This is a genomic window from Synechococcus sp. Tobar12-5m-g, assembly GCF_024345415.1.
Lineage (GTDB): Bacteria > Cyanobacteriota > Cyanobacteriia > PCC-6307 > Cyanobiaceae > Regnicoccus.
On record NZ_JAGQBB010000012.1, the window covers coordinates 53,817 to 94,911 of the forward strand.

The window sequence follows — 41,095 nt, forward strand, 5'->3', positions numbered from 1 at the left end:
TGTCTTCTGGAGCGGGTGGCTTCACCTTGGTGGCCACAGGCTTGGCTTTGGCCTCCGCAGGTTGGGCTGCGTCCGTTGGCGTGGGCTTGGGGGCGGGGCTGGCGGAATCGCTCACGGACAGGGCCTCAACATGGAACCGTTGGCAAACTTTAGGGTTGTCCTACCAGTCGTCGGTCAGCGGATCCTCCCAGCCCTCTGCCGCGGTGGCGACCGGCCCAGCAGCGGCCGGCTGGTTCGGCTCCATGCCCCATCCATGGCTGCCAGGCGGAGGTGGCGGCGTCGGGCCCGGGCCGGAGCCAGCCGCGCTTCCCCGGCGGATGACGCGGAAGGGAACAGAGATGGTCGGCAGGGGATCCTGGGGAGCGCGCTCCGGGCCTGAGAACCCCGCCGGTGGCGAGAACGGCACCTCGCCGCGGCTTGGCGCCGCTGCTCTCTCCTGGCGGCGGGCCTGCGGAGCCTGCGCAGGAGGCGTGCGGGGGCTGGCCCGCTGCCGAAGGGCCAGGGCCGTGAAACCGGCGCTGAGGGCGGCACCTCCTCCACCGGCCAGGGCAATCCAAGCCCCCAGTGGCAGGGACGGCAGGCGCCAGATCAGCACCCGCATGGCCACGCTCGGCCTGGGATTGAGGGCCGCGAGCAGCAGCAGCAGCAGCAGCGGGGCCAGCAGCGGCAGAAGCAGGAGGCGTTGCAGCACGGCTCGGAAGGAAGGAAGCGGAGCGGTGGAACCGCCGCCTCAGGGGGCGGCGGGGAGGCTGATCGGCCCCTGCCAGCGCCGCAGGGCGCCGAGGTCGTAACCCAGACAGTCGAACACCCGGATCACCAGGAAATCCACCATCTCCTCCAGGCTGGTCGGTCGGTGGTACCAGGCGGGAATCGGCGGGGCGATCCGGGCCCCGGCTTCGGCCAGGGCCGTGAGGTTGCGCAGATGCACCAGGTTCCAGGGCATTTCCCGCGGGGCGATCACCAAAGGCCGGCCTTCCTTCAGGTGCACATCCGCCACCCGCTCGACCAGATCGAGGGCGACGCCGCTGGCGATTCGGCCGACGGTGCCCATGCTGGCCGGCAGGATCACCATGCCCCGGGTGGGGAAGCTGCCGCTGGCGATGGCGGCCGCCTGATCATTCCAGCGGTGGCAATGCAAGCTGCCGCCGCCCACGCCAGTTCGTTCCCGCCAGAACGCCGCCTGGCTCTCCGGTTCGGCCGGAATCCGCACCCCTTGCTCCGCCAGCCAGACCGCAATGGCGCCGCGGCTGGCGATCAGCTCCACGGACTCGCCCGCCTCCAGAAGCAACTGCAGGGCCCGCTCCGCAAGGGGCATGGCCGAGGCGCCCGAGACGGCCAGGACCACCGGTGGCATGGCTCAGCTCTCCCTTTCGCCGGGGTCGCCCTCATCGGCCAGGGTCTCGGCATCGACCACGCGTTCACCGGGGTCGCCGTCATTGGCGGGAAGCAGGATGGCGAGATCAATCTGGTGGCGCAGCACATCCACCTTCAGGATTTCCACGTCCACCCGATCGCCCAACAGGTAGGTGCGGCGGTTCTTGCGACCGACGAGGCGGTTCTGCCGGGAGCGGTATTCGTACCAGTCGTCCTTGAGGGAGCTGACGTGCACCAGTCCTTCCACCCGTGACGGGGGGATCTCGACGAAGAAGCCGTAGCTCTGCACGCCGCTGATCACGCCGCTGAGGGTTTGGCCCACCAGCGGCTCGGCGGCGCGGGCCTGGGCCATCGCCAACAGGTCGGACTGAAGCTCCAGCACGAACCGGGAGCGGTTGTTGAGGCGCTGGATCAGGCCAGAGCTGCGGGAAGCCTCGAGGTCGGTGAGCTGGCTCGGGGGGAGCAGGGGCCAATCGATCGTGCCGTGGCAGAGGTCAGCGGCCAGATCCACCCGGACCTTGTGACGCACGCTGGGTCGATCCTTGCCCTCCGTCAGCAGCAGCACCAGCAGCTGTTGGTTCCAGACATCGGCGTAGTGCAGGGAGGGGAGGCACCAGGGGGCAAAGCCCTCCTCGGCCGCCGCCAGACTGTGGAGGCCGGGCTCGCCGCTGAGTTGCACCAGCGGCAGCACGTCGCTGAGTTGCCGCTGCAGCACCCGGCTGCGATCGGTGGCGGCGAAGGCCTCCGCCAGCTCGGCAGCGGCGGGGGCATTGCCGTCATCGGCGAGCTCGAGGGGAATCTCAAGGGCAAGGGCGGCTTTGGCCACTTCATTGATCTCCGCTGGATCGGCAGCGGGATTGACGGCGAACAGCCCGGGCAACTGCAGGGCCGCCAGATGCTCCCCCAGGGCGCGGCCGGCCGGGAGCACCAGCTCCCGCAGCAGGGCAATCGGATGGTGAGGCGGCAACTGCACCAGCCAGCCCCGTCGGCTCTCGTCCGGCTCCGGCGTGGTCAGGTCGGCCAGGGATTCGAGCGCTGGCAGGGGCAGATCCAGATCAATCGAGCCCCTGCCCAGGCGCTGGCCCCGCAGCTGGCCGGCCAGCTCCAGCAGTTGCTCCAGCAGCGGCAGCTGATCCTTGATCGGTTTGAGGGCAGACGCCAGGGTGCGGGCCTTCGGCTTGCGCTCGGCCAGGGCCTGAAGAGCTGCCGCATCGATGGTGGCATCGGCTTGGATCGTGGTCAGGGCGAAGCGGTAGTGCGCCACCTGGCCGTCGGCGCCGAAGTCGAGGCCAACGGAAACCGCTGCTGCCGCCTGCCCCGGTTCGAAGCCGGCGGCCTTGCTCAGGGGTGCAGGCAGCAGCGGGAGCCAGCGACGCCCCAGGCAGAGGGCTTCCGCTTGCTCCCGCAGCCAGTGATCCAGGCTTCCGCCCGGGCTCAACCGCTCCGCCACAGCCGGGGCGTGCACCCAGAGCCTGGGGCCCGCTTCACCCTCCTCCAGGGACACCGCCGGAAGGATCGGTGCCTCGGAGCCACTCCAGCCGCCCAGCAACAGGGTGGGGAGGGCGGTGAGATCGGTACGTCCCTTGGCGAGGGGGCTGCGCAGGGTGGTGCGGGGCGCTGGGGTGGGGTTGCGCAGGCCGTGCTTGGTGAGCAGAAGGTCCAGATCGGCCTCTTCACCGCCGTTGATCGGCAGGCGCCGGGCCACGTGGCCGCAGGCGGGATACTGGGCCAGGGGATAGCGGTCCACCCGCACCTCCACGACCGATTCCCGGGCTGGATCGAGAAAGGAGCCATCTTCGGCAGGCAGTTCCAGCGTGGTCAGCAGCCGGTCGTCGAGGGGAACGGCAACAAGGCGATCGTCCTGCTGCTCCACCTGGGCCAGCAGATGCTGGGTGGCCCGCTCGAGGATGCACTGCACGCCACCTTCGGGGGAACGCCGCCGACCTCCCTCCCGGGTGATTCGCACCAGCACCCGATCGCCGTTCCAGGCGTGGTTGAGCTGGTGATCGCGGATATAGATGTCTTCACCGCCATCAACCCGAAGGGCGAAGCAGAAGCCCTTGCTGGAACAGCGCAGGCGCGCCTCGATCAGGCTGTCGTCGTGGCGGCGTTGAACCCCCGCCTCCCCTTGCTCGAGCAAGCCGACGCGGCTGAGGCCATCGAGGGCGATGTGCAGCAGCTGCTTGTCCGGTTTCAGGCTCAGGCCGAGGGCCTTTTCCAGCTTGGCCAGTGGCAGCGCCTCCTCGGCTGGGAGCTGGTCGAGCAGGTCGGCGACCGTGAACTTCATCGGAACGGGGTTCAAGGGGGAGACGGGGGGTGCGGGCGACTGCGGCAGGGGCTCGGATCAGCGGAGGGCCGATCCGCGAAAGGGTTCACGGAACGGGACCCGGGCGTTGGGCTCCGGCGCCCAGCGAAGCCCAACGCCCTCGGCGCCATCCAACCACTCTACGAATCCTCCCTTCCAGCCCGCACGAGCAGCCGGATGCCAATCAGCAGGAAGCCGGCGGAGGCGGCGAGTTGCAGGGCGTCGGCGGGGATCAGGCTGGAGAGGGAGCCACCAGCGAACGCCCCCAGCAGGCTGGCCAGAACCAGGGCTGCCGAGCTGCCTAGGAACACGGCCGCCGGTTTCGTGGTGGTGCCGCTGATCGTCACGATCGTGAGCTGGGTCTTGTCGCCAAGTTCGGCGAGGAAGACGGTGACAAAGGTGGAGGCCAGGAGGGGCAGTTGCATGGGGTTAGGGGTTGATCAGGCCGATGCCGGCTTGTGCGCCGAGCCAGAGGCCCAGGGACACCATCAACGCTCCGGAGATGCGCTCCAGCCGCTGGGGAGGCAGCACCGTTGCCAGCCAGCGTCCCAGCAGCACCCCCGCCAGGCTCGAGCAGATCAGGGCGAGGGCCGCCCCGGTGAACACCAGCAGGGGGCGCCCCGATTCAGCGGCCAGCAGCAGGGCGGCGAGCTGGGTCTTGTCCCCCAACTCGGCCAGGAACACCGTGGTGAAGGTGGTCAGGATGATCGCCAACAGCGTGGGATCAGCCGGTCCTGCGGCCGGAGCAACCGTTTTGGTCGCCTCCATGGGCTCCTTCCCGTCAGCTCGTTCTCCCGATTCGGAAGCGGTGTCCAGCGCTGTGCTGTCGTCGGTCATGGCTCTCGGGTGGCCTGCTCGAACCGTCTCAACACGGTGCTGCGTCCCCCATACTCTTGGCGGATCTGCTGGCGGCAGCAGGCGATCGCGAAGCCTTCTTCCTCCTTGATCGGCACGTTGAACAGGGCTGCCAGGCTGTTCACCCGGCAGAAATCTGGCCGCTCCCCATAGATCCGGCAGCGGCGCCCGCCGGTGTCGAAGTGGATGCACCAGCCATCGCTGCCCACCATCGCCAGGTACTGGCTGCGTTGGTCGGCGCTGAGGGCGTCCAGGGCCTCGCCACGTCGCTCCGGATCCAGCCGGCAGCAGGCTCCACAGCCGCCGATGCAGCTCCAGTGGCTTCCGCAGCCCATCAACGCCCCCCTGGATGCTGTGACAAGCGGTCACAGTGGCACGGTCCGTGCTCGTGAGGGAGGCGGTGGCTCCCGTAACCTTGCAGCGAGATCGTTCTATTCGCGAGCCTGTCGTCCATGGGTATCGACATCCATCTGATTGCCAACTTCATGGCCCTGGCGTTGATCACCCTGGCAGGCCCTGCGGTGATCTTCATCCTCTTCTATCGGCGCGGAGCCCTCTGAACCTCAGGCTGCCAGTCCCAGGGCCAGGGCGGCCTCCGCGAACAACCCCTTCAGGTAGGGATGCTGTTCTGCCTGATCGTCGTTTCCGGGGTCCGTTGAGCTGAGCTCATCGCCCGCTTCGTTGCGGATCCGAACGGACTCTCCGACCCGTCGGCACCAGTAGGTGCGCTGCCGGCGCCGCAGCACCACCTCCCCACCGCCGCTGGGGCGCAGACCCACCAGCTCGAGCTGGAGCCGCTCCTCCCCCTGCCAGCGGTTGCTACGCAGGCGAAAGGCAACATCCACCAGCTCGGGCACCGCCCCTTCCCCCTGCCAGCGCCAGGCGATGGCCCGGTGGCTGCTGGCGTTCTGCTGCAAGGTGAGTTGCAGGTGGCCGCCGCGCAAGGGCCGCTGCTCCAGCACCTGGCACCGGGCACTCCAGAACAACGGTGCGGCGAATCCAGCTCCCAGCGGTTCGAGCCGTTGCAGATCCCTCCAGAACGCCCGATCGATCCGATCGAGGCTGAGCAGGGCCTCCGGCTCCACCGGGACGCCGCCAGCCTGGCCGGCCAGCCAGTCTGTAGCCAGGGCATTGAGGGCCCCGTGCAGGGCCGCCACGTTCTCAGCCCGCACCGTGAAGCCACCGGCGGCGGGATGGCCGCCATGGCGCTCCAGCAGCGCCTCGCAGTGGCGCAGGGCCTGGTCCACGGCGAAACCACGGGGGGCCCGCACCGACGACCGCAGGCGCCCGTTGCCTTCGCTGGCCAGCAGGGCCACCGGCAGACCGAAGCGTTCGACCAACCGGGCGGCCACCACACCGATCACCCCATGGTGCCAGTGCCCCTGGGCCAGCAGAAGGAAGGGTGAACGCTCCGGCCCATCCGCCTCCACCAGGGCGACCGCTTCGGCTTCGATCGCGTCGCAGAGTTCGCGGCGTTGCCGGTTGAGCGCTTCGCAGTCCTGGGCCAGCTCCATGGCCCGCTCCCTGTCTTCGGTGGTGAGCAGCTCCACCACCAGCTGGGGATCCCCCAGGCGGCCCACCGCGTTGATGCGGGGTGCCAGTTGAAAGGCCACGGCCGTGGCATCCAGGGGGGTTTCGCCCACGCCGGCCAGGCGTTGCAGGGCCTGCAGCCCCGGCAGGGTTGAGGCATGCAGCCGGGGCAACCCCTCCTGCAGCCAACGCCGGTTCACCCCAAGCAGCGGAGCCATGTCGGCGATGGTGCCGATGCAGAACAGGTCGAGCGCCATCGCCGTGGCGTCGTCACGACCCAGGCTGCCCGCCAGGGCAACCGCCAGCACATAGGCGAGTCCGACCCCGGCGAGTCCCCGGTAGGGGGAATCGGCCGGGGTGCAGGCCGGATGAAGCAAGGCCAGGCAGGGAGGCGGTTCCGGGGGCAGGGTGTGATGGTCGGTGAGGATCACCTCCACTTGAAGGTCCTTGGCGCGCTCTAGGGCTTCCTTGGCCGCGATGCCGTTGTCGACGGTGACCAGCAGGCCGACCCCCTCGCCGGCCAGGCGCTCCACCATGGCGGCATTCAGGCCATAGCCGTCCTCCTGACGGCTGGGGATCGCCGCGAGCGGCCTGGCCCCCAGCCGCTGCAGCACGCCCACCAGCAGGGCGGTGCTGGTCATGCCATCGGCGTCGTAATCACCGCAGATCGCCACCGCTTCGGCCGCACCGCAGGCCCGCCGCAGCCGCGCCACGGCCTTGTTGAGATCGTTGAAATGGGCCTGGGGGTCCGGGGCTGGGGCGGGCTTCAGCAGAGCGGTGATCGCCTCAGCACTGAGGAAGCCACGCCGTTGCAGCACCGCCAGCAATTCCGGCGGCAGGCCGAGGCCTTCGAGGGCCCCTGCTTCGATGCCCTCCTCGGCGGCAGGGAGCGCAGCGGGCAGTTGCCAGCGCTGCTGGGGCAGGCGGGAATGCAACAGGTGCGTGCGGGGATCGGCGCAGTCTGGGCGGTTCTGCTCCATCGGGACCTTTAACGTGCGGGCAGACAAGATCGACCATTTCAGTCTTCCCATCGTCACCCCCACGCTGCCCGTCGATGAGCCGCCAGCCCTTCCAGGCAACCCGCTTCCAGTCGTTGCTGGAGCGTCTCAACGGCTTGGGGCTCGATTGGTTGCGCGGCAGCTGGCGGGATCGCAGCCTGGCACTGCTGGCACTGCTGCTCGGGCTCTATGCAGGCAACAACCTCACCACCTACGTTCTGTTCCGGTTTGGGATGCGCCCCCTGGTGGTGCTGGGGATGGTGGTGCTTGTCGAGCTGCTGATCCGGCTGCGCAGCCACGTGGTCCAGAAAGATCGATCCCTCGCCTGGGTGCTCTGCGACAACGTCCGCATCGGTGTGGTCTATGCGGTGGTGCTGGAGGGTTTCAAGCTTGGCTCCTGAGCAAAGGGAAAGCTCAGCTGGCCTCGTCTTCGGAGGCGTCATCGATCGGATAGACGAAGCCCTGGGCGCGGCCGCTCAGCACGGCCTTCCCCAGCGAGAGCGCTTTTCTGGCCGCGACGGTGGCCTGGGCCTTCCAGTGGGCATGGCGTTGGTTGCGCTTGCCTTTCGATGTTTTCTTCTTTGGAGCAGCCATTCCCTTCCTTCAGCCAAACAACGATCATCTGCTTTTCTGGGGCCTTTCGTCAAATCGTTAAACTGCCTGGAAAGACCAGCCCTGTGAGCCGCACACCTCCCGTGTTTCCGCTCTGGCCCACCGGCCATGGCCACGTTCTGGCGACTACCACAGGCCCATCCAGGGCATCGGCTCCGGCTGAAGCAGCCCCCACAGCTCCCGGGAAGATTCCGATCGCAGATCCTGCTCCTCCCCCCCCCGAAAGCCCCCGTCCCAGCCTCTTCGGGGGCCTTGGCCAAAGAACGTCCCAGCCGCCCTCCTACAGCGAGCTTCTGCAGCTGATCCGCACCGGCAAGGTCAAGGAGCTCGACCTCTCGCCGCGCCAGCGGGAGGTTTCGGTGGCCTTCACAGATGGAACCCGGGCGGATGTGGCCGTCTTTGCCAACGATTCGCTCCTGCTGAGCACGGCACAGCAAGCCAATGTGCCGCTGAGCGTGCGGGATGAGCGCGCCCAGGACGCCTCCGCCGGCCTGGTGGTCAACGTTCTGCTGGTGGTCCTGCTGGTCGGCGGTCTCACCCTGCTGATCAAGCGCTCCTCCCAGGTGGCGAACAAGGCCCTCGGCTTCGGCCGCAGCCAACCCCGGCTTCAAGCCGAGGGCACGGTGACCGTGCGCTTCGAGGATGTGGCCGGCATCAATGAGGCCAAGGAGGAGCTGCAGGAGGTGGTGACCTTCCTGAAGCAGCCCGAACGGTTCACCTCGATCGGAGCCAAGATTCCAAAGGGGGTGCTGCTGGTGGGTCCGCCCGGCACCGGCAAAACCCTTCTGGCCAAGGCGATCGCCGGCGAGGCCGGCGTGCCGTTCTTCTCGATGGCCGCCTCGGAATTCGTGGAGATGTTCGTCGGTGTGGGGGCGAGCCGGGTCCGCGACCTGTTCAAACGCGCCAAGGAGAAAGCGCCCTGCATCATCTTCATCGATGAGGTCGACGCGGTCGGCCGCCAGCGCGGGGCCGGCATCGGCGGCGGCAACGACGAGCGGGAGCAGACCCTCAACCAGTTGCTCACGGAGATGGATGGGTTCGAGGAGAACTCCGGCGTGATCCTGCTGGCCGCCACCAACCGCTCCGATGTGCTGGATGTCGCCCTGACCCGGCCGGGTCGCTTCGATCGTCAGATCACCGTGGATCTTCCTGACCGCCGCGGACGCGAGGCGATCCTGGCCGTCCATGCCCGCAGCCGTCCCCTCTCCCCGGAGGTTTCCCTGGCGGCCTGGGCCGCGCGCACCCCTGGGTTTTCCGGGGCAGACCTGGCAAACCTGCTCAACGAGGGCGCCATCCTCACCGCCCGGCGGCAGATGAGCAGCATCGATGATCTTGCCCTCAGCGACGCCCTGGAGCGCATCACCATGGGTCTGGCCGTCGCACCGCTCCAGGACAGCGCCAAGAAGCGGTTGATCGGTTACCACGAAGTGGGCCATGCCCTGCTGACCACCTTGCTCCCCCATGGCGACCGGCTCGACAAGGTCACCCTTTTGCCCCGCTCCGGCGGGGTCGGTGGTTTCGCCCGGACCACCCCTGATGAGGACATCCTTGATTCCGGGCTGATCAGCCGGTCCTATCTGCGCACCCGGCTGGTGGTGGTGATGGGGGGAAGGGCGGCAGAACTGGTGGTGTTCGGTCCCAGCGAGATCACCCAGGGTGCCTCGGGCGACCTGCAGATGGCCACGCAGATCTGCCGCGAGATGGTCACCCGCTACGGCTTCTCCGGGCTCGGTCCGGTGGCCCTCGAGGGGGACGCCACCGAGGTGTTCCTTGGCCGGGATCTGATTCACACCCGCCCCAGCTACGCCGAAACCACCGGCCGGCGCATCGATTCCCAGGTTCATGATCTAGCCCAGGAGGCCCTGGATCAGGCCCTCGCCCTGCTGGGGCCCCGCCGCGAACTGCTCGATCTGCTGGTTGAGCAGCTGATCGAGCAGGAAACCCTTGGAGGGGATGCCTTCCGTAGCCTCGTCGAGGACTACGAAGCCGCCCACCCCGTCGGCCTGGCTGAGCCGGCTACGGCCCAGGGGTCAGTCCCCTTGAAGGCCGCTGCTGAAGCGGATGTCCAGGCTGCGCAGGTAGGTGTGTAGGCCGGCATCCTGAATCGGCAGCAGCAGGGCTGGATGGCCGCTGTCGTTGACGTGGGAGTGCCAATGGCCCGGGGGCGTCACGAAGGCGGCGCCGGGTTCCCAGGCCATGCTCAGGGGATTGCGGATGGTGCCATCAGCATTGAGCTCAGGCCCCGAGAGGGTGACGCAACCCGGCTGGCAGTCGATCACCAGGTCGAGGGCCACGGACTGGTGGCGGTGGGGTGGCTGGATCGCGCCGGCAGGCACCAGCCCGTACATCGCCCATAGGGTGTGGGTCACGGTCCGGCTGGCGGGCAGATCCTTGTTGGCCAGGAGAAGGCTGAGCCGGTTGCTGCGGGCGCTGCTGGGGTCGGCCGCCAGGGCCGCCAGCTCCTGGCGCAGCCAGGCCCCCGGGTAGTGGGTGGCCTCGAAGCGGGGGGTGTCGGCCGTCACCCCCAGGAAGCTGAGCAGGGGGCCGTCATGGACCCAGTAGAGAACGCTTTCAGCGGAGGCTTCCAGCCTGGGGGCGGCTCCCGCCGGCAGCACGAACAGATCGCCTGTGCTCCAGGACTGGATCAGCTCCGCTCCATGGAGGCTGGCCGGCCTGAGGCAGCGCCCCTCACCCCGCAGCACGAAGAACAGGGAACTGGTGGCGTTGGCGCCCACCTCAAGGGCTTCCCCCCGGAGGATCCGCACGAAGTTGGCCGAAAGGGCTGGGCTGGTGGCCGGCCCCTGGCAACCGAGACCGGCGCTGAGATCCAGGGGGAGGATGGCGCTTGGGCCACTGGAATGGAGGTCGGGTCCCCAGCGACCCTCCGGGATCGGCTCGGTGAGTCCCGGGCGGATCGGGTTGGCGGCCTGGCGGTAATCGAACAGCTCAGCCTTGCCCAGGGGCGCTGGGCTTGTGGTTGGGGCGGTTCGGGTGGGACGGGTTGCCTGGGTCATGGGTCCAGCCACGTAGGAAAGAAAGCCTATGGACCCCGGAGGGGAGATTGGCTGGCTGGTTCTGTTTCAACCGCACAGTGCCGGGTTTGGTTCAGCCGCCGGCCACGGCCGGCACGATGCTGACCTCGTCGCCGTCGCTGAGGGCGGTGGCCTGGTGATCGAGAAAACGGATGTCCTCGCTATTGACGTAGACGTTCAGGAAGCGGCGCAGCTTGCCGTTCTCATCGGTGAGGCGGGCCAGGATGCCAGGGAAGTGGCCTTCGAGGGCCTTGAGCAGCTCGTCGACCGTGGCGGCGTTGACCTCCACGCTGGCTTGCTCCGCGGTGAACTTCTGGAGCGGGGTGGGGATCAGAACCAGAATCGACATGGGCTGGGGGGTGAAAGGCAGCCGCCCGATTGAGCGGCAAGGACAGGACGGCAAGAACGGGGTGAGCCGAGCAGTGGAGGTCAGACCCCCATCGGTTCCCAGCTGGCCCGTTGCAGGGACTGGGCCCGCTCCCAGGCCGCGTTGAAGCTGGCCAGCTGGGGTTCGATGGTGTGGGGTTCACCCACCACCCCGCTGATCGCCTCGAGGGTTTTGAGACCGTTGCCGGTGATGTAGGCCACGGTGGTTTCCTCGGGATCGATCGTGCCCGCCTCCGCCAGTTTCTTGAGCACGGCGATCGTGGTGCCCCCCGCCGTTTCGGTGAACACCCCCTCGGTTTCGGCGAGAAGCTGGATGCCCGCCACGATTTCAGCGTCATTCACCGAGGCGATCGTGCCGCCGCTGCGCCGGGCGAGGTCGAGAGCGTAGGGGCCATCGGCCGGGTTGCCGATCGCGATCGATTTGGCGATGGTGTGGGGCTTGACGGGGGTGATGAAGTCCCGGCCAGCAGCGAAGGCCTGGGCGATCGGCGAGCAGCCTTCCGCCTGGGCGCCACTGAAGCGTACGGGCTTCTCGTCCACCAGCCCCACCTTGACGAAGTCATCGAAACCCTTGCGGATCTTGGTGAACAGGGAGCCGGAGGCCAGCGGCGCCACGATGTGATCCGGCAGCCGCCAGCCGAGTTGCTCGATCACCTCGTAGCCGAGGGTTTTCGAGCCTTCCGAGTAGTAAGGGCGCAGGTTGATGTTCACGAACCCCCAGCCGTAGGTGTTGGCCACTTCCGAGCAGAGCCGGTTCACCTGGTCGTAGTTGCCCTTCACCGCCATCAGGGTGGGGTTGTAGATCAGGGTGCCGAGCACCTTGCCGAGCTCCAGATCGCTGGGGATGAACACGCAGCACTCGAGGCCTGCGTGGGCGGCGATGGCGGCGGTGGAGTTGGCCAGATTGCCGGTGGAAGCGCAGCTGACCGTGGTGAAGCCGAGCTCCCGCGCCCGGGTCAGGGCCACCGACACCACCCGGTCCTTAAAGGAGAGGGTGGGCATGTTGACGCCGTCGTTCTTGATGTACAGGTGCTTGAGGCCGAGGCGGCGGGCCAGGCGGTTGGCGCGCACCAGGGGCGTGAAGCCGGTTCCCACGTCGATCGGATCGCCCTCGATCGGCAGGAACTCGCGGTAGCGCCAGATCGAACTGGGGCCGGCCTCGATCGAGGCCCGGCTCACCCGGGAACGGATTGCGTCGTAGTCGTAGACGACCTCCAGCGGGCCGAAACAGACGTCTTCACAGACGTGGCGGGCCGTGGCCGCGTAGGGGTGGCCGCACTCCTTGCAGCGAAGGCCCGTGAACGTGGCGCGGGAAAGGGTGGCCGTCACGGTCCCACAGCAGCGGAACAGAAAGCTAGCAGTGCTGCCTGGTAGCTCTGTTGAAACCCGACCTGGCAAGTCGGAATAAAGGCCAAGCCTTGGTTGCGGCTGATTTCATGGCTCAATCGACAGTCCACTCTCTAGCCTCAGCCCGTGGCATTGCGTTCTCCGCCTCCGCCGCTGTTGGTCAAGGCCGCGGCTCTCCTCTCCCTTGCGGCCATCCTGCTGGGGGTGGTTGTTCCACGTCTGGGGGTCGAGTGGGAGTGGTTCGCCCAGTTCGGTTTCGAGTCGGTGGTGCTGCGCCGTTGGCTGCTACAGCTGATCACCTTTCTGCTGGTGATGGGGCTGGGGATCCCGCTCCAACTCCAGCAGCTGCAGCGCTGTTGGAATCTTCGCCAGCGGGCGGGGTCGAAAGTCCTGCCGCCCCAGCCCCTGTTCCGACTCGATCCAGGCTCCCTTGTGGGCTTTCTGGCCGTGCTGCTGATCCTGCTGGTCGGGGGCCTGGCCTACCTGGAGGTCCAGGCCAGGGGGTTGATCGCGGCCCCGTTCAGCGGGGATGTGATCAGCGGATTTCCTGTTTTGGCCGACCTTTCCCCGTGGCTGCTGGTTGGCCTTGGGGCCGTTCTGCTGTTCCCACTGCTCGTCTGGCCCCACACCACCCTGCGGCTGCTGATGGGCGCGGCCCTGCTGGGGTCGGCCACGGCCCTGGCCCGGGGCTGGAGCCTCTGGGTTCCAGCCCTGCTGGCGGTGCCCTTTGGTGAAGGGGATCCGCTCACGGGCTTCGATCTCAGCTTCACGGTGCTGCAGCTGCCAGCTGTGAGGCTCTTGCTCAGCGTTCTGTTCGCCCAGGCGACCGTGGGCCTGGCGGGCTGCCTCTGGCTCACCTTCACCGAGGGCAACACCTTGAGTGATCTGCGCTTTGTTGGGCTGAGCCTGGAGCAGAAGGCGGTGCTCAAGCCCCAGATCGCCGTGCTGGCGATCGTGGCGGCGTTGAGCGCGGCGCTCAGCCCCTTCGATCTGATGGTGCAAGGCAGTGGGGTGGCCGCCGGTGCCGGCTTCGTCGACCTGCATGTTCGCCTGCCCCTGCGGTTGCTGCTTTCCCTGTTGCTGCTGCTCACGGCGCTCGGGCTGGTGGTGCCGATGCGCCGGCACTGGCTGCGGCGGCTCATCCTGGTGCCCCTGGTGGGGACGGCCCTGCTGCTGCCGATCGCCGAATTTCTGGTGGCACCCCTTGTGCAGCGCCTCTGGGTGGAACCCCGCGAGTTGCTGGTGGAGTCGCCCTATCTGGCCCGCAGCATTCGCGCCACCCGCAGCGCCTTTGGCCTCAAGCACGTTATGGAGCGCACCTTGAAGCCCCGCCAGGTGCTGACGCCCGCCGATCTGAGGGCCGCCCCTGGCACCCTGGCCAACATTCGTCTTTGGGACAGCAGGCCCCTGCTGGCCGCCAACCGGCAGCTCCAGCAACTGCGGCTCTACTACAGCTTCCCCTCTGCGGCGGTGGATCGCTACGTGCTGGGCGATCCAGCCCGGATCACGGCGTCCCAGCAGGTGCTGATCGCCGCCCGGGAGATCGACCCCAGCGCCCTGCCAACGGGGTCTCGCACCTGGTTGAACCGGCATCTGATCTTCACCCACGGCTATGGCTTCACGGTGACACCCGTGAACACCTTCGGCTCCGATGGCCTGCCCTCCTTCTTCGTGAAGGATCTGGGCCGGAACCTCCGGGTGCAAGGAAACGCCGAGCTTGGCATCAGCGACGCCAGTGCCCGACAGGCCTTCCCGGTGGGCCGCCCGCGCCTCTATTACGGATCGGCTCCTGCTCCCTATGCGATTGCCCCCACCAAGGTGGAGGAGTTCGACTATCCCGACGGGGAAGTGAACTTCTGGAACCACTTCGAAGGGGAGCTGGGGATCGGTCTTGGCAATGCCTGGCAACGCTTCAAGGCAGCCGCTTACCTGGGAGAGCCCCGGGTGTTGTTCAGCGGATCCTTCACCCCCCGATCGCTTCTGTTGCTGAGGCGGCAGGTGAAAGAGCGGCTCCGGGCCCTGGCCCCCTTCCTGTCCTTCGAAAGCGAGCCCTATCTGGTCACCGTCGAGCTGAGGGACAGACCGGGCCATCGCCCCGGGCAGCACCAGTACTGGATGCTCGATGGCTTCACCACCAGCCGCAGCTACCCCTACAGCGAAGCCAACCCCGGCGGAATCCGCTATTTCCGCAATCCCGTCAAGGTCGTGGTGGATGCCCACGATGGTCGGCTCTGGCTGTATGTCAGTGATCCGTCCGATCCGATTCTTCGCACCTGGCAGAGGGCCTTCCCCGAGCTGTTCCAGCCGCTGGCGGCGATGCCCAAGCCATTGCTCAAGCACATCCGGGTGCCGATCAGCCAGTTTGCGATTCAATCGGAGCGGTTGCTCCGCTATCACGTCACCGATGTGCGAACCTTCTACAACGGCGAGGATAAATGGGCGGTGCCATCGGAGATCTATGACTCCAAAACCGTGCCGGTACAGCCGTATCACGCCACCTTGCAACTTCCAGGGGAAAACTCACCGGAATTCGTGTTGCTGCTTCCCTTCTCACCGGTGAGGCGATCGAACCTGGTGGGCTGGCTGGCCGCCCGCAACGATCCTCCGAACTATGGCGAGCTGCTGCTGGTGCGGTTCCCGCAGCAACGCCTCCTGCTGGGCCCGGAGCAGATCAGCTCCCTGATCGCCCAGGACCCGCAGATCAGCCTTCAGTTCGGCCTCTGGGGCAGGGCCGGCGGCTCCCAGCTGGTCCGCGGCAACCTGCTAGTGCTGCCGGTGGGCGAAGGTTTGCTCTATGTCGAGCCGATCTACCTGCGCTCCAAGGACACCAACCTGCCCACCCTGGTGCGGGTGGTGGTGACTGATGGCAGGCGATTCGTGATGGAGCGGGACCTGGCCACCGCCCTGGAGAAGCTGGTGTCGGCGACGGAGCTGGGCTCGCCACCGCCGATCGCCACCGTTGCGCCCCCAGCTGCCAAACCTCTGCCGTGAGGCGGCCAAAAAAATGGGGGTAGCTTGCGCCGCCCCATCCTCAGCCCATCGGGCCTGAACGGACCTGCTCAGACCGCGACGGCCGTCTTGGGATCCAAGCTGCCCTTGGCGTAGAGCTCGGCGTAGTAGTTGATGTTCTGCTGCTTGATCTTGCTGGCCTGGCCGGCGCACCAGAACTGCTGATAACGATCGAGGCACACCTTCTTCATGTAGGCCCGGGCAGGCTTGTTGAAGTGACGGGGATCAAAGTTGGCGGGATCCTTGGCGGCCGCCTCACGGACGGCGGCGGTGAAGGCCAGGCGGTTGTCGGTGTCGATGTTGATCTTCCGCACACCGTTGCGGATGCCGTTCTGGATTTCCTCCACAGGCACCCCGTAGGTTTCGGGGATGGCGCCACCGTATTGGTTGATCATGTCGAGCCATTCCTGGGGAACGGAGCTGGAACCATGCATCACCAGGTGAGTGTTGGGGATGGCCTTGTGGATCTCGGCGATCCGGGAGATGGCCAGCACCTCTCCGGTGGGTTTGCGGGTGAACTTGTAGGCGCCGTGGCTGGTGCCGATCGCGATCGCCAGGGCGTCCACCCTGGTTTTCGCCACGAAGTCGGCCGCTTCGGCGGGGTCGGTGAGCAGCTGGTCGCGGGAGAGGGCGCCATCGAAACCATGGCCGTCCTCCGCTTCACCCTTGCCGGTTTCGAGGGAACCCAGGCAACCGAGTTCGCCTTCCACACTCACGCCGATGGCATGGGCCACGTCCACCACTTCCTTGGTGACGGCCACGTTGTACTCGTAGCTGGCCGGAGTCTTGGCGTCAGCCTCCAGCGAGCCATCCATCATCACCGAGGTGAAGCCGTTGGCGGCAGCACCGAAGCAGGTGGCGGGGCTGTTGCCATGGTCCTGGTGCATCACCACCGGGATGCCGGGATAGGTTTCCACGGCCGCAAGGATCAGGTGGCGCAGAAAGTTCTCACCGGCGTACTGGCGGGCACCGCGGGAGGCCTGCAGGATGACGGGGCTGTCGGTTTCGTAGGCAGCCTCCATGATCGACTGCACCTGCTCAAGGTTGTTGACGTTGAAGGCGGGGATGCCATAGCCGTTCTCAGCGGCGTGGTCGAGGAGCAGCCGAAGCGGAACGAGGGCCATGGTGAAAACCTCTGGTGGAAGTGGTGAATGGAGCGTCGATGGCGCCCGTGAACGGACGTACGACGATCAGGGACCCAACGGGGTTGGGGGGAGTCTAGGTGATGCTCAGGCGTTGGCCTGTTTCAGCTGACGCCAGGGCCAGATCACAGCAACGCTGGCTGCGATAGCCCTCATGGAGGCCGGGCACCATCGGTCTGCCCTCGCGCACACTGGCACTCCAGGCCGAATGGATGGCCAGCACTGGCGCGATGCGGCCATCGGCCCAGGTGCGGGGGAAAGCGAAACGGGGATCGATCGGGACCGGCTGGAGGGGGGCCGTGCCGCTGGCGCGCCAGAGCTGGAAGCCGTGCACGTAGTCGGCTTGATTGTCGCTGCCGAGCACCAGGGCGCCTTCGCTCCCATGCAGCTCCAGCCAGCAGCCCCGCCCAGCTCGGGTGACAGAGGACAGGCTGAGCTGGGCGGGGACCCGATCCGACCCCCCATGCTCCAGGTCGATGGAGACCAGAGCGATGTCGTCGGCATCCACTGGCCCCACCCCTCCACTGCCATCGGCCAGGGGCCTGGATGGGATGGCGGTGGAGAGGGAGGCCGCCAGGGAGGTGGATGGGCCGATCAGCCAATGCAGCATGTCGAAGGCATGGCTGCCCAGGGCGCCGAGCACACCACCGCCTTCGCTGCGCTGGGAATACCAGCTCCAGGGTCTTTGGGCATCGGCGCGGCTGCCCATCAGCCAATCCAGCTTCACCAGCCAAGGCTCGCCGATGGACCCCTCAGCCAGCAGGGTTTCGAGTTGGCGAAACATCGGCACGGCCCGGTATTCGAAATCGACCGCCACACTCAGGCCGGCGGCCATGGCCAGTCGTTGCAGCTCCAGGACCTGCTCGGCCGCCAGGCAGACCGGTTTTTCGAGCAGGAGGTGCTTGCCCGCCTGGAGGGCGGCGCGGGCCAGGGCATGGCGCAGGGCCGGTGGGGTCGCGATCACCACCGCATCGACGGCCGGGTGGGCGAGCAGGGCATCGAAATCGGAGAACCCGGGCAATTCGGCTGATCGGCAGGCGACTTCGAGGCGGGCCGGACGGGGGTGCCAGAGCGCCACCGGTTCGGTGTCCGGGCAGGCCCGCAGGGCTGGCAGGTGAACCTTCTCCCCAAAGCCCAGTCCGGCCACGGCGACTCGGAGGGACGAGGCTGGGGAACGGGTGTTCATCCTCTGGCCAGCAGAGGTTCGCCGGCCACGCAGGCTTCCTCCAGAACCGCGCTAATCAGGGCATCGCCCGCAGCGGGTTGCCAGCTGGCCCTGAAGCGGGGCAGGCCATTGACGGAGGTGTCGCGGAACCGTTGCTGGGCACAGTCGATCTCCATGACATACAGACCCCCGGCTCGGCTGGTGTCTTCAGGCTTGAAGCGGCTCAGCACAGAGAGGAACCCATCCGGGCTGCGCCGCAGGCTGCCCTCATCCCACCATTGCTGCCCTTCGGAACTGGCCGGGACTTCCTTCCAGCTGACCGGACCGGCCAGGGCCGGCAAGGGTAAGGCCAGGCTGAGCGCCACCAGGAGTGCCATCACCAGTGAGGCCGTCACCCTGCCGATCCGTGTCGTGATGTTTCCCATGGTCAGGCCGCCACGGCCAGGCCGCAGCCGTGCAGCCGCAGCAGGCTGGAGAGGGTGGCCTTGAGGCGGGTGCGGGGCACGATGTGGTCGATGAAGCCGTGGTCCTGGAGGTACTCCGCTGTCTGGAAGCCGTCGGGCAGTTTCTCCCGCAGGGTCTGCTCGATCACCCGGCGGCCGGCGAAGCCGATCAGGGCCTTGGGTTCGGCCAGGATCAGGTCGCCGAGCATGGCGAAGCTGGCTGTGACCCCGCCGGTGGTCGGGTGGGTGAGCAGGGGGATGTAGAGAAGTTCGGCCTGGCGGTGCCGCTGCAGCGCCCCGGACACCTTGGCCATCTGCATCAGGCTGAGCATCCCCTCCTGCATGCGGGCGCCGCCGGAAGCGCAGACGATCACCACGGGGACGCGCCGCTCCGTGGCGGCCTCGATCAGGCGCGTGAGCTTCTCGCCCACCACCGATCCCATCGAACCGCCCATGAAGCGAAAATCCATCACCCCCAGGGCCAGGGGCATGCCATCCAGCCGGCCGAAGCCGGTCACGACGGCATCTCGGAGGCCGGTGCTGCTCTGACTGTCAAGGATGCGATCGGCGTAGCTGCGTCGGTCCTTGAAGGCGAGGGGATCGGTGGGGGCCAGGTCGCGATCGATCGGCTCAAAGCTACCCTCGTCGGCCATCAGGAGCAGCCGTGCGCTGCTGTCGAGGCGGTGGTGGTGGCCGCAGCCGCTGCAGACGCTGGCATTGGCGATCAGATCCTTGCGGTAGACCACCAGAGAGCATTCGGGGCATTTGCTCCAGAGGCCGTCCCCGTCTTCAACATCCTGGGTGGCCCGCACCACTGGGGTGGCCTTGCGGCGATCGGCGAACCAGTCGAACAGCGACATGGATGATCAGCAGGATCAAGGCGATCCCTCCATTAAAGGGCGCTGCCTAAACGCCGACGCCTCTGATCCAGGCCGCGTGCTGCCGCAACCACCAGGCCTCCCCCGCCAGCCATACGGCAAGGCCCCCGAAGGCCAGGAACGGGCCGAAGGGAAAGGGTTCCTGGGGCCCGAGCCGTCCGCTCAGCCGGGCCGCTACGCCCACCAAGGCGCCAGAGAACACCGCCAGCGTCACCGCCACCCCCAGCCCCACAATCCCAAGCCAGGCCCCCAGCAGGGCGGTGAGCTTGGCGTCGCCGAGGCCAAGGGCGGGTCTGCCGATCAGCCGCTCCACCAGGGCGCTCAGGGCCTCGAAGGCGAGCAGGCCGATCGCCGCGGCCAGCAGATGGTTGAGCAGCAGGGCGCGGGCGAGGATGGGAGACTGACTCAGTCCAAGGACGGTGGTGACGGCTAGACCGAGCAGCAGGCCCCAGCGGCAGAGGGATTCCGGCAGCCAGAGGTGGTCGCAGTCGATCAGCACCAGGGGAACCAGCCAGCTCACCAGCAGCCAGCCGGCCAGCAGCAGCAACCAGGCCGGCGGTGAGCCCATCCCCCCCGGCCTTGCCAGCAGCACCGCCACCCAGAGGACGGCGGTGAGCAGTTCCACCAGGGGATAGCGCCGGCCGATTGACCCCTGGCAATGGCCACACCGGCCGCGGCGCAGCAGCCAGCCCAACAGCGGCAGGTTGTCGTGCCAGGCGAGGCTGATCCCGCAGTGGGGGCAGCGGCTGGGGGGAGCCAGCAGGGATTCCCTGCGGGGCAGCCGCCAGGCCACCACATTGAGGAAGCTGCCGACGCAGGCGCCCAGAACGGCGGCCAGCAGGGCCAGCGCTGGATCGATCATGGTCCGCGGGAGCTGCGGGGGCGGCCATGGCGGCTGCGGATCAGCTCCAGGGGCACGTACTGCTCATCCGGCAGCAGCACCGGCGCTTCAAAGACCACCCGGCCCTGGATCGTGCCCTGGGCTGTGCGGCCCTGCAGCACGATTCCGATCGGCACCCCACCGCCCGGACATTGTTCGAAGTAGTGGAAATAGATCTGGCGGGCGCGGCTTAGCACATCCCCACTGTTGATCTGATCCCACCGCAGTGGGCTGACACCCTGGCCGGCCGCTCCGCGGATCACAAAGGAGGGCGCGGAGCTGGAGGGGGTCGAATCCGGTGGTGTGGAGGGTGGTGGGGTGGGGGGTGTGGTGAAGGAGATCGGCCTCACCAAAGGGAAATCGGTGGCGAAAGCCTAATCGGTCAGAGCGACTTTTCTTTCTCCTCGATCATGCGATGGATGATTGGGGTGAGGATGATCTCCATGGCGAATCCCATCTTGCCTCCATTGACCACGATGCTGGTGGGGCTCGACATGAAGGAGTCTTGGATCATGCGCAGCAGGTAGGAGAAGTCGATCCCCCACTTCTCCCGGGCTCCCTTGCGGAAGTGAATGATCACGAAGCTTTCGTCGGGGCTGGGGATGTTCCGGCAGATGAATGGGTTGGAGGTGTCCACCGTGGGCACCCGCTGAAAGTTGATGTCCGTGCGGCTGAACTGGGGACAGATGTGATTGATGTAATCCGGCATGCGGCGCAGGATCGTGTCCACGATCGCCTCGGCCGAGTAACCCCGCTCGGCATTGTCACGGGAGATCTTCTGGATCCACTCCAGGTTGGCGATCGGCACCACGCCGATCAGCAGGTCCACCAGAGAGGCCACGTCATAGCCCTCGCCCACCACGCCGCCGTGGAGGCCTTCGTAGAAGAGGAGATCGGTGTTGGCCGCGATCGGTTCCCAGGGGGTGAACTGACCCGGTTCCAGAGCGGTGCCGAGCCGGCCGTTGTGCTGGGCGGCCTCCTCCAGGCTGTGCAGGTAGTAACGCTTGTCACCGGTGCCGGTTTCGCCATAGGAGCGGAACAGTTCCTCCAGTTTGTCGAAGACGTTGGCCTCCGGACCGAAGTGCGAGAAGTTGGCGCCCGCCGCCTGGGCCTTGGCCATCTCCTGTTTCATCGGCCCCCGCTCAAAGCGGTGGTAGCTGTCCCCTTCCACCACTACCGGAGCGATGCCTTCCCGCTCGAAGATGTGCTCAAAGGCGCGTTTGACGGTGCTTGTCCCGGCGCCGGAGGAACCGGTGACAGCCACAATCGGGTGACGCTTGGACATCGGCGACAGGGAGGGAAGGGAAACCGAGTTTCGCAGGTCGCCGGTCAGAGGGCCGCCAGCACCAGCTCCCCCATCCGCTTGCAGCCCACCGGGGTGTCGCCGGGGCCGGCCAGATCGGCGGTGCGATGGCCGGCCGTCAGCACCCGGTCGACGGCTGCCTCCAAATCGGTGGCGGCGGCCGGCTGTTTCAGGCCCACCCGCAGCAGCATGGCGGCCGAGAGCACCATCGCTAACGGGTTGGCCTTGTCGGTGCCGGCGATGTCCGGCGCGGAACCGTGCACCGGCTCGAACAGCCCTGGGCCGCTCGAGCCAAGCGACGCGGAGGGGAGCATGCCGATGCTGCCGGTGAGCATGGCGGCCTCGTCGCTGAGGATGTCGCCGAACAGGTTGCTGGTGAGCAGCACATCGAACTGCTTCGGGGCCCGTACCAGTTGCATCGCTGCGTTGTCGACGTAGAGGTGACTGAGTTCCACCGAGGGATAATCGGCGCTGATGGCCTCCACCCGGTCGCGCCAGAGCTGGCTGACATCGAGCACGTTCGCCTTGTCGACGCTGCACAGGCTCCCGCCGCGTTCGCTGGCCAATTGGAAGCCCACCCGGGCGATCCGGTCGATTTCGAAATCGCTGTAGGCCATCGTGTTGAAGGCCCGCACGTGGCCATCGGCCTCCACCCGGCCCTTGGGGGTACCGAAGTAGATGCCGCCGGTGAGCTCCCGCACCACCACCAGGTCCACCCCCTCGATCACTTCGGCCTTGAGGCTGCTGGCACCAGCCAGGGCGGGAATGATCTTCACCGGGCGCAGGTTGGCGAACAGCTCCAGGCCGGAGCGCAGGCCGAGCAGCCCGCTTTCGGGACGCTGCGCCCTGGGCAGGTTGTCGTAGCGGGGGCCGCCGATCGCGGCCAGCAGCACGGCGTCGCTTCGCCGGCAGGCCGCGAGCGTGCTGGCCGGAAGGGGCTCCCCGCAGGCGTCGATCGCGGCGCCACCGATCGGCTGCGCGTCGTAGATCAGCGAGAAGCCGTGGCGGCCTGCCACCGCATCGAGCAGACCTCTGGCCACCGCGGTGATCTCCGGACCGATGCCGTCACCGGGCAGGAGGGTGATCCGGTAGCTGGTCATGAAGGCCGGTTCGGGCGGAAGCAAGCAGCGAGGCTACCGGCCGGCCCGGAGCTGGCGAACACTGCGGGAGAGCTCCGGCAGCTTGTTGAAGACGGCGGAGCAACGCAGCCACAGCCGGTTCGGAATCGCCGGGTAGCCGCTCACCACCTCACCGGCGGCGATTTCACCGTGGATGCCGGACTTGGAGGAGGCGATCGCCCGATCGCCGATCACGGCGCGGTTCGCCACCCCCACCTGGCCCGCCAGGATCACGCCATTGCCGAGCACGGCGCCGCCGGCGATACCCACCTGGGCCGCCAGGGCACAACCCTTCCCGGTGACCACGCCATGGCCCACGTGCACCAGGTTGTCGATCTTGGTGCCGGAGCCGATGCGGGTCTCGCCCACGGTGGGACGATCGATGGTGGAGCCGCAGCCCACCTCCACACCGTCTTCGAGCACCACCCGGCCGGTCTGGGGCATCTTCACCCAGCCTGTGGCGGTGGGCACGAAGCCGAAGCCCTCGGCGCCGATCACCGCGTTTGACTGCACCACGCAGCCCACTCCAAGCCGGCTGCCGGGGTGGAGAACGGCATTGGCGTGAATCTCGCAGCCTTCTCCGAGCTGCACGTGTTCATAGAGCACCACGCCGGGATGGAGGGTGCAGCCGCGGGCCACCACGCAGCCGGCGCCGATCACCCCGTGGGCCCCCACATGAACCTCCGCCGCCACGTCAGCGCCTGGATCCACCACGGCGCTGGGGTGAATCCCGGGGAGGCGCAGCCTGGGGGGGTGCAGGGCGGTGAGGGCCTCGGCGAAGCCGAGGCGTGGATTCTTCAGCCCCACCCAGGCCACCCCCCGGTCTGTGGCCAGCCGCTGCAGGTCGTCGTCGAGGGGGAGCAGCAGGGCGGCGGCTGCGCTGGCTGAGAGGGCGGCGGCCAGGGCGTTGCCGGCTTCGAGGAAGGCGAGCTGCCCGGCCCCGGCGCGATCAAGGGCTTCGGCGCCGCTGAGCTCCGGATCGCCGGCCAGGTGGCGGGGGCTGCTCGCTTCCACCGCGCTGATCCGGGCGAGCAGGCTGCTGAAGCGCATTCCCCAGGGGGCGGACGGCACGGATCGTAGGGCCCACCCGGTTGGTTGAAAAACGTTGACACCGGCTGCAAGCCATGGGCACCGCCAGGCGGGAGGGGTTAAGGCAGAACAGTGGGACGGGGCCCCAGCACAATTGAGCGTCCCGACCCCCTTCATCCTTGGACGACCCAGCGAATCCTCCCGGCCGGAGTTCCGGAGCCGACCAGCCCCGCAATGTGCTGGAGGAACCCCTGGAGATCTGCGGCTGCGATCCGCCCACGGGCTGGTATCGCGACGGCTCCTGTCGCACCGATGGCAGTGACCTCGGACGCCACACGGTCTGTTGCGTGATCAGTGAGAACTTCCTGCGCTACAGCCGCTCCCAGGGCAATAATCTCTCCACGCCCATGCCCGCCTACGGCTTCCCGGGCCTCAGGCCGGGCGATCACTGGTGCGTCTGCGCCTCCCGCTGGTTGGAGGCCCATCAGGACGGAATGGCCCCGCCGGTCAGGCTGGAAGCCACCGAACACTCCACCCTGGCGCTGATCCCCCTCGACCTGTTGCAACAGAACGCATTCGAGCCCTGAGTGGCATGCGGCCACCCTGCGTGATCGTTGGATCAAAGCTCATCACCAGGGGATCATCGATCCATCCCAGGCCAGGAAGCTGCCGCTTTGCTCCGGCCCCTGGCGCTCCAGCACATCGAGCAACTGGCGGGCGCTCCGATCGGGGCTGAACAGCCGCTCCGGGGCCACGGAGGCCTGGAACGGCGCTGAAAGAGGGGTGGCGGTGGTGCCGGGGTGCAGGAGGGTGACGCAGGCCAGGGGCCGGCGCCGCCGCCACTCCAGCGCCAGGCAACGCAGCAACTGGTTCTGGGCCGCCTTGGCCCCCCGGTAGCCATACCAGCCACCCAGCTGGTTGTCAGCGATGCTGCCGACCCGGGCGGAAAGGCTGGCGAATAGCACGGGCTCTGTTCGGTCCAGCAGGGGTTCCACCGCCCGGGCCAGCAGCAGGGGGCCAAAGGCGTTGACGGCGAACAGCCTTTCCAGGGCCTGGCGGTTGACCTGTTGCAGCCGCTTCTCGGGCTGCAGGGTGTCCCCATGCAACAGCCCAGCGGTGTTGAACACCAGCCGCAGTGAAGGGGCCAGGGTCTGCAGGGCCAGGCTGAAGCGGGCCAGGCTGCCGTCGTCCGTCAGGTCGAGGGGCAGCAGCCGCTCCGCAGGCAAGTGGCCGCCTGGCTCGGGCCGCCAGCCGCTGTGGCTGGTCGCCCAGAGGGTCAACCCCGGGGCCCGCCAGGCGAGATCGGCCAGCAGGGCCTGGCCGATGCCGCCACAGCCCACCACCAGGGCGTGTCCCTGCCACTGGCGCAGCCCGTTATCCCTGCTGCCGGAGGATGGGGGAGCTGCCGGCGGCATTGCAAGGAGGCGTTGGAGCATGCCGCATGATGGCGAGATGGCGGTGCGGATCGGTGTGCTGGGTCAGGGGGCTTGGGGCCGAACCCTGGCTGGCCTGCTGCAGCGGCAGGGCCACCGGGTTCAGGTCTGGTCGCGCCGTTTACAGACCGATCCGGCAGCGCTGCTGGCCGAACAGGACCTGATCCTCTCCGCCGTGGCCATGGCCGGTGTGCCAGCGCTGGCCCAGCGGCTGGCAGGGCACTGGCCCAAAGGGCTTCCCCTGCTGAGTGGCAGCAAGGGCATCGACCTGGAGCAGCTCTGCACCGCCTCCCAGCTGTGGCAACGGTGCCTTCCCGAGCTCCAGTGCGTGGTGTTAAGCGGACCGAATCTGGCGGATGAACTGGAGCGTGGCCTGCCGGCGGCCAGCGTGCTGGCCTCGGTCCATGGCGCCCTGGCCAGCAGGTTGCAGCACCACCTGAGCAGCGACTGCTTTCGGCTGTACACCAACGCCGATCCGATCGGGACCGAGTTGGCAGCCGCCCTCAAGAACGTCATGGCGGTGGCGGCCGGTATCTGCGACGGGCTGGGCCTGGGCGCCAACGCCAAGGCTTCCCTGCTCACCCGGGGGCTGGCCGAAATGGGCCGCCTGAGTGCGGCGATGGGCGGCGATCCCGCCACCCTCTACGGTCTGGCCGGCCTGGGAGATCTCCTGGCCACGGCCAACAGTCCGCTAAGTCGCAACTATCGCTTCGGCCTGCTGCTGGCGGAGGGGCTGTCCTCTCAGGAGGCCCTCGGTCGCATTGGGGCCACTGTGGAAGGCCCGGTGACGGCCGAGGCGGCCCTCGCCCTGGCCCGTCGGGGGGGCGGGACCCTGCCGATCTGTGAGCAGGTGGTGGCCCTGCTCCACGGCCGCTCCAGCGCCAAGGCGGTGGTGCGCGCCCTGATGGAGCGCGACCTCAAACAGGAGATGTCTTGACTTCAGCGCTGCCGGCCCTGCTGATCCAGGCCTTCGCGGAGTTCTTCCCGCAGGGGAACGGGGCAGCCGTGGTGCTGCTGGACCAGGAGGCCGATCCTGGCTGGATGCAGGCGGTGGCCGCCAGCTTCAACCAATCGGAAACGGCGTTTCTGCTCCCTTGCCCCGATCAGCGTCAGGCCGAGGCCCCCTGGGCCCTGCGCTGGTTCACGCCGAGCTGCGAGGTGCCGCTCTGTGGCCACGCCACCCTGGCGGCCGCCCTGGCGCTGGTCCACTGGGGGGTGTTGCCGGCGGATTCGCCCACACGGCTGCAGACCCGCAGCGGCCCCCTGGAGGTGGCCGTGCATGGAACCAGCCCGTACTCCGCCGATCTGGTGATGCCGACGTGTCCGCTGCAGCCCTGCCCTCTTCCCCAGGAGCTAGGGCATTGGCTGGGTGTTTCGCCCCTGAAGAGCTGGACATCCGCTCTCGGCTACGGGGTCGCGCTGCTTCCCACGAGCGTCGATCTGGCGGCCCTGGACGGGCCCATGGTCGCCCGGTCCCTGGGGGTGGAGCTCAGCCGAGGGCTGGTGCTGATGCAGGCGTTCGCGGATGGCGTGCCCAGGCCCACCGTTCTGGGAGCCCAGGCCGACTACCAACTGCGGTTCTTCGCCCCCGGCCTGGGGATTGCCGAGGATCCCGTCACCGGCTCGGCCCATGCCCTGGTGGCGCCGTGGTGGTGCGAATGGCTTGGACGGAGCCGGGTGGTGGGGTGGCAGGCTTCTAGTCAGGGCGGTGGCATGGTCTGCGAACCGCAGTGTTCAGGCATGATCCTGCTGACGGGAGCGGGGCAACTGGTTTGGGATGGCGTCCTGAAGACTGGCTGCGCCGCTGGCGTGCCTGGGGAATGGCGGCACTGCCTCAACGGCGGCTGAACACCTTGCTGTTGACCGCCCCCCTGAGCGTTGTCGCCCTTGGGCTGGGATTCATGGCCCAGTCCCTCACCCCCGCACCGCCGCAACCGGATGCGCGTGTTCTCAACGCTCTGCTTCCCGTGGTCACCGATCCCGTCGGCGAGCAGTCCGTCGATGATCGGCGGCTGGAGTCGATCCAGGCCCGACGTGCCGAATCGACACCACCTGCGGCCTACCCCTCGCCGGAGCAGCAGGCAAGCCTGGTGGAGCCGGCAGCAGGCCGGCCCGTCTCCCTGGAGATCCGCGTGGCGTTGCTGAGCCAGGCCGGACAGCCGAGCCTCTCGGCGACTGGCCCCTGGACCCTGCGCGACGGAACGGGAGACCTCCTGCTGAGGGGTCAGGCGGGCACGGCCGTGGATCTGGGTACCGTTCCAGGCCCTGCCAATGGTCTCTGGCTCGAAACCTCCCCCGGTGAGGCCCTGCTGGTCAACGGCCAGGCCTATGAGGGTCGGTTGCGGCTGCTGCGGGAGGGTGGTGCCATCACGCCGGTGAACCATCTGCCGCTCGAGCGCTACCTGGTGTCGGTAGTGGGGGCGGAGATGCCCAGTTCCTGGTCGATCGAAGCCCTCAAGGCCCAGGCGGTGGCTGCCCGTTCCTATGCCCTGGCCCACCTCGCCCGACCGGCTGACCCCCACTTCCACCTGGGTGACACCACCCGTTGGCAGGCCTACCGCGGCCTCACCTCGGTTTCCGCCCGCACCGCCGAGGCGGTGAGGCGGACCAGCGGCCTGATCCTCAGCTACCAGGGAGGCATCGTCGAAAGCCTCTATGCAGCCAACAGCCAGATCACCCTCGAAGCCCATGGGCACCTCGGGGCGAGCATGAGCCAGGAGGGGGCCCAACAACTGGCGCTGAGCGGGCTTCGTTACAACCAGATCCTGGGCCGCTACTACCAGGGAGCCTCCCTTGCACGGCTGCAGATCGGTGCCAGGAACTGAGGAGCGGCTCTGGCGGGCCGCCCTGGAGCGCAGCATCCAGGCCCGCCGGGACGGCAGCCTGATTCCCCTGGTCACCGACCTGATTGCTTCGGAGGGCTGGGAACCCTTTCAGCTGCGCCGGCTTTGCTCCCGCACCCCGAAGCACCTGCTGGAGAGAGGCCCCCGGCCGAATCCGTTCCTGCCCTGGGAGCGCCCCTTGGAGGTGCAACGGCTGGGGACCAGTCATGTGTTGCTGCTGAACAAGTACCCCGTGCAGGCCGGCCACGTGCTGCTGATCACCCAGGACTGGGCCCCCCAGGCGGGTTGGCTGCTGGCCTCCGACTGGAAGGCGGTCAGCGAGGTGGCCGCCGACACCGCCGGGCTCTGGTTCTTCAACAGTTGTGCTGAGGCCGGGGCCAGCCAGCCCCATCGTCACCTCCAACTGCTGCCCCGTCACCACTCCGAGCCCGCCTGCCCGCTGGAGCCTGCGATCCGAGCCCAGCTGGAGGGTGATGCAGCCCCCTGGCCCTGGCGCTATCGGCTCAGCCGACGGCAGCCGGGTGAGGATCACTCGGCCTTGGCCGACCATTACAACAACCAGGCGATCGCCCTCGGGATCGGGGATCCTGGGGCTGGAGGCAGCCCCCTGTACCCCTACAACCTGCTGTTCAGCGAGCACTGGTTCCTGATGATCCGCCGGCGGGTTGAGCGGATGGCGGGATTCAGCGTCAACGCCCTGGGCTTTGCTGGCTACCTCCTGCTGACCGACCAAGCCGACCTGGGCTGGTTCAGGCAACACGGACCCTGGGCCCTGCTCGCGGAGGTGGCAGACCAGGTTCCGTGATCACACGGTTGCCACAACAGCGAAGCCGGGATCTTTCTGGAAAAGGGAGCAGCGCTTGCCGCCCCCACCACCGCCTTGATCCCAACCTCCACGTTCAGCGCACTGATGCCGAGCCTCTCCGCCCCAGCCCAGAGCAAGCCTTCCGCTTTGGCCGACACCAAGATCAAAGAGCGCAACCAGCGCGTCTCCACCTACCGCGAACTGGTCAGGCCGATCGCTTTGCACTACAGCGGCTTGAGCCCGGAATGCCCGGAGGATCTGATCCAGGTGGGGCTGCTCGGCCTGATCCGCGCCGCTGAGCTCTACATCCCCAGCCTGGGGACGCCCTTCTCAGCCTTTGCTCGCCACCACATCCGTGGCGCCATCCTTCACTACCTCCGCGATCAGGCCGGGCCGATCCGGGTGCCGCGCCGTCAGCAGGAACTCGAAGAGAAGCTGCGCCAGCTGGTTCGCAGCCGGCAGGCCCAGGGACAGGAAGAGCCCAGTGAGCTGGACATTCGTGAGGCCCTGGAGCTGGGCAGCGCCCAGTGGGAACGGTTCCAGCGGCTGAGGGGCCTGGGAAAACCGTTGTCGCTTGATCTCCACACCGTAGAGATTGCCGCCCCGGAGCAGGCGCCCGTGGAGACCAGCGAGCACGGGGAGGCGATGGCCGTGCTGGAACGGCTGGAACCCCTCCATCAGGCGGTGGTGAGGAAGGTGGTGCTCGAAGGCCAGAGCCTGCGCAGGGCCGCCACCGCCTTGAACGTCAGTCCGATGACGGTGCACCGGCGCTTGCGCCTTGCCCTCGGCCAGCTCCGCTGCCAGCTCGATGGCGGTGCCCGCCAGGTCAGTTCGGGGTTGAGGCCCCATCCCTGTTCATCTGTTGCTCCAGGGTGCTGATCGCCGCGGATACGGCCGCCAACTGCCGCTCAACGCCATCACGCCAGAAGGTGAGCATGCGCAGTTTGCGCTCCTGATAGGAGCGGCGGCTGGTTTCCGGATCGTTGCTGCCGCCGGGGCAGCATCCAAAGGGGGGGAACATGGGACCATGTCTCAGAGCGTGACGGTTCTAGCGACCGCACCCCCCGGGCGGCGATCGGTGTTCTCAACAGTTGCGTTACTGTTAATTGTCTTGGGACCAGCATCAACAGCAGGGTTGCGGCCCGTTGGATCCGAAAGGACGTTTGCAGACTTCCTCTTGTCAGTTCGTTTGAGTCAAAGCACGAGCTCGTCTCGTCCGAGTTGCTTCTCCGTGCCCTTGGCCCTCCTTGCTGTTGTCGGTGGGGGTGTGCTGTTCGCCTCCATACCAGCGAAGGCCCAGTCCTATGTGGCCCTGATGGCTGGTCAGTCGGCCCGGCCGTTGAACGGGGTGTTCAACACAGTGCCGGTGCTCCACTCCAACCAGCCGGAGGAAGTGTTCGGCCCTGGAATCCTGGTCAACACGGCGCCTGGGTCGGCCTTCTCCCAGGAAACCGGGCAGCAGTTGGAGAACGCCACCTACACCTTCAATGGTGAGTTCGGCCTGCATGCCCACCACAAGTATTTCCCGGAGGATGCCAGCCGGCTGGGCGGGCGCTACGTGCGCGGCAAGCTCACGATCGCCACGATCGTGATCAACCCAGGCAAGCGCCCGGTCACCCTCCAGATTGATCGCGGGGCGGTTCGCAACAGCTTCGAGGCTCCCTACCTTGCCAATCACCTGATGGGTGTCAAGCCCCTGGGCCCCAGGCCGTGGAACACCGGGCCGGGGGACGCCACCGCTGTGATCATGCTCCGCAACCAGCGGGACCCGAAGCTGCCGGACACCTTCGTCATACCGCCGCGGAGCCGGGCCGTTCTGTTCCACACCCGTCTGCCCGCCCGCGGCATTGCCAATGGTCTGCTGCGGGGCCGCAGTGACGGGCCCTTCCAGATGGCCGTGGTCGCCGCCGAAGACCCAGAAACCGACGCCGACCTGATCGCGGTGCTGGATCGGGGGGTGCTGGCCCCTGGCCGCACTTACCTGAAACTCCTGCCGGAGATTCAGAGTGGCCGCGTGTTCTCCCGGGTGGGAGGCGTCGCCCTCGGTGATACCTATGCAGCCACCCTGACCCACGACCTCAGCCAGGGCTCCCTGCACGTTCCCCTGACCAGCACCACCCGCACCACCTTCGGCACCCGGGACGTGCAGGTCAACGCCCTGGCCAGCCGCATGCTCGATTCCTCCCTGGACAACGTGGGTACCTACGGGGTGCGCTTCGATGTGACCCTCAACCTCAAGGGCAACGGGCCCTATGAGCTGGTGCTCAGCCACCCAACGGCCTATGGCAAACAGTTCACGTCGTTCCGAGGGTCGATCGGCATCCAGACCAGCGAGGGTTACAAGGAGGTGCATGTGGGTATGCAGTCCGGCGAAAGCCTCTCCTTGACGCCGCTCACCCTCAGCCCCGGGGTCAACAACCCGGTGACCGTGAGCCTGGTCTACCCGGCCGATGCCACCCCGGGCCATCTGCTCAGTGTTGTACCCGCCCAGCAACTGGCCCAGTTGCGCGAGCGCGAACGCTTGGTTGAGATCGCCCGGGCGGCAGCCGCCGCTGCGGCGGCCAAGCCGAAACTTCCGCCTGCGGCTCCCCCGTCCGTGGCCAGCACCGTCGATGCCGCTGCTGGAGCCACACCACGCCCCAAGGCTCCGGCCAGCCGACCGAGGGCGGCGGCGAATCCAGCCAGGCCACTGCCGGCCTCCAAGACCCCCAAGCCGTCTGCTCGCCCGGTTTCACGCCCGGCGGTGATGCCGGCCTGGATCCAGCCCTTGCCCCCGATTCCCCTGCCCCTGCTCAACCGCAGTGCCCCTGGTCCATCCGGGCCCCAGGCCCAGGTCACCCAGGTGCTGCTCGATCGATACCAGCAGGCCGCCGAGGCCCAGCAGCGCTTCCTCAACGGGATGATGGGTCGCTAGGCCAGGGTCGTCGGTGAGCAGTGGTGGCTGAACCAGAGAACCAGAGGCGCAAGCGGTTCAGCATCGACCTGCCGATCGAGCGGCTGGAGCAGATCGATCGCTTCCGCAAGGAGTGGGGCTATCGCGGTCGTGGCGATGTCCTGGAGCGGTTGCTCAACCACGTGCTCAGCAGTGATGAGGACCTGGAGGAGGACGCTACGGACGGCAGCGGCGAGCCCCACGGGTTGAACGAGCGGGGTGCCCTGGTGCTGGTCGCCAACTGCCACCAGGCCGAGCTGGTGTTCGACGACGAGGCCAGCGGCGAGGCAGGAGGTCCGCTGGAACTCCGCACACCACTGGACCCGATGCCCGTGATCGATTCCAGACCCAGCGCCAACCAACGTCGCCGAAGCCTTGGGATTGAGCTGCCCGGCTTCGTGCGCCAGAAGTCGGAGCGGCTGCGCCAGAGCATCAACCCGCCGCCGGCCGCCGAGAAGGATCGGGAGCCCCTGCCCAGACTTGGCCCGATCGATCTGGACCAAGCCCTCCAGGCTGCGGGACAGCATTGGCGCAACCTCTACGGCACGGAAGCGAATGCGGCGGTGCTGGAAGCGGCGATGGTCTGGTTGGCCCAGGAGATCTGGCCCCAGTCGGATCAGTCCGATGGAGGTCCGTTCACCTGGACGCTGGCGGAGCGGTGGATCCTGGGGGTCATTCCCAGCTGGCGGGCGGCAGAACCCAGCTTCGAGCGGGTGATCGTGGCGGCGGGGTTGCTGGAAGACCCGTTCAGCACCGAAACGCTCACGGTGCGCATTCCCACGCTGATCCGCCGCTTCGTGCACCGCTTCCGCCGCCGTCAGCGCGGCACCTCCTTCCAGACCCTGGAGCACACCATGACCCTGCATGGAGCCCTGCGCCAGTTGCAGCTTCCCACCGAGGACGGCCAACGGTTCACCCTCGACCAGATCCGGGAGGCCTACCGCGACCAGGCCCTCAATCACCATCCCGATGCCGGCGGCAGCGCCGATGCGATGCGTCGATTGAACGAGGCCTACCAGCTCCTCAAGGAGCTGTACCGGAAGACCACCTAAGTATCTCGTCTATCTCTTCTCAGACATGTAACAAGACCTATTCAGTGTCTCAGCTGAGATGGCCTATGCACCAACTGATTCCACCGTGGCGCCGTGAAGCGCTGCATCAAGCCACGGGGCCGGGCGGACCCAGAGACGCGACGTTCCACCGCCTTGGCTGGTCCATTGCCGCCTTGCGCTGTTGTCCAGTGCTCTGGACAACGCTGAGATTCCATGCAAATACAGAGCCTGCCAAGGCTGCGTACCTGCCTATGGAGCAGGTACGCAAGAGATCTGCTGAATCGATCCACCTGTGGACGGGGATGGAAAGAAGTCTTTTCGCGAAGATTCACGCCAGACCGACCGATCAAAGGGAAGCCCGCGTCCCCTGGAATCAACGCCATTCATCGATCTCAATCGATTCTCCCTTGCGAGGTCTGCTGCCCGGTCGGACTGGCCGGCCGGGTTCCTCAGCCAAGGGCCCGATCGCCAGCCACCATCGCGCCTGACCACCCATCCGCTCAGGCTTGGCGTTCGAGTCCTGATTTCAGACCTGGCCTGAGATCCGAATAGGACTCGTTATCCCCAAAAAAGACCAGACCCGAGACCCGGTTTGCATCTCATCTGCGATCAGCGAGATTACTTTGACCGATCCTGGCGTCCAGGCTCTGGCAATGAACACAGCCGATACAGCCGACACAACAGCCGAACTCCACCCGTTCAGAGGAACGTCAGTCCCGTCCAGCTTGGCTCACGCTTCTTAGGCAAGACAACCGGCTGGTCCAGGATTCTGTTTCAGGCTGGACATGCAAGACGATCAACCAGTTCCAGGCTGGGCCGGTGCAGAGTCCGGGCTGGCCTTGGGCAGGGGTCAGGCCGAGGTCTGCATGCCCTGGATCAGAAAGTCGAAATAGGGGGAAGCGACGGCGGCATCGCTGGAGCCCAGCAGCACCAGGGAGGCTTCCTTCAGGCAGCGCATGGCCTCGACCATGCCGGCCATGGGCACGCCAAGGCTGTTGTACATCTCCCGCGCTCCCACCAGGCCGATCTCCTGGATCTTCTCGGTGCTGCCAGCCATCACGCCGTAGGTGACCAGCCTCAGGTACCAGCTGAAATCACGCAGGCACTGGGCCCTCTGCCGCTGGCCGTAGGCGTTACCTCCCTGGGCCACGTACTCTGGCTTGCTGGCGAACAACTGGCGCGCCGATTCATCGACGATCTTGCGTTCGTTCTCGCTGAGGGCGCGGGCAATGCTGATGCGCTGGCTGCCACCGGAGAGAAACTGCGCCATGACGCGCAATTCACCGCCACTGGGGTAGCGGAGCTGATCATCGGCTTGCAGGATCAGATCCCGGACAACGCTCATTCCGTCCACCATGCACCGCCCGATCCTATCGAGGCCCGAGCCGAAAGCCCACCGGGGCCTGCCATGTGTAACGGCCCTTTGCATCTAGGGTCGTGGGCGCCCTCCTGGTCTGGTGAGCGTTGCGAATGGGGTCGTCCATGCCAGCCGTCGGCAGCGAACTGGAGCTCCGGGTCACTGGCCTGAACCATGAGGGCCACGGCGTGGCGCGTTTGCTTGGCCCCGGCTCTGGGGGGCCTGGCCCCGGGGCCAGCGAGCTGGTGGTCTTTGTCCCCGATGCCCTGCCCGGGGAGGAGGTGAGGGTAAGGGTGTGCCACCAGGGCCAGCGCCACCTGGTGGCGGAGCTGATCGAGCGCCATTCCAGCTCCCCGGATCGCCGCAAGCCCCCCTGCATCCTGGCCGGCACATGTGGCGGCTGCAGCGTCCAGCATCTCAAAGACCCGGCTCAGGCGACCTGGAAACAGGACCTGCTCCAGGAAACCCTGCGGCGGATCGGCGGCTTGCAGCTGGCAGTCGAGCCGATCCTGGCCGCCGCCTCGCCCCTGGGCTACCGGAACCGCGCCGTCATCCCCCTGGAGCGCACCGCTGAGGGACGGCTGCGGGCGGGCTTCTACCGCAGCGGCAGCCACCGGATCGTGAACATGAACCGCTGCCCGGTGCTGGATCCCCGCATCGACCGCCTGATCGCTCCCCTCAAGCACGACCTCGAGGTCAGCGACTGGCCGGTGGATGTGAATCTGCGGGAGGGCGGCGGCCTGCGCCACCTGGCCCTGCGGCTGGGCCATCACACCGGCGAGCTGCTGCTCACCCTGATCAGCAGCCATGATGACCTGCCTGACCTTCAGCTGCAGGCCGAGATCTGGATGGAGCGCTGGCCCGAGCTCGTGGGGGTGTGCCTGAACCTTCAGAGTCGGCCGAGCAACACCCTGATGGGACCGTCCACCACCTGCATCGCCGGCAGGCCCTGGTTGATCGAGCGGTTCGGTGGACTCCAGTACCAGATTGGCCCTGACACCTTCTTCCAGGTCAACACCCCCCAGGCCGAGCAGCTTCTGCCACTGCTGAGCTCGGCGTTGCAGCCCTCGGCCGCGGTCAGGATTGTCGATGCCTTCTGCGGCATCGGCACCTTCACCTTGCCCCTGGCGGCAGCGGGTGCCCAGGTGCTCGGCCTCGAGCAGCACGCCGGCAGCGTCGCCCAGGCCAGGATCAACGCCAGCTTCAATGGCCTGGGCGGGGTGGAGCTGGAGGCGGCCGATGTGGCGATCGCGCTGCCTGAGGCCCTGCGCCACGCCGACGCCCTGCTTCTCGATCCACCGCGCAAGGGTCTGCCGGCGACCGTCTGCGACGCGATTCTGGCCACCCCCCCCCAACGCCTGGCCTATCTCAGCTGCAACCCGGCCAGCCTGGCTCGGGATCTCGCCCGCCTCTGCGCCGATGGTTCGCTGCGGCTTGTCTGCGTGCAACCGCTCGATTTCTTTCCCCAGACCAGCCACGTCGAGGCTCTGGCCGTCCTGGAGAAGACATGAGGCGCCGGGTTCAGCTTCTGTTCCGCTCCTGATCAGCTCCTCAGCTGGGCACCAAATTGGCGATCGAGGGCGGCGCGGATCGTGGCGTGGCATTGCTCCACCTCCGATTCCGTGAGGGTGCGGCGGGGATCCCTGTAGCGCAGCCGGAAGGCCTGGCTGACGGCTCCGGCGGCAATCTGGTCGCCTTCATAGCGATCGATCAGCTCCGCCGACTCCAGCAGGGGCTTGCCTGCCTTGCGGATCGTGGCCAGCAGCTCCGCCGCCATGGTCCCGCTCGGCACCACCAGGGCCAGGTCCCGCTCCGAGGCCGGCACCGTGGGGAACACCGTGAAGCTCGGCTGCCAGCGGTTGCGGCGGGTGGCGGCGGAGAGCAGCGGCGCCAGGGGAGCCTGAAAGAGGAAGGTGGCCTCCGGCAGATCGAGGCGTTCGGCCCGGGCGGGATGGAGCTGGCCGAACCAGCCCACCGCTCGCCCCTCCACCAACAACTCCGCCGCCCGGCCCGGATGGAGCAGCCCGTGGCTGGTGAGGGGGCGGTCTTCGCAGGGGATGGCCAGGCTGGCGAGGGCCACCTGCAGCACGCCGCGGGCTTCGAAGTAATCCGGATGCCGCGGCTTGCCGCCGTTGCTCCAGAGCGCGGCGCGACGCTCGCCGCAGATCACACCGGCCAGCTCAAAGTGCTCCTGCGGAACGGTGGAATCCGGGTCAAGGTCGAAGACGCTGCCGATTTCGAAGCCCCAGAACCCTTGGCGGGAGGCCTGGAGGTTGCGCCGGGCCGCCTGCAGCAGTTCCTCGATCAGGCTGTCGCGCAGGTGGCTGGTATCAGCCAGCAGGGGATTGGCCAGGGGCACCCGCGGCGCCGTGGCCAGCGCCGACTCGCCGGGGACCAGGGACACCAGGGACAGGGTGCAGAGTTCCTGCAGCCCCGCCTGACAGAGGGCCTGGCGCAGGCGACGCTCGGCCCGTTGGGCGGGCTCCAGGCCGCCGGGGCGAATCGGGTCAGGCAGGTGGCTGGCGAAGTGGTCGTAGCCCACCAGGCGGGCCACCTCTTCGATCAGATCCACTTCCCGCCGCAGGTCCATGGCCCGCGAGGGGGGCACCGTCACGGTCCAGCCGTCCTCCTCTGTCTCCAACAGGCAACCCAGGGATTCGAGGGTCTGGTGGATGCGAGCGTCGTCGAGGTCTTGTTCCTGGCCATCCACGAGCACCGGACCGAGCAGTTGGTGCAGGGCGTCGCGCCGCAGCCAGAGCGGTGGCTGCGGCTCAGGGGGCCGCTGATGCAACCAGCGGCCGGCCAGCTGGGCGCCGGCGAGCTCCTGCAGCAACGCGGCGGCCCGATCCGCCGCAGCCAGGGTCACCTGGCGCGGCAATCCCTTTTCGAAGCGAAGGCTGGCGTCGGTGCGCAGCCCGACACTGCGGGCGCTGCGCCGCACGGCCTGGGGGGCGAAGACCGCCGCCTCCAGCCAGATGTTGGTGGTTTCCTCCTGGACGGCCGCGTTCGCCCCACCCATCACCCCGGCCAGGGCCACGGCTTGGTCGGCATAGGTCACCACCAGTGCTTCTGGGCTCAAGGCGTGGTGAGCGCCATCGAGGCCGGTGAACGGTTCCGCGGCGGTGGCACCGCGCAGACCGATCCGCTGCGCTTGGGCCTCGGCGCCGGTGCTTCCGGCCGGATCGAGGCCCGCCAGGCGGTCGGCGTCGAAGGCATGGAGAGGTTGGCCGGTTTCCAGCATCACCAGGTTGGTGATGTCGACGACGTTGTTGATCGGCCGAAGGCCGGCGCGCTCCAGGCGGCGCTGCAGCCAGGGCGGCGACGGTGCCACCCGCACCCCCCCCAGGGCTGTGAGGCTGAACAGCCCCCCCTCCTCGATCGCCGCCCGATCGGCTGCCCCCACGGCCAGGGGCTGGGCGGCGATCGGCGTTGGACTGCTGGCGAGCTGGAGAGGGGCTCCGGTGAGGGCGGCCACTTCCCGGGCGATGCCCTGCATCGAGAGGCCATCGGGGCGGTTGGCGGTGATGGCCAGCTCCAGCACCTGATCATCCAGGCCGAGGGCCGCAGCGACGGCCGCGCCGAGGGGGGGGACCTGCTCCAGCAGTTCATCGAGCACGGCGATGCCGGCGGAGCCAGCGGCGAGCCCCAGCTCCTGGAGGGAGCAGATCATGCCGCTGCTGGCCACCCCCCGCAGCTCGGCGGGCTTGATCGTGAGATCAACGGCCGGCAGGTGGGTTCCCACCAGGGCCACCGGCACATGGAGGCCCACCCGCACGTTGGCGGCGCCGCACACGATCTGCAACGGGGCCTCAGCGCCGACCTCGACGCGGCAGACGCTCAGCTTGTCGGCGTTGGGATGGGGCTGGCGGTCGGTGACCAGACCCACCACCACCCCGGTGGCATTGGCGGCGAGATCCTCGATCGCCTCCACCTCGAACCCGGCGATCGAGAGCCGCTCGGCCAACTCGGCCACCGGCGTGTCGCAGGCCACCAGCTCCCTGAGCCATTGGAGCGAGACCCGCATCGTTCTTTGATCGTCGTAGGTCCAGTGATCCTAAGGAGGGAATCGGGGCGGACCGGACGGTAAGATCGACCGTTGTCAGTTCGCCTCGCACCAGCGGAGCACGTCCTTCCATGGCCAAGAACAAGGGCGTCCGGCTCGTGATCACCCTCGAGTGCACGGAATGCCGGTCCAATCCCGCCAAGCGGTCCCCCGGGGTGTCCCGTTACACCTCCCAGAAGAACCGCCGCAACACCACCGAGCGGCTTGAGTTGAAGAAGTTCTGTCCCCACTGCAACAAAAGCACGATCCACAAGGAAATCAAGTGAGCCCCGGACTGCGCTGCGGTCCCTGGCTCCCCTGATCTCCAGGCTCTCGTTGCCGTTCCCTTCTTCTAAACCCTGCCGTTTCTGTCTTCCATGTCCAGCTCCTTTTTCAAGAAGCGTCTTTCGCCGATCAAGCCCGGCGACCCGATCGACTACAAGGACGTCGATCTACTCAAGAAATTCATCACCGAGCGCGGCAAGATCCTGCCCCGCCGTCTGACCGGCCTCACCGCCAAGCAACAGCGTGATCTCACCAATTCGGTGAAGCGGGCCCGCATCCTGGCGTTGCTGCCCTTCGTGAATCCGGAAGGCTGAGTTCCGCCTTGTCCCTCCAACCGGGCGACCTGGTGGGGCTGATCGGCCCCAAGGGTCCGGAGCTGGCCTTGGTTGAGAGCCTCAGCGGCTCCAGGGCCGCCCTGCGGGTGGGTTGGGATGGGCGTGCCCAGCAGCTTCCCCTGCGCCAACTCGATCGGATCGCCCGATCGCGGGGATCCGAGGCGCCGGCAAGCCGCCTGGGCGAAACCCCCTGGCGGCTGGTGGAGACTGAGCTGCTCGCCCAGCGCCCCACGGTCCGGGATCTCGGTGCCGCCTGGCTGCTGATCGGCGAAGCCGCCTGCGACCTCGAGGAGTTCGTGGCCCTGATCGCCAACGCCGACACCCCAACGGCCCGGGCGGCCTGCTGGCTGCAGTTGCAGCAGCCCGAACAGATATTTTTCCGCTGGCGCAACGGCCAGGTGCAGCCCCGCTCCCTGCGGGACCTGCGCCAGCTGCGGCGGGAGCGGCGGCAGGCCCGCCTCGCCGATCAACGGCGCGAGGCCTGGTTTGCCCTGTTGCGGGCGCGCCAACCCTTGGACCCTGAGGCCCTGGCCCCGCTCCAGCGGGAGCAGCTGGAGCTCTTGCTGGCGGTGGCTAGCGGCGCCAGCGACGCGACCATCCCCCTTGAGCTGCGCCGCGGCCTGCAGCAGGCCCAGTGCGCGCCGGAGGCTGGTCCGATCCGCCATCTGCTGGTGGATCTGGGCCTCTGGCAGCTTCATGCCCTGCCGTCCCTGCGCCGCAGCGTCTGGGAGCAGGGCTTCAGCGAAGAGCTGCTGGCGGAGGCGGAGCGGCTGGTGGCCAGCGCTGACCAGCCCTGGCCGGGCGATGCGGATCGCCTCGATCTCAGCGGCCTGCGTACCTACAGCCTTGATGACGCGGACACCAGCGAGATCGACGACGCCCTTTCCCTGGAGACCAGCGCCGATGGGAGGGAGCGGATCTGGATCCACATCGCCGATCCCGGGCGGCTGATCGCGGCCGACTCCCCCCTCGACCTCGAAGCGCGACAACGGGGCTCCAGCCTTTACCTTGCCGATCGGGTGGTGCCGATGTTTCCGATCCGCCTGGCGGCAGGACCGTTCAGCTTGCGCCAGGGACGGCGTTGCGCGGCCTGGAGCACCGCCGTGGAGCTGGATCCGGAGGGGGCAGTGCTGGACGCCTCGATCCAGCGCAGCTGGGTGCGCCCCACCTACCGGCTCACCTACGGCGATGGCGATGAGCTGATTGAGCTGGCCCCTCCCCAGGACGCCGACCTGGCCCGGCTGCACGAGCTGCTGCAGCGACGGCGCCGCTGGCGGGAGCGCCAGGGGGCCCTGCAGATGGACCAACCGGAGGGGCGGATCCGCTGCCGGGACGAGGCGGCGGAGTTGGAGGTCACCGAACCCTCGGCGGCCCGGGCCCTGGTGGCCGAAGCAATGATACTCAATGGTGCCGTGGTGGCCGAGCATGGCATCCGCCACGGGCTGGCCCTGCCCTACCGCGGCCAGCCCGCCAGCGAACTCCCGCCTGCCGCGGAACTGGATGCCCTGCCGCCCGGACCGGTGCGCCATGCCGCCCTGCGCCGCTGCCTCAGCCGGGGGACCAGTGGGGTGGCCGCGTCCCCCCATTTCAGCCTCGGGCTGCCGGCCTATGTGCAGGCCACCTCTCCGATCCGTCGCTACGGCGATCTGCTGGTGCAGCGCCAGCTGGCCGCCCAGGGCGGCGGCGCTGTGGCCCTCGATGGCCCGGCCCTCTCGGAGCTGCTGAGCGCCTTGGAGACTGTGGTGCGCGAAGGCATCCAGATCTGCCGCGAAGACCAGCGCCATTGGCAGCAGGTGTGGTTCGAGCAGCACCGCGGCGAGCGCTGGGAGGGGCTGTTCCTGCGCTGGCTTCGACCCCAGGACCAGCTGGGTCTGGTGCACCTGGAAGCCCTGGCGCTTGATCAGGCGGCCCGTTGCCCCCCCGGCAGCGACCCCGGCGACGGCCTCTCGGTGATGGTGGAGCAGGTGGATTCGCTTTCGGATCTACTTCGGCTCACGGCTCGCCCCCGTTCGGCTGGTCCTGACCGTTGAACACCTCCAGCACAGAGGCGGTGTCTTTCCTACCTGGATCGAGCCAGGTGCGGCTGGAGGCGGCCCCGTCATGGAGCAACCCAGAGAACCCCGTGCCCCCATTCGGCCCGGATGATTCAGACTTGGAGCCTGAAGGGTCCTGAGACCATCATGAGAATCTCAGGAAAATCGGAGGGGTTGATCCAGCCGGCAACCCTACGGATCAGGTCCTGGGGTACGTTTAGAAGTGATCACATCTGCATTGGTCTGGCCCAGATCCGCAGGGCCACAGGTGAATCCAGTCAACAAGGCATACGACAAGCCAACGACTCCACCAGCTTGAACCGGCGCTTGATGCCAGCTTAGTTGGCCTGGCAACCCTTGGCCTGCTGGCCCCGGTGACTTTCAGGGAAGGTGTCACTCCTTGGCTGCCACTCAGGCGGCCTGGACCAAGGCTAGCGCGAGGAACGGTTCGGGCTCTTCTGGTGGCTTGTTGATCCACACTTCTTCGGGTTGACGCCAGCAGCGGGTGCTTCGGCTCCACCGAGTTGGATTGGCCCGACGGGCCTTCTCGTAGACATCGACTCGCTTCTTG

The 41,095-nt window shown here is 67.7% G+C and carries 41 protein-coding genes (1 of these 41 running past the window's edge); 16 read left to right on the top strand and 25 right to left on the bottom strand.

Annotated elements, in window-relative coordinates; translation table 11 throughout:
- The 7 genes from KBY66_RS09155 to KBY66_RS09185 all read right to left on the bottom strand — a co-directional run.
- Nucleotides 1–115, bottom strand: the beginning of a protein-coding gene (locus tag KBY66_RS09155; RefSeq protein ID WP_255088998.1) for a DUF2996 domain-containing protein. Its footprint begins 347 nt before the window's first position; 115 of the gene's 462 nt are visible here — the first part of the coding sequence; its start codon is at nt 113–115; its stop codon lies beyond the left edge, outside the window.
- Between the two features lie 45 nt (nt 116–160).
- Nucleotides 161–691: a hypothetical protein gene (locus KBY66_RS09160; protein ID WP_255088999.1), complete on the bottom strand. Its 531-nt coding sequence runs from the start codon at nt 689–691 to the stop codon at nt 161–163.
- A 39-nt stretch (nt 692–730) separates the two neighbouring features.
- Nucleotides 731–1,354 carry a flavin prenyltransferase UbiX gene (locus KBY66_RS09165; RefSeq protein WP_255089000.1) on the bottom strand — a complete coding sequence of 208 codons (624 nt, stop codon included), beginning with the start codon at nt 1,352–1,354 and terminating at the stop codon, nt 731–733.
- Between the two features lie 3 nt (nt 1,355–1,357).
- Nucleotides 1,358–3,661: an RNB domain-containing ribonuclease gene (locus KBY66_RS09170; protein WP_255089001.1), complete on the bottom strand. Its 2,304-nt coding sequence runs from the start codon at nt 3,659–3,661 to the stop codon at nt 1,358–1,360.
- A gap of 158 nt (nt 3,662–3,819) precedes the next feature.
- On the bottom strand, nt 3,820–4,104 hold the full coding sequence (locus KBY66_RS09175; RefSeq protein WP_255089002.1) for a TMEM165/GDT1 family protein: 285 nt from the start codon (nt 4,102–4,104) through the stop codon (nt 3,820–3,822).
- A gap of 4 nt (nt 4,105–4,108) precedes the next feature.
- Nucleotides 4,109–4,447 (bottom strand): TMEM165/GDT1 family protein, encoded by a 339-nt coding sequence (locus tag KBY66_RS09180; protein WP_255089003.1) that lies wholly within the window; start codon nt 4,445–4,447, stop codon nt 4,109–4,111.
- A 65-nt stretch (nt 4,448–4,512) separates the two neighbouring features.
- Nucleotides 4,513–4,869 (bottom strand): YkgJ family cysteine cluster protein, encoded by a 357-nt coding sequence (locus KBY66_RS09185; protein ID WP_255089004.1) that lies wholly within the window; start codon nt 4,867–4,869, stop codon nt 4,513–4,515.
- Nucleotides 4,870–4,986: 117 nt separating this feature from the next.
- On the opposite strand from KBY66_RS09185, the gene psb30 reads away from it, so the two are divergent.
- Nucleotides 4,987–5,094 (top strand): photosystem II reaction center protein Ycf12/Psb30, encoded by a 108-nt coding sequence (gene psb30 / locus KBY66_RS09190; protein ID WP_071799851.1) that lies wholly within the window; start codon nt 4,987–4,989, stop codon nt 5,092–5,094.
- Between the two features lie 3 nt (nt 5,095–5,097).
- On the opposite strand, the gene recJ is transcribed toward psb30, so the two are convergent.
- Complete coding sequence (gene recJ, locus KBY66_RS09195; protein ID WP_255089005.1) at nt 5,098–7,044, bottom strand: single-stranded-DNA-specific exonuclease RecJ; 1,947 nt, start codon at nt 7,042–7,044, stop codon at nt 5,098–5,100.
- A 74-nt stretch (nt 7,045–7,118) separates the two neighbouring features.
- Here recJ and KBY66_RS09200 point away from each other — a divergent pair, with 74 nt between their 5' ends.
- Complete coding sequence (locus KBY66_RS09200; protein ID WP_255089006.1) at nt 7,119–7,463, top strand: DUF565 domain-containing protein; 345 nt, start codon at nt 7,119–7,121, stop codon at nt 7,461–7,463.
- Nucleotides 7,464–7,476: 13 nt separating this feature from the next.
- On the opposite strand, the gene rpmF is transcribed toward KBY66_RS09200, so the two are convergent.
- Nucleotides 7,477–7,656, bottom strand: a complete 180-nt coding sequence (rpmF, locus tag KBY66_RS09205; protein WP_255089007.1) for a 50S ribosomal protein L32 — start codon at nt 7,654–7,656, stop codon at nt 7,477–7,479.
- A gap of 311 nt (nt 7,657–7,967) precedes the next feature.
- Between rpmF and ftsH the strand changes: the two genes are divergently transcribed.
- The gene (gene ftsH / locus KBY66_RS09210) at nt 7,968–9,764 is read left to right on the top strand and encodes an ATP-dependent zinc metalloprotease FtsH (RefSeq protein ID WP_399225159.1); all 1,797 of its coding nucleotides are present in this window, start codon (nt 7,968–7,970) and stop codon (nt 9,762–9,764) included.
- Here ftsH and KBY66_RS09215 read toward each other — a convergent pair.
- From KBY66_RS09215 to thrC, 3 genes are all read right to left on the bottom strand, one after another.
- Nucleotides 9,705–10,688, bottom strand: a complete 984-nt coding sequence (locus tag KBY66_RS09215) for a cupin (protein WP_255089009.1) — start codon at nt 10,686–10,688, stop codon at nt 9,705–9,707. The two genes, ftsH and KBY66_RS09215, sit on opposite strands and share 60 nt — an antisense overlap.
- Before the next feature lie 91 nt (nt 10,689–10,779).
- Nucleotides 10,780–11,055, bottom strand: coding sequence for a MoaD/ThiS family protein (locus tag KBY66_RS09220; RefSeq protein ID WP_255089010.1), 276 nt, complete (start codon nt 11,053–11,055; stop codon nt 10,780–10,782).
- 80 nt (nt 11,056–11,135) lie between these two features.
- Nucleotides 11,136–12,422, bottom strand: a complete 1,287-nt coding sequence (gene thrC, locus KBY66_RS09225; protein WP_255089011.1) for a threonine synthase — start codon at nt 12,420–12,422, stop codon at nt 11,136–11,138.
- 144 nt (nt 12,423–12,566) lie between these two features.
- On the opposite strand from thrC, the gene KBY66_RS09230 reads away from it, so the two are divergent.
- Complete coding sequence (locus KBY66_RS09230) at nt 12,567–15,431, top strand: UPF0182 family protein (protein ID WP_255089012.1); 2,865 nt, start codon at nt 12,567–12,569, stop codon at nt 15,429–15,431.
- A gap of 68 nt (nt 15,432–15,499) precedes the next feature.
- On the opposite strand, the gene fba is transcribed toward KBY66_RS09230, so the two are convergent.
- From fba to lpxD, 9 genes are all read right to left on the bottom strand, one after another.
- Nucleotides 15,500–16,573, bottom strand: a complete 1,074-nt coding sequence (fba, locus tag KBY66_RS09235) for a class II fructose-bisphosphate aldolase (RefSeq protein WP_255089013.1) — start codon at nt 16,571–16,573, stop codon at nt 15,500–15,502.
- Between the two features lie 94 nt (nt 16,574–16,667).
- The gene (locus KBY66_RS09240) at nt 16,668–17,777 is read right to left on the bottom strand and encodes a Gfo/Idh/MocA family protein (protein ID WP_255089014.1); all 1,110 of its coding nucleotides are present in this window, start codon (nt 17,775–17,777) and stop codon (nt 16,668–16,670) included.
- On the bottom strand, nt 17,774–18,151 hold the full coding sequence (locus tag KBY66_RS09245) for a hypothetical protein (RefSeq protein ID WP_315855498.1): 378 nt from the start codon (nt 18,149–18,151) through the stop codon (nt 17,774–17,776). Before KBY66_RS09245 ends, KBY66_RS09240 begins: the two co-directional genes overlap by 4 nt.
- Before the next feature lie 32 nt (nt 18,152–18,183).
- On the bottom strand, nt 18,184–19,059 hold the full coding sequence (accD, locus tag KBY66_RS09250; protein WP_255089015.1) for an acetyl-CoA carboxylase, carboxyltransferase subunit beta: 876 nt from the start codon (nt 19,057–19,059) through the stop codon (nt 18,184–18,186).
- Nucleotides 19,060–19,105: 46 nt separating this feature from the next.
- A complete protein-coding gene (locus KBY66_RS09255; protein ID WP_255089016.1) occupies nt 19,106–19,939 on the bottom strand; it encodes a prepilin peptidase in 834 nt (277 codons plus the stop codon).
- A complete protein-coding gene (locus KBY66_RS09260; protein WP_255089017.1) occupies nt 19,936–20,307 on the bottom strand; it encodes a hypothetical protein in 372 nt (123 codons plus the stop codon). Before KBY66_RS09260 ends, KBY66_RS09255 begins: the two co-directional genes overlap by 4 nt.
- Before the next feature lie 32 nt (nt 20,308–20,339).
- A complete protein-coding gene (locus tag KBY66_RS09265) occupies nt 20,340–21,242 on the bottom strand; it encodes a phosphoribulokinase (protein ID WP_255089018.1) in 903 nt (300 codons plus the stop codon).
- A 44-nt stretch (nt 21,243–21,286) separates the two neighbouring features.
- On the bottom strand, nt 21,287–22,360 hold the full coding sequence (gene leuB / locus KBY66_RS09270) for a 3-isopropylmalate dehydrogenase (RefSeq protein ID WP_255089019.1): 1,074 nt from the start codon (nt 22,358–22,360) through the stop codon (nt 21,287–21,289).
- A gap of 33 nt (nt 22,361–22,393) precedes the next feature.
- The gene (lpxD, locus tag KBY66_RS09275; protein WP_255089044.1) at nt 22,394–23,428 is read right to left on the bottom strand and encodes a UDP-3-O-(3-hydroxymyristoyl)glucosamine N-acyltransferase; all 1,035 of its coding nucleotides are present in this window, start codon (nt 23,426–23,428) and stop codon (nt 22,394–22,396) included.
- Nucleotides 23,429–23,586: 158 nt separating this feature from the next.
- On the opposite strand from lpxD, the gene KBY66_RS09280 reads away from it, so the two are divergent.
- Nucleotides 23,587–23,994, top strand: coding sequence for a DUF2237 family protein (locus tag KBY66_RS09280; RefSeq protein ID WP_255089020.1), 408 nt, complete (start codon nt 23,587–23,589; stop codon nt 23,992–23,994).
- A 42-nt stretch (nt 23,995–24,036) separates the two neighbouring features.
- On the opposite strand, the gene KBY66_RS09285 is transcribed toward KBY66_RS09280, so the two are convergent.
- A complete protein-coding gene (locus KBY66_RS09285) occupies nt 24,037–24,822 on the bottom strand; it encodes an SDR family NAD(P)-dependent oxidoreductase (protein ID WP_255089045.1) in 786 nt (261 codons plus the stop codon).
- Between the two features lie 19 nt (nt 24,823–24,841).
- On the opposite strand from KBY66_RS09285, the gene KBY66_RS09290 reads away from it, so the two are divergent.
- The 5 genes from KBY66_RS09290 to KBY66_RS09310 all read left to right on the top strand — a co-directional run bounded on the left by KBY66_RS09290 (nt 24,842) and on the right by KBY66_RS09310 (nt 29,367).
- Nucleotides 24,842–25,777, top strand: coding sequence for an NAD(P)H-dependent glycerol-3-phosphate dehydrogenase (locus KBY66_RS09290; RefSeq protein WP_255089021.1), 936 nt, complete (start codon nt 24,842–24,844; stop codon nt 25,775–25,777).
- Complete coding sequence (locus tag KBY66_RS09295) at nt 25,774–26,688, top strand: PhzF family phenazine biosynthesis protein (protein WP_255089022.1); 915 nt, start codon at nt 25,774–25,776, stop codon at nt 26,686–26,688. Before KBY66_RS09290 ends, KBY66_RS09295 begins: the two co-directional genes overlap by 4 nt.
- Nucleotides 26,661–27,665 (top strand): SpoIID/LytB domain-containing protein, encoded by a 1,005-nt coding sequence (locus KBY66_RS09300; RefSeq protein WP_255089023.1) that lies wholly within the window; start codon nt 26,661–26,663, stop codon nt 27,663–27,665. Before KBY66_RS09295 ends, KBY66_RS09300 begins: the two co-directional genes overlap by 28 nt.
- Entirely contained in the window at nt 27,652–28,488 is an 837-nt protein-coding gene (locus KBY66_RS09305) for an ATP adenylyltransferase (RefSeq protein ID WP_255089024.1), read from the top strand. The genes KBY66_RS09300 and KBY66_RS09305 overlap by 14 nt, the downstream gene beginning before the upstream one ends.
- A 105-nt stretch (nt 28,489–28,593) precedes the next feature.
- Entirely contained in the window at nt 28,594–29,367 is a 774-nt protein-coding gene (locus tag KBY66_RS09310) for a sigma-70 family RNA polymerase sigma factor (RefSeq protein ID WP_255089025.1), read from the top strand.
- On the opposite strand, the gene KBY66_RS09315 is transcribed toward KBY66_RS09310, so the two are convergent.
- Nucleotides 29,315–29,509 (bottom strand): sigma factor SigF, encoded by a 195-nt coding sequence (locus KBY66_RS09315; RefSeq protein WP_255089026.1) that lies wholly within the window; start codon nt 29,507–29,509, stop codon nt 29,315–29,317. The two genes, KBY66_RS09310 and KBY66_RS09315, sit on opposite strands and share 53 nt — an antisense overlap.
- A gap of 210 nt (nt 29,510–29,719) precedes the next feature.
- On the opposite strand from KBY66_RS09315, the gene KBY66_RS09320 reads away from it, so the two are divergent.
- Together KBY66_RS09320 and KBY66_RS09325 are read left to right on the top strand one after the other, a co-directional pair.
- Nucleotides 29,720–31,402 carry a DUF3370 family protein gene (locus tag KBY66_RS09320; RefSeq protein WP_255089027.1) on the top strand — a complete coding sequence of 561 codons (1,683 nt, stop codon included), beginning with the start codon at nt 29,720–29,722 and terminating at the stop codon, nt 31,400–31,402.
- Between the two features lie 23 nt (nt 31,403–31,425).
- The gene (locus tag KBY66_RS09325; protein ID WP_255089028.1) at nt 31,426–32,472 is read left to right on the top strand and encodes a DnaJ domain-containing protein; all 1,047 of its coding nucleotides are present in this window, start codon (nt 31,426–31,428) and stop codon (nt 32,470–32,472) included.
- A gap of 850 nt (nt 32,473–33,322) precedes the next feature.
- Here the strand turns inward: KBY66_RS09325 and KBY66_RS09330 are convergent.
- Nucleotides 33,323–33,817 carry an allophycocyanin subunit alpha-B gene (locus KBY66_RS09330; protein WP_255089029.1) on the bottom strand — a complete coding sequence of 165 codons (495 nt, stop codon included), beginning with the start codon at nt 33,815–33,817 and terminating at the stop codon, nt 33,323–33,325.
- A 137-nt stretch (nt 33,818–33,954) separates the two neighbouring features.
- Here KBY66_RS09330 and rlmD point away from each other — a divergent pair, with 137 nt between their 5' ends.
- Entirely contained in the window at nt 33,955–35,340 is a 1,386-nt protein-coding gene (rlmD, locus tag KBY66_RS09335; RefSeq protein ID WP_255089030.1) for a 23S rRNA (uracil(1939)-C(5))-methyltransferase RlmD, read from the top strand.
- 32 nt (nt 35,341–35,372) lie between these two features.
- Here the strand turns inward: rlmD and pheT are convergent, their stop codons facing one another.
- A complete protein-coding gene (gene pheT, locus KBY66_RS09340) occupies nt 35,373–37,853 on the bottom strand; it encodes a phenylalanine--tRNA ligase subunit beta (RefSeq protein WP_255089031.1) in 2,481 nt (826 codons plus the stop codon).
- Nucleotides 37,854–37,963: 110 nt separating this feature from the next.
- Here pheT and rpmG point away from each other — a divergent pair, with 110 nt between their 5' ends.
- From rpmG to KBY66_RS09355, 3 genes are all read left to right on the top strand, one after another.
- Nucleotides 37,964–38,158: a 50S ribosomal protein L33 gene (gene rpmG, locus KBY66_RS09345; protein WP_255089032.1), complete on the top strand. Its 195-nt coding sequence runs from the start codon at nt 37,964–37,966 to the stop codon at nt 38,156–38,158.
- Nucleotides 38,159–38,248: 90 nt separating this feature from the next.
- The gene (gene rpsR / locus KBY66_RS09350) at nt 38,249–38,470 is read left to right on the top strand and encodes a 30S ribosomal protein S18 (RefSeq protein WP_255089033.1); all 222 of its coding nucleotides are present in this window, start codon (nt 38,249–38,251) and stop codon (nt 38,468–38,470) included.
- Nucleotides 38,471–38,478: 8 nt separating this feature from the next.
- The gene (locus KBY66_RS09355) at nt 38,479–40,521 is read left to right on the top strand and encodes a ribonuclease catalytic domain-containing protein (RefSeq protein ID WP_255089034.1); all 2,043 of its coding nucleotides are present in this window, start codon (nt 38,479–38,481) and stop codon (nt 40,519–40,521) included.
- Nucleotides 40,522–41,095 lie beyond the last annotated feature (574 nt).

Bases quoted from the DNA above. Each gene is read 5' to 3' on its own strand.
- KBY66_RS09165 (WP_255089000.1), bottom strand. From the start codon at position 1,354: ATGCCACCGGTGGTCCTGGCCGTCTCGGGCGCCTCGGCCATGCCCCTT.
- KBY66_RS09170 (WP_255089001.1), bottom strand. From the start codon at position 3,661: ATGAAGTTCACGGTCGCCGACCTGCTCGACCAGCTCCCAGCCGAGGAG.
- KBY66_RS09175 (WP_255089002.1), bottom strand. From the start codon at position 4,104: ATGCAACTGCCCCTCCTGGCCTCCACCTTTGTCACCGTCTTCCTCGCC.
- KBY66_RS09180 (WP_255089003.1), bottom strand. From the start codon at position 4,447: ATGGAGGCGACCAAAACGGTTGCTCCGGCCGCAGGACCGGCTGATCCC.
- KBY66_RS09185 (WP_255089004.1), bottom strand. From the start codon at position 4,869: ATGGGCTGCGGAAGCCACTGGAGCTGCATCGGCGGCTGTGGAGCCTGC.
- psb30 (WP_071799851.1), top strand. From the start codon at position 4,987: ATGGGTATCGACATCCATCTGATTGCCAACTTCATGGCCCTGGCGTTG.
- recJ (WP_255089005.1), bottom strand. From the start codon at position 7,044: ATGGAGCAGAACCGCCCAGACTGCGCCGATCCCCGCACGCACCTGTTG.
- KBY66_RS09200 (WP_255089006.1), top strand. From the start codon at position 7,119: ATGAGCCGCCAGCCCTTCCAGGCAACCCGCTTCCAGTCGTTGCTGGAG.
- rpmF (WP_255089007.1), bottom strand. From the start codon at position 7,656: ATGGCTGCTCCAAAGAAGAAAACATCGAAAGGCAAGCGCAACCAACGC.
- KBY66_RS09215 (WP_255089009.1), bottom strand. From the start codon at position 10,688: ATGACCCAGGCAACCCGTCCCACCCGAACCGCCCCAACCACAAGCCCA.
- KBY66_RS09220 (WP_255089010.1), bottom strand. From the start codon at position 11,055: ATGTCGATTCTGGTTCTGATCCCCACCCCGCTCCAGAAGTTCACCGCG.
- fba (WP_255089013.1), bottom strand. From the start codon at position 16,573: ATGGCCCTCGTTCCGCTTCGGCTGCTCCTCGACCACGCCGCTGAGAAC.
- KBY66_RS09240 (WP_255089014.1), bottom strand. From the start codon at position 17,777: ATGAACACCCGTTCCCCAGCCTCGTCCCTCCGAGTCGCCGTGGCCGGA.
- accD (WP_255089015.1), bottom strand. From the start codon at position 19,059: ATGTCGCTGTTCGACTGGTTCGCCGATCGCCGCAAGGCCACCCCAGTG.
- KBY66_RS09255 (WP_255089016.1), bottom strand. From the start codon at position 19,939: ATGATCGATCCAGCGCTGGCCCTGCTGGCCGCCGTTCTGGGCGCCTGC.
- KBY66_RS09265 (WP_255089018.1), bottom strand. From the start codon at position 21,242: ATGTCCAAGCGTCACCCGATTGTGGCTGTCACCGGTTCCTCCGGCGCC.
- leuB (WP_255089019.1), bottom strand. From the start codon at position 22,360: ATGACCAGCTACCGGATCACCCTCCTGCCCGGTGACGGCATCGGTCCG.
- lpxD (WP_255089044.1), bottom strand. From the start codon at position 23,428: ATGCGCTTCAGCAGCCTGCTCGCCCGGATCAGCGCGGTGGAAGCGAGC.
- KBY66_RS09285 (WP_255089045.1), bottom strand. From the start codon at position 24,822: ATGCCGCCGGCAGCTCCCCCATCCTCCGGCAGCAGGGATAACGGGCTG.
- KBY66_RS09290 (WP_255089021.1), top strand. From the start codon at position 24,842: ATGCCGCATGATGGCGAGATGGCGGTGCGGATCGGTGTGCTGGGTCAG.
- KBY66_RS09300 (WP_255089023.1), top strand. From the start codon at position 26,661: ATGGCGGCACTGCCTCAACGGCGGCTGAACACCTTGCTGTTGACCGCC.
- KBY66_RS09310 (WP_255089025.1), top strand. From the start codon at position 28,594: ATGCCGAGCCTCTCCGCCCCAGCCCAGAGCAAGCCTTCCGCTTTGGCC.
- KBY66_RS09315 (WP_255089026.1), bottom strand. From the start codon at position 29,509: ATGTTCCCCCCCTTTGGATGCTGCCCCGGCGGCAGCAACGATCCGGAA.
- KBY66_RS09330 (WP_255089029.1), bottom strand. From the start codon at position 33,817: ATGAGCGTTGTCCGGGATCTGATCCTGCAAGCCGATGATCAGCTCCGC.
- rlmD (WP_255089030.1), top strand. From the start codon at position 33,955: ATGCCAGCCGTCGGCAGCGAACTGGAGCTCCGGGTCACTGGCCTGAAC.
- pheT (WP_255089031.1), bottom strand. From the start codon at position 37,853: ATGCGGGTCTCGCTCCAATGGCTCAGGGAGCTGGTGGCCTGCGACACG.
- rpmG (WP_255089032.1), top strand. From the start codon at position 37,964: ATGGCCAAGAACAAGGGCGTCCGGCTCGTGATCACCCTCGAGTGCACG.
- rpsR (WP_255089033.1), top strand. From the start codon at position 38,249: ATGTCCAGCTCCTTTTTCAAGAAGCGTCTTTCGCCGATCAAGCCCGGC.